We start from the raw sequence: 56834 nt of genomic DNA, 5'->3' as shown, positions 1-56834 counted from the left end.
GAGCTGACCGGCACCGCCGGCGGTGGCCTGGTCACCGCCACAGTCGCCGGCACCGGTGAGCTGAAGGCGATCAAGATCGACCCGAAGGCGGTCGACCCGGAGGACGTCGAGACGCTCGAGGACCTGGTGGTCGCGGCCGTGCACAACGCCGCCGAGGCGGCCCGCGAGCTGACCGAGAAGAAGATGGGCCCGGTCGCGGGCGGCATGGGCGGCCTCGGCCTGCCCGGGTTCTGAGCCGGCAGATGTACGAGGGTGCCATCCAGGACCTGATCGACGAGCTGGGCCGGCTGCCGGGCGTGGGCCCGAAGAGCGCCCAGCGGATCGCGTTCCATGTGCTGTCGGCGGATCCGGCCGACGTGAACCGGCTGGCCGGCGCGCTGCGCAAGGTCAAGGACCTGGTCCGGTTCTGCACGACCTGCTACAACGTGGCCGAGTCGGAGCAATGCCGGATCTGCCGCGATCCCCGGCGTACCGACGAGGTGCTCTGCGTGGTCGAGGAGCCCAAGGACGTGGTGGCGATCGAGCGGACCGGCGAGTTCCGCGGGCGCTACCACGTGCTCGGTGGCGCGATCAATCCGTTGGAGGGCATCGGTCCGGACAGCCTGCGGATCCGTGAGCTGATGACGCGCCTCGGCAGTGGTTCGGTACGTGAGCTGATCCTGGCCACCGACCCGAACACCGAAGGCGAGGCGACCGCCACCTATCTGGCGCTGATGGTCAAGCCGATGGGGATCGCGGTGACCCGGCTGGCGAGTGGGCTGCCGGTCGGCGGCGATCTGGAGTACGCCGACGAGATCACGCTGGGCCGCGCGTTCGAGGGGCGCCGAGCCGTCTGAGTTGTGCCGCGTCGCTTCCGGCGGGTGCCCTGCGGGGTGCCCGCCGGACGTGTTCGCGCGCTGGAACCCGGCGCGCGCCGATCTGACACGAACGTGCGTCCGGGACCGGATCGACGTAATAAATTCGGCCTTCAAACCGACGAAAATTCGGCGCTAGGCAGTGTTCTCCTTCGAATCGAATGCCTCGATCCAGAACAGACACGATTCGATACCAACCCGCCCCCCGCCCGTTTCCGCGCCGTCCACCCGAGGGCTAAGGTCTGCGCACATCGGTGACCCTGTCACCACGTTGTCCGTACCCCCAAGGACGAGGTGAAGCACCATGCGTGCATCCAGGCCGAAGGTCGCAATCGCGGCCGTCGCGGTCGCGGCCCTCGCGGTTGCAGGCTGCGCCGAGAGCGACCGTGAGAGCGGCTCCGGAGGAAATAGCAAGAAGGACACCCTCGTCTTCGGCGTCGCCGGAGACCCGAAGGTGCTCGACCCCAGCTTCGCCAGCGACGGTGAGTCGCTGCGCGTGGCGCGCCAGGTCTTCGAGACGCTGGTCCGTCCGGAGGAGGGCGGCACCAAGGTGACGCCGGGCCTCGCGGAGTCCTGGACGCCGGACGCGGCGGGCACCACCTGGACCTTCAAGCTCCGCTCGGGCGTGAAGTTCCACGACGGCACCGACTTCAACGCCGAGGCCGTCTGCGCCAACTTCGACCGCTGGTACAACGCCAAGGGCCTCATGCAGAGCCCGGACGTGACCGCGTACTGGCAGGACGTCATGGGCGGGTTCGCCAAGAACGAGGACCCGGAGCTGGGGCCGAGCCTCTTCAAGTCCTGCACCGCCAAGGACGCCACCACTGTGGACCTCACGTTCACCCGGGTCTCCAGCAAGATCCCGGCCGCGCTGATGCTGCCGTCGTTCTCGATCCAGAGCCCCAAGGCGATGGAGCAGTACGACGCCAGCAACGTGACCGGCACCGCCGAGGACATCAAGTACCCGGCGTACGCGATGGAGCACCCGACCGGCACCGGCCCGTTCAAGTTCAAGGCGTGGGACATCGCGAACAAGACGCTCACCATCGAGCGCAACGACGACTACCACGGCGAAAAGGCCAAGCTGAAGACCATCATCTTCAAGACGATCTCGGACGAGAACGCCCGCAAGCAGGCGCTCCGCTCGGGTGACATCCAGGGCTACGACCTCGTCGGCCCGGCGGACGTGGAGCCGCTGAAGAAGGAGGGCTTCAACGTCCTCACCCGGCCCGCCTTCAACATCCTCTACCTGGCGATCAACCAGAAGGGGAACCCGAAGCTGGCCGACCTGAAGGTCCGGCAGGCCATCGCGCACGCGCTGAACCGGCAGGCCCTGGTCGACTCGAAGCTCCCCCCGGGCGCCAAGGTCGCGATGAACTTCTTCCCGGACACCGTCGAGGGCTGGAACGGCGACGTCACCAAGTACGACTACGACCCGGCCAAGGCCAAGGCTCTGCTGGCCGAGGCGGGCGCGTCGAACCTGACGCTGCGGTTCCACTACCCGACCGAGGTCACCCGGCCGTACATGCCGAACCCGAAGGACATCTTCGAGCTGCTCTCGGCGGACCTCAAGGCGGTCGGCATCAACGTCCAGGCCATCCCGCTCAAGTGGAGCCCGGACTACCTGAACGCCACCACCTCCGGCAACAAGCACGACCTGCACTTCCTCGGCTGGACCGGTGACTACGGCGACGCGTACAACTTCATCGGCACCTTCTTCGACCGCCAGAAGGACGAGTGGGGCTTCAACAACCCCGCGCTCTTCGCGCAGTTCAAGGACGCCGACACCACCGCCGACGTGGCGGCCCGGACGGAGAAGTACAAGGCGCTGAACAAGACGATCATGGACTTCCTGCCGGGTGTGCCGATCTCGCACTCCCCGCCGGCGATCGTGTTCGGCAAGGACGTGACCGGGGTCAAGGCGAGCCCGCTCACCGACGAGCGGTACTCGAGCGCAGAGTTCAAGTGATCTGAACGCACCGTACGCGGGCGGGCGCTGTGACCACAGCGCCCGCCCGCACCCCTCCGCACACCCTCCGAGGCGCCCGTGTTCCGGTTCATCGTCAGACGCCTGCTACAGCTGATACCCACGCTGTTCGGGCTCTCCGTTTTGCTGTTCATCTGGCTCCGCCGACTTCCCGGCGGTCCCGAGACCGCGATCCTCGGTGAACGGGGCACGCCCGAGTCCCGCGCCGCGATCCGGCGCAACCTCGGTCTCGACGAGCCGATCCTGGTTCAGTACGCCCGTTTCCTGCGGCGGATGATCCGGCTCGACCTGGGCACGTCGACCGGCACGAAGCGGGCCGTCACCACGGAGTTCCTGGAGCGGTTCCCCGGCACCGTCGAGCTGACCGTCATGGCCATGATCCTCGCGGTCGGCATCGGGATCCCGCTCGGCTACCTCGCCGCCCGCCGCCGCGGCCGGTTCCTCGACCACGCCTCGGTCGGCGGATCGCTCATCGGCATCTGCATCCCGGTCTTCTTCCTGGCGTACGTGCTCAAGGCGATCTTCGCCGAGAACCTGGGTTGGTTCCCCTCCAGTGGCCGGCAGGACCCGACCATCGGGGCGACCCGGGTCACCAACTTCTTCGTCCTCGACGGGATCATGACCCGCGAGTGGGACGCCGCCGCCGACGCGCTCTGGCACCTCGTGCTGCCGGGCATCGCGCTGGCGAGCATCCCGCTCGCGATCATCGTCCGGATCACCCGGGCCAGCGTCCTGGAGGTGCTCAACGAGGACTTCGTCCGGACCGCCGAGGCCAAGGGCCTGACCGAGCGGACCGTCCGTCGCCGGCACGTGCTGCGTAACGCGATGCTGCCGGTGGCCACCTCGATCGGTCTGCAGACCGGTCTCCTGCTCTCCGGCGCGGTGCTCACCGAGACCGTGTTCGCCTTCAGCGGCATCGGCGCGTTCGTCGCCGAGTCGATCAGCCAGCGCGACTATCCGGTGCTGATGGGCTTCATCATGATCATTGCGGTGGTGTACGTGCTGGTGAATCTCCTGGTCGACCTCTCCTACAGCGTGATCGACCCGAGGGTGAGGGTGCGATGACCATCACCGGAGGAAAGAAGCGCGAGAAGATCGACCGGCTCGCCGAACTGTCCGCCCGCGAGGACGAGCAGGGGGTGAGCCTCTGGAAGGAGGCGTTCCGCCGCCTGCGGCGCAACCCGGCGGCCATCATCGGCGTCGTCATCCTGGCCGTCTTCGTCCTGGTCGCGGTGATCGGGCCGTTCTTCGTCCCGTACAGCCCGACGGACTCGATCGGCATCCGGGAAGGGCTGGTCAAATCCGGCCAGGGCGTCATCCCGGGTGCCTCCGCCGACCACTGGCTGGGCTTCGACCACCAGGGCCGGGACGAGTTCAGCCGGCTGGTCGTCGGGGCCCGGCAGACGCTGCTCGTCGGCGTGGTCTCCACCCTGATCGGTCTCGCGGTCGGCGCGCTGATCGGCGGCGTCGCCGGCGCGGCGGCCGGGCTGGGCGGACGCTGGGGCCGCTGGATCGACAGCACCCTGATGCGCTTCATCGACATGCTGCTGGCCATGCCGAGCCTGCTGCTCGCGGTGAGCATCGCGGCGCTGCTCGGCGCCAGCCTCACCACCGTGATGATCGCCGTCGGTGTGGTGTCCGTGCCGATCTTCGCCCGGCTGCTGCGCGGCTCGATGATCGCGCAGTCCAACAGCGACTACGTGCTGGCGGCGACGGCGCTCGGCGTGAAGCGGTCGAAGATCGCCCTCACCCACGTGGTGCCGAACTCGATCGCCCCGGTCATCGTCCAGGCCACGCTGACGCTGGCGACCGCGATCATCGAGGCCGCCGCGCTCTCCTTCCTCGGCCTCGGCAACCCCGACTCGGCCATCCCGGAGTGGGGCGTCATGCTCGCCGACGCGCAGCCGTACCTGGGCATCCGGCCGGGCCTGGCGATCTACCCGGCGCTCGGCATCATCATCACCGCGCTCGGTTTCACCCTGCTCGGCGAGGCGATGCGCGAGGCCCTCGACCCGAAGCTGCGGAAGTAGGTCTCTCATGGCACTGCTCGAAGTGGACGACCTCTCCGTCACGTTCGCCCGGCGTGGGCAGCGCACCGTGCGCGCGGTGGACGGGGTGTCCTTCTCGGTCGACGCCGGCGAGGTGGTCGGCCTGGTCGGCGAGTCCGGCTGCGGCAAGAGCGTCACGTCGCTGGCGATCATGGGGCTGCTGCCCAAGCAGCCGGGCCTGCGGGTCGGCGGCAAGGCGGTCTTCGACGGCACCGACCTGCTCCAGCTCGACGACCGGTCCCGCCGCGACATCCGCGGCCGGGACGTGGCGATGATCTTCCAGGACCCGCTCTCCTCGCTGAACCCGGTCATCCCGATCGGGCTGCAGGTGACCGAGGTGCTGACCCGCCACCGGGGGATGAAGGGCGAGGCGGCCGCCAAGGAGGCCGCCGAGCTGCTCGACCGGGTGGGCATCCCGGACCCGCGCCGCCGGCTCAAGGAGTACCCGCACCAGCTCTCCGGCGGCATGCGGCAGCGGGCGCTGATCGCCATGGCGGTCGCCTGCCAGCCCCGGCTGCTGATCGCCGACGAGCCGACCACCGCGCTCGACGTCACCATCCAGGCGCAGATCCTGGAGTTGCTGAAGGACCTGGTCCGCGACTCCGGCACCGCGCTGGTGATGATCACCCACGACCTCGGCGTGGTGGCCGGCATGTGCGACACCATCAACGTGCTCTACGCCGGCCGGGTGGTGGAGACGGCCACCCGCCGTCCGCTCTTCCGCCAGCCCCGGCACCCGTACACCGAGGGGTTGCTCGCTTCGGTGCCCCGCCTGGACGCCGGCCGTGGCGAACGGCTCAACCCCATCCCCGGCTCGGTGCGCGACGTGCTGCCCTGGCCGGACGGCTGCGCGTTCGCCCCGCGCTGCGCCCGCCGTGTCGACGAGTGCGTGGGCGAGCCGCCGGAACTGGTGCTCACCCACGACGCGCGCAGCTACCGCTGCGTCAACCCGGTGCCGATCCCCGGCCTGACCCCGGAGGCGGAGGTCCGGGCCACCGCGCCGACGACCGCCGAGCCGGGTACGGTGCCGGCCCAGGCCGAGCCGGCCGACCCGCCCGCGGCGCCCGGTTTCGGACCGGCACCGCGCGAGGAGGAGACCCCATGAGCGACAACGACATCCTCGTCGAGGTCCGCGACCTGAAGGTGCACTTCCCGATCCGGCGGGGCGTGCTCTTCGACCGGACCGTCGGGCACGTCAAAGCCGTCGACGGGGTCGACCTGAGCATCCCGCGCGGCAAGACGTACGGGCTGGTGGGCGAGTCGGGCTGCGGCAAGTCCACGCTCGGCCGGGCGCTGCTGCAGCTCACCCCGCCGACCGCCGGCGAGGTGCAGTTCGACGGCGTCGAGCTGACCACGCTGCCGGCCGGCAAGCTGCGGACGATGCGCCGCCGGATGCAGATGATCTTCCAGGACCCGATGTCCAGCCTGGACCCCCGGCAGAACGTCGAGTCGATCCTCACCGAGGGCCTCCAGACCCACGGCATCGGCACCGACCGCAACGACCGGCGGCGGATCATCGGTGAGACGCTGGACGCGGTGGGACTGCCCAAGTGGGCGCTGTCCCGCTACCCGCACGAGTTCTCCGGCGGCCAGCGCCAGCGCATCGGCATCGCCCGCGCGCTCGTCCTCGGCCCGGAGCTGATCGTCGCCGACGAGCCGGTCTCCGCGCTCGACGTGTCGATCCAGGCGCAGGTGGTGAACCTGCTGGACGAACTCCAGGACAGCCTCGGCCTGACCTACCTGGTCATCGCGCACGACCTGGCGGTGGTGCGGCACATCTCCGACATCGTCGGCGTGATGTACCTGGGCGCGCTGGTCGAGGAGGCGCCGAGCGACCGGCTCTACACCGAGCCGCTGCACCCGTACACCCGGGCGCTGATGTCGGCGGTCCCGGTGCCGGACCCGGACGTGGAGGACCGGCGCGAGCGCATCCTGCTCGCCGGGGACCTGCCGTCGCCGGCCAACCCGCCGTCGGGTTGCCGGTTCCACACCCGCTGCCCGTGGGCGCAGCCGACCCGCTGCGCCGACGAGCGGCCGGAGCTGCGCCAGATCGGCGCCAGCCGGGTGGCCTGCCACTGGGCCGAGCAGATCGCCGCCGGTGAGCTGCGCCCGCACGAGGTGACCGCGAAGATCACCCGGCCGGAGGGCGAGGGTGAGGAGCCGGGCGTGGTCTCCGCGCCCAGCGAGCCCGGCTCGTACGTCTGATCCGACAAAGGCGCGTCCCCACCGGGCCGGGTGGGGACGCGCCTTTTGTCTGTCGGTCAGCCCTCGGGGCGGTTGAGCAGCCCCACCGCGATCGTGTGCACGGCGTCCAGCGCCGCCGGGTCGGCCAGCGGCGCGGAACCGCCGGTGACCGCGTACCACTCGTCGGCGTCCTTGTACTGCACCCGCAGCGTCACCCGGCCGTCGGCGTGCTCGGTGCGCAGCGTCAGCTCGCCGGTCACCACGCCCACCTCGTCGGTCATGACCCCGCCCGGACCGGGGACGATGTCGGTGGTCCGGTCCGCCGCTCCGGCCGGCGCGCCCCCGGCCGGCGCCCCCGGCACCGCGTCGGCGGTCATGCCCGCCCCGGCGACGTCCGCCGACTCCGGCTGCCGGCCGTCCGCCGTCATCCCGGCCGAGGCCGGACCGGCGGGTGCGGCGTCTGTCTCCGGCGTGCCCGCCGGGGCCGGTGTGGCGTCCGGCCCGGTCACGGTTTGCTCGCCCATGTGCAGCCCTCCAGCATGTCGGTGAGAGCGGCCTTCTCGGCACTTGTCACAGTCAGCCGCCAGTAGTGCTTGACCGTCACCCAGTCCGCCGCGTACTGACACCAGGACGACCGGTTCGGCGGCTTCCACTGGGACGGATCCTGGTCACCCTTTGCCCGGTTGGACCGCGCCGAAACCGCGATGAGCTGCGGCCGGGTCAGGTCGTTGGCGAAGTCGCCGCGCTTCGAGTCGTCCCACTCGTCCGCGCCCGACCGCCACGCGGCGGCCAGCGGCACCGTGTGGTCGATGTCCACGCCCGACGGATCGGTCAGCACCACCCCGTCGTAGACGCTCTCCCACCGGCCACCCACCACGTTGCAGCCGGACAGCTTGATGTCCTCGCCGTCGCGCTGCAGCACGCTGTCGCGTACGTCGCAGTTCTTGCCGGTGCCCCGCCAGTGCGGGAAGCGGGAACGGCTGTAGCCCTTCATCGACCCGGCGGTGGCCACTGTCAGCTCACCGAGCTGCTTGTTGACGTTCCCGGCGGCGCTCGGCGGCGCCTCCGGCTCGGTGACCGACACCTCGCAGCCGGCCACGCCGAGGGCGAGCACCGCGCTCAGCGCGGCCGCCAGCCCGGCTCGGGCTCCTGATCTCGTACGCACAGACGACACCTCTCCAGCTTGCGTGCTCCGGGCGAGTCCGCACAGTACCCGGCGGCGGTTTCTGCGATTCGTGGCGTCGAGGATGGGCGGCGGGCAGAGTGGTGAGACGTGACCGCACCCGCACCCGCTCCCGCCCTGCGTACCGGCTCCGCCGCCGGACGCGGCACGCTGCTCGCCGCGATCCTCGCCTCCGGCATGGTGTTCCTCGACAGCACTGTCGTCAACGTCGCGCTGCCGCGCCTCGGCGCGGAGCTGGACGCCACCGTCGCCGGTCTGCAGTGGACCGTGAACGGCTACCTGCTCATGCTTGCCGCGTTCGTGCTGCTCGGCGGCGCGCTCGGGGACCGGTTCGGGCGGCGGCGCATCTTCCTGCTCGGCGTGGTCTGGTTCGCGGTGGCGTCGGTGCTCTGCGGGCTCGCCCAGGACACCGGCTGGCTCATCGCCGCCCGGTTCCTCCAGGGCGCAGGCGGGGCGCTGCTCACCCCCGGGTCGCTGTCGGTGCTCCAGGCCAGCTTCCACCCGGACGACAGGGGCCGGGCCATCGGCACCTGGTCCGGACTGTCCGGCGTGTCCACAGCGCTCGGCCCGCTGCTCGGCGGCTGGCTCATCGACACGCTCTCCTGGCGGTGGATCTTCTTCGTCAACCTGCCGTTGGCCGTGGGCGTGGTGTTCGCCGCGCTGCGCTGGGTGCCGGAGAGCCGCGACGAGGCGGCGTCTCGTACCGGAAAGGGGCGGCGGTTCGACGTGGCCGGTGCGCTGCTCGGCGCGCTCGCGCTCGGCGGAGTCACGTACGCGCTGATCGACGCCCCGGCGCGCGGCGCCTCCCCGGCGGTGCTGGTCGCGGCAGTGCTCGGGGTGGTCGCCGTGGTGGTGTTCGTGCTGGTCGAGCGGCGGCGTGGCGACACCGCGATGCTGCCCACCGGGCTGTTCTCCAGCCGGCTGTTCTCCGTGCTGAACGTCTTCACCGTCGTGGTGTACGCCGCGCTCGGCGGGTTCACCTTCTTCCTCGCCGTCTACCTGCAGAACGTGGTCGGCTGGTCGGCGCTGCTCACCGGCCTGGCCACAGTGCCGATGACGGTGCTGCTGCTGGTCGGCTCGCCGCGCGCGGGCGCGCTGTCGGCCCGCATCGGCCCCCGGCTGCCGCTCACCGTCGGCCCGGTGATCGCCGCCGTGGGTCTGCTGCTGCTGCGCCGGGTCGGGCCTGGTGCGTCGTACTGGGTGGACGTGCTGCCGGGCGTGGCGCTGTTCGGCGCCGGGCTCACGCTCGTGGTCGCGCCGCTGACCACGTCGGTGCTCGGCGCGGTCTCGGACCGGTTCGCCGGGGTGGCGAGCGGCTTCAACAACGCCGCGTCCCGGGCCGGCGGCCTGCTCGCGGTGGCCGCGCTGCCGCTGCTGGTCGGGCTGTCGGGCACCGGGTACGAGCAGAAGGGCGCGCTCGCAGTCGCGTACCGGGGGGCGTTGGCGTGGTGCGCGGGGCTGCTGCTCGCCGGCGCGGTGCTAGCCGCCGTGCTGATCCACCGCCCCGGGCGGAAGCGTTAAGAAGGGCCCCCTCCTATGCAGAATGCGTTAAGAAGGGGCCCTTCCTTACACCTCAGGCGCGGGTGCGGTTCACCGCGCTCGTGACCGCCTTGATCGAGGCGGTGACGATGTTCGCGTCCACCCCGACGCCCCACACCGTACGGCCGTCCACCTCGCACTCCACGTACGCGGCGGCCTGCGCGTCCCCACCGGAGGACAGCGCGTGCTCGTGGTAGTCGAGCACCCGTACCGCCACGCCCAGGGACTGCAGCGCGTTGACGTACGCGTCGATCGGGCCGTTGCCGACGGAGGTCAGCGCGCGGGTCTCCCCGCCGAAGCCGACGCGGGCGTCGATCTCGACCTTGCCGTCGACGGTGCCGATGGTGTACTCGGCCAGCTTCACGGCCGGGTCGACCTGGTGGTCGACCAGGTAGTTGCGGGCGAAGATATCCCACATCGAGCCCGGCTCGACCTCGCCGCCGTCGTGGTCGGTGACCTGCTGCACCACGCCGGAGAACTCGATCTGGAGGCGGCGCGGCAGGTCGAGCTGGTGCTCGGTCTTCATGATGTACGCGACGCCGCCCTTGCCGGACTGCGAGTTGACCCGGATGACCGCCTCGTAGGTGCGGCCCAGGTCCTTCGGGTCGATCGGCAGGTAGGGCACCGCCCAGGTGAAGTCGTCCACCGGCACCCCGGCCGCCGCCGCGTCGGCGTTCAGCGCGGCGAAGCCCTTGTTGATCGCGTCCTGGTGGGAGCCGGAGAACGCGGTGTAGACCAGGTCGCCCGCGTACGGGTGGCGCTCGTGCACCGGCAGCTGGTTGCAGTACTCGACGGCGCGCTTGATCTCGTCGATGTTCGAGAAGTCGATCATCGGGTCGATGCCCTGGGAGAACATGTTCAGGCCCAGCGTCACCAGGTCGACGTTGCCGGTGCGCTCACCGTTGCCGAACAGGCAGCCCTCGATCCGGTCCGCGCCGGCCAGCAGGCCCAGCTCGGCGGCGGCCACGCCGGTGCCCCGGTCGTTGTGCGGGTGCAGGCTCAGCACCAGGCTGTCCCGCCGGGGCAGACGCCGGTGCATCCACTCGATCGAGTCGGCGTAGACGTTCGGCATCGCCATCTCGACCGTGGCCGGCAGGTTGATGATCAGCTTCCGGTCCGGCGTCGGGTCGATCACGTCGATCACCGCCGAGCAGACCTCCAGCGCGTACTCCAGCTCGGTGCCCGTGTACGACTCCGGCGAGTACTCGTAGTGGATGTCGGTGTCCGGGGTGTGGATCTCCGCGTACTTCTGGCACAGCCGCGCGCCCTGGGTGGCGATGTCGGTGATGCCGTCGCGGTCCAGGCCGAAGACCACCCGGCGCTGCAGCGTCGAGGTGGAGTTGTAGAAGTGCACGATGGCCCGGCGGGCGCCGCGCAGCGACTCGAAGGTCCGCTCGATCAGGTGCTCCCGGCACTGGGTCAGCACCTGGATGGTGACGTCCTCCGGGATCAGGTCCTGCTCGATCAGCTGCCGTACGAAGTCGTAGTCGGTCTGGCTCGCCGACGGGAAGCCGACCTCGATCTCCTTGTAGCCCATCTGCACCAGCAGCTGGAACATCCGCCGCTTGCGCTCGGGCGACATCGGGTCGATCAGCGCCTGGTTGCCGTCGCGGAGGTCGACTGCGCACCAGCGGGGCGCGGCCTCGACGCGGCGGGTGGGCCAGGAGCGGTCCGGCAGGTCGACGCCGAACTCACGGTCGTACGGGACGTAGCGGTGGACCGGCATCCGGCTGGGGCGCTGGCTGGCGAACGGATCGGTGGCGGTGACAGGTTGAGCCATCTCGGAGTGCTCCCTGGAACATGTGGCGTCAGCAGATCGGAAAGGTGTCGGCGGAATGCCGGGCGACGGTGCGCGGCGGTGCCGAGAAGAAGATCGGATGTGCTGGACGGCGCGTAGCGACTCCGCGACGAGGTGCCGGCCGGTCAGGCCTCGTCGCGGCAGCCAAGGAGAAGGTACGCGCGCCACATGACAAGGTCACCCTACGTGGTGGGACGTGCGGTGGGAAGGCTGGTCCGGACTATGGGACCAGAGTCACGGAGCCGGAGGGCTTCGCCACGTCCGGTAGCCGAGGTGTCCGTTCCGCCCGGGTCACCGCGGGCACGATCGCCAGTCCGACGAGGATGAAGATCGCCGAGGCCGGGTACCAGCCCCAGCCGCCGGTGCTCACGCCGAGCGCGGTCAGCCCGGCCGGAGCGATCAGGAACTGCAACTGGGAGCCGAGCCCGAACGCGCCGACGTACGCGCCGCGCTGGGCGGCGGGTGGCAGCGTGGCGGTGAGTCCCCAGGCGCCCGCCGACTCGATCAGCTCCGCCAGGATGAGCAGTGTCGCGGCGGCCACCAGCGCGACCACGGTGAGCGCTCCCCGGGTCGCGCCGGAAATCGGCAGGACCAGGCAGAACAGGGCGATCAAAACCGCGCCCCGACGGGACGCACGGGCCGCGCCCGGCGCGTCGTCCGCGCCCCGGCTGGCGCGTACCTGGAACAGCACGATCAGCACGGTGTTGAGCAGCACCAGCCCGGCGATGATCGTCTTCGGCGCGTCGGTGTGGGTGAGGATCCACAGCGGCATCACCGTCAGGTAGAGCGTCTGGTGCGCGGTGAGCAGCCCGGAGAGCAGCGCGACGGTCATGAACGGCCGGTCCCGCAGCACCGCCAGCCGGCTCATCGGCTCGGCCGTGCGGGTCACCTCCGGCAGTCGCGGCAGCCGGCGGACGAAACCGGCGGTCACCAGGAAGACCACGGCGATGAACCAGACCATCCCGCGGTACGCCCAGATCGTGTCGACGGCCAGCACCAGGCCGCTGATCAGCGCGCCGATCCCGAAGCCGACGTTCAGCGAGGAGCGCTGGTAGGCCATGGCGGTGACCCGTTCCTCCGGGCGCAGCACGTTGATCGAGTAGACCTGGCGGGCCACGCCGGTCGCCGCGCCCGTCACGGCCAGCGCGATCACCACCGCGAGGAACCCGGCGAAGCCGCCGACGAACGGGTACGCCGCGAACAGCGCCGCGTCCAGCAACAGGCAGACGATCCACACCCGCTGCGGCCCGTACCGGTCGGTGAGCCCGCCCAGCGGCACGGTGCCGAGCAGTGACGCGCCGGCGGCGAGGGAGAGGCCGAGACCCACCTGGGCCGGACTCAGCCCGAGCGCCCGGGTGAAGAACACGGCGCTGCCCGCCTGGAACAGTCCGGTGCCGACGGCGTAGACCATCGCCTGCACGGCCAGGGCGCGGGTCAGCCCGGCCGGTGGTACGACGTCGCGGACGGCGGTGCGGATGCTCTCTCTGGCCCCCATGACCGATGAGCAGATCGTGCCCCCCACGCGCCGGTCGAGCCTTTTAGGCTGAGGCGAATCGGGGGGTGCGCATGTCCGAGTTGCGGTTCACGCTGGCCGACGTCGCGGGCGTGCGATTCGGTGTGTCGCCGGCCAACGAGACGGTCATGAGCCTGTGGGCGCTCGCCGATCCGGCCCGCTATCCGGTGCACCTGCAGTGGATCGACCGGGCCCGGGCGACGCTGCGCCGCCCGGAGGTGGCCGAGCGGGTCGCTCCGCTGGTGCACCTCACCCTGCCGCGCCGCTGGCTGCCCGACTTCCTCACCCCGGCGGCCCGCCCCGGGGTGGAGATGGACGGCCAGCTCGACCAGATCGCCGCGACGCCGCCCGACGTGGTGGTCCGGGACCTGCTGGCGACCACGCCGAGCGGACCACTACGCCCGTTCGGGCGGGCGTTGCTCGCCGACCCGACCGAGCTGTTGCCGCCGCTCGTCGAGGCGATGCGGGTCTGGTACGACGAGGCGATCGCCCCGGACTGGCCGCGGATGCGAGCGGTGCTCCACGCCGACGTCGCGTACCGGGCGGCCCAGCTCGCCGAGGGCGGGACGGGGAATCTGTTCGAGCGGCTCCACCCCGGCCTGCGGTGGCTCGGCGACCGGGTGGTCAGCGACGACCCGTTCGAGCGGGACTTCGACCTGCGGGGGCGAGGGCTGGCGTTGAACCCGAGCGTGTTCAGCCGCCAGCGGGTGCTGTGGAACCTGCTGGAGGACTCGTTGCCGGCCGCGGCGTACCCGGTTCGGGCGGTCGGGACGCTGTGGGAACGCGGACCTGAACCGGCCGGCGACGCGCTCGCCCGGGTGGTCGGCGGCGGTCGGGCCGCCCTGCTGAACCTGCTCGACGCGGCGACGACCACCACGGACCTCGCCCGGCTCACCGGGCTGTCCGCCGGGAACGTGTCCCAGCACCTCTCCGCGCTGCACGCCGCCGGTCTCGTCACCCGGTCCCGCGCCGGGCGGCACGTGCTCTACCGCAACACCGAGGTCGGTGCCGCGTTGCTCCGCGCCGCGCGTGGCGGCTGAGCGGAACGCGTCATGGCGCTCCCGGGCTCGGGGCGTCCCGGCTCACCGGCTCGCCGTCGGTCACCGCGCCGGCCAGTTCGACGGTGCCCGGCGCGGCGCCGGGCTCGCCGGTCAGCGTCAGCGTGCCGAAGCCGGCCCGGACCGCCGCCGGTGTGCCGTCCTCCCGGAAGCAGTAGATGCCCACGTCCAACGGCGCGTTCAGCGAGGCGGAGGTCGTGTCGACCGAGTAGCACCGGCCGGTGACGCCGGGCAGCGGCGCGGCGGGGGAGACAGCGAGCGGCGCGCGCCTGTCGGTCAGCACCTCCAGCCAGTCGGTGAACGGGTGCTGCACCCGGGGGTCCAGCCGGCGGGGCACCGCGTCGTCGGCGTCGCCGAGCCGGACACAGCTGGCCGCCTGCGTCCAGCCGGCCGAGGGCAGCGCGCACTGGAACAGCCCGTCGGAGGTGGCGGCGAGCGAGACGTCCACCGTCCCGTCCCGCCCCCAGCCGGGCACGTCGACCCGCCAGCTGCCGTCGTTGGCGCTGGTCACCGCCACCGTGCGGGGAGCGCCTTCGGCCGGGGTGAAGGAGTACGCGGCGGTGTGGTGCCGGTCCTGCGCGGCGGCGGCCAGCCCGGCCAGCTCGTCGCGGGCGGCGTCCACCTGCACCGGCACCGGGTCGGCGGAGCCGGTGGGCGCCGTTTCGGGCCGGTCGTTCACACAGGCGGCCAGCAGCGTCGGCAGGATGAGCGCGAGCGCGCCGGTCGCCCGGCGGGCCGCGCGTCGATGAGCGTGCACCGGCTCATTCTGCGTCGTCCGGGCGGCCGCGGACAGCCCACCGTACGGCTGTACCGCTTGGCGTGTCGCGTACTCCGGGGCTGGTGAGCCGCCCCACGCCGGGGCCGGATGGTGGGATCACCCGACCCGGCGTCGCGGGCCGCCCGATAGGCTGAGGCGGTCTGACACGCGCCGCCGGACCGAGAGACCCGGCGGCGTCGGCACGCTCAGGGTCGTCGCTGGGAGGGAGTGCACCGTCGTGGCACTCGTGGTGCAGAAGTACGGCGGGTCCTCCGTCGCCAACGCCGAGCGGATCAAGCGGGTGGCCGAGCGCATCGTGGCCGCGCGCAAGGCCGGCGACGACGTGGTCGTGGTGGTGTCCGCCATGGGCGACACCACCGACGAGCTGCTCGACCTCGCCAACCAGGTCAGCCCGCTGCCGCCCGGCCGCGAGCTGGACATGCTGCTCACCGCCGGGGAGCGGATCTCCATGGCGCTGCTCGCCATGGCCATCCACAACCTGGGGTACGAGGCCCGCTCGTTCACCGGTTCCCAGGCGGGCGTGATCACCACATCGGTGCACGGCCGGGCCCGGATCATCGACGTGACCCCGGGGCGGCTCAAGGGCGCGCTGGACGAGGGCGCGGTGGTCATCGTCGCCGGCTTCCAGGGCGTCTCGCAGGACACCAAGGACGTCACCACACTCGGGCGGGGCGGCTCGGACACCACCGCAGTGGCGCTCGCCGCCGCGCTGGAGGCGGACGTCTGCGAGATCTACACCGATGTGGACGGCATCTTCACCGCTGACCCGCGGATCGTGCCGAACGCCCGGCACATCACCCGGATCACCTACGAGGAGATGCTGGAGCTGGCCGCCTGCGGCGCGAAGGTGCTGCATCTGCGCAGCGTCGAGTACGCGCGGCGCGCGGGCTTGCCGATCCACGTCCGTTCGTCATACTCGACCAACACCGGCACGATGGTCACCGGATCGATGGAGGACCTTCCTGTGGAACAGGCACTGATCACCGGGGTCGCCCACGACCGCAGCGAAGCGAAGATCACGATCGTCGGCGTGCCCGACGAGCCGGGCGCCGCCGCGCGCATCTTCGACACGGTCGCCGGCGCGGAGATCAACATCGACATGATCGTGCAGAACGTGTCCACCGAGGGCACCGGCCGCACCGACATCTCGTTCACGCTGCCCAAGGCGGACGGCCCGACCGCGATGACCGCGCTCAGCAAGATCCAGGAGACGGTCAAGTTCAAGGGCCTGCTCTACGACGACCACGTCGGCAAGGTCAGCCTGATCGGCGCCGGCATGCGCTCGCACCCGGGCGTGGCCGCCGGCTTCTTCGCCGCCCTCGGCGCGGCCGGCGTCAACATCGAGATGATCTCCACCTCGGAGATCCGGGTCTCCGTGGTCTGCCGCGACACCGACCTGGACAAGGCGGTCCGCGCCATCCACGACGCCTTCGAGCTGGGTGGTGACACCGAAGCCGTCGTCTACGCCGGCACCGGGCGGTAACGCGCCGTGGCGTCGCTGCCCACCCTCGCCGTGGTCGGGGCGACAGGTGCCGTCGGTACGGTGATGTGCCAGATCCTCTCCTCCCGGCGCAACGTGTGGGGCGAGATCCGGCTGCTCGCCTCCGAGCGGTCGGCCGGCCGGCGCGTGCAGTGCCGGGGCGAGGAGCTGACCGTCCAGGCCCTCACCGCGGACGCTCTCGACGGCGTCGACGTGGCCATGTTCGACGTGCCGGACGACGTGTCGGCGCAGTGGGCCCCGGTCGCCGTCGCGCGCGGCGCGGTGGTGGTCGACAACTCCGGCGCGTTCCGGATGGACCGCGACGTGCCGCTCGTCGTCCCCGAGATCAACCCCGACCAGGTACGCAACCGACCCCGGGGCATCATCGCCAACGCCAACTGCACCACGCTGGCCATGATCGTGGCGATCGCCCCGCTGCACCGCGCGTACGGCCTGCGCGAGCTGGTGCTCGCGTCGTACCAGGCGGTGTCCGGGGCCGGGCAGGCCGGCGTGGACGCGCTGCACCTGCAGCTCGGCAAGATCGCCGGGGACCGGGCGCTCGGCTCCCGCGCCGGTGACGTGCGCCAGGCCGTCGGCGACGAGCTGGGTCCGTTCCCGGCGCCGCTGGCGCTCAACGTCGTACCGTGGGCGGGCTCGCTCGCAGACGACGGCTGGTCGTCGGAGGAGTTGAAGCTCCGCAACGAGTCCCGCAAGATCCTCGGGCTGCCCGATCTCAAGGTCTCCGCCACCTGCGTACGGGTGCCGGTGGTGACCGGTCACTCGGTCGCCGTGCACGCGGTCTTCGCCACCGAGGTGGACGCCGAGGAAGCCCGCGAGGTGCTGCGCAACGCGCCGGGCGTGATCCTGGTCGACGACCCGGCGTCCGGGGAGTTCCCGATGCCGATCGACGCGGTCGGCACCGACCCGTCCTGGGTGGGCCGCATCCGCCGCGCGGTGGACGACCCGAGAGCCCTCGACCTCTTCGTGACCGGCGACAACCTCCGCAAGGGCGCCGCCCTGAACACGGCCCAGATCGCCGAACTCCTCGCCAGGGAACTCACCGCCTAGCCCCGTCGATCTTGCACTTCGCGCCTTGGCATAAGGGGTAAATGCCCCGTGCTTCGGGCCGCAAGTGCAAGATCGCGGGATCGCGGGGGACAAGGTGGGTCAGGCGGCGGAGAGGTGGACTCCGTCTCGGCCGTGGCGCTTGACCGCGTAGAGGGCCTGGTCGGCTCGGTGCAGGGTGCGTTCGGGGGACTCGCCGGGCCGCGGCAGCGCGATGCCGACGCTGATCGTCCGGCCGGTACGGCGGGCCGCCTCGGTGAGCCGCTCCGCGATCCGGACCGCCTCCTCCGGGCGGCTCACCTCGATCACCGCCACGAACTCGTCCCCGCCGGTCCGGTACAGCTCGTCGCCCTGGCGCAGCGCGCCCTCCAGTGCCCGGGCCAGCCCCACCAGCAACCGGTCGCCGGCCTGGTGGCCGTACGTGTCGTTGACGTCCTTGAACCCGTCCACGTCGATCGCCAGCAGGGCGGTACGCCCCGGCGTGGCGGTGGCGATCCGCTGCCCGAACGAGCCGGTGTGCCGTAGCCCGGTGAGCGGGTCGGAGCTGGCCTGCTCGCGCAGCCGGGCGAGCGTACGCAGCCGGTCCAGGCAGGTCCACGCCTGCCCGGCGAGCAGTTCGATCAGGTTGACAGTGGTCGGGTCGGGGCGCAGGCGCTGCTCGTCGGCGACCAGCAGCACGCCGCCGGCAGCCGGCGTGCCGACCGGCACCGCCACCAGTGTGCGCGCGCCCGCCCGGGTCAGCGGCAGGTACTCCTCGGTGGGCGGGTGCCCCGCCTCGCCCAGCGTGTACGCCGAGCCGTACCGGTGGGCCCGGTCGATCATGCGGTCCAGCGCGGCCGGGCCGGCCTCGGCCAGCTCGGCGCGGATGCGTGCCTCCAACTCGCCGGGGGTGTCGGTGGGCGCGCCGAGGCGTGGGCCGCTCCGCCCGGTGAGGACCAGCACGGCGGCGGAGAGCGCCGACACGTCCCGGGCCGCGGCGAGCGCGGCGGTCATCAGGTCCCAGTCGGTCGGGGCGGCGGTGAACGCGGCGGCGTGCCGGAGCAGCTTCTCGCTGCGGCTCTCGGCCGGTGACCCGCCGAGCGCGGCGATCCGCCCGCCGAGGCGGTCGGCCACCAGTTCGGCGGTCTCCCGCCACGCCGCGAGCGGGACGGGCTCGCACCACTGCAGGTCGAGCACGCCGATGGGCCGGCCGTCCGGGTCACGTACCGGAACGCAGAGTTCGGCGGTGACGTCCGGCCGGACCGGCAGGTAGTCGGGGTCGGCGCTCACGTCGGGCACGACGGCGGTCACCCCGGAGGCGTACACCCGCCGCACCACCGAGGGTTCGGGTCGGTGGCGGGCGGGCGCGTCGGCGGTCGCCGGGACGTGCGAGAAGACCTGCCACGCGCCGGTGGCGGCGACGCAGCGCAGACGGTCGTGGACCCGGAGCAGGACGGCGGCGGTCGCCGGGGTGTGCCGGGCGAGCGCGGCGACCGTCCACTGGCACGCCTCCGGGACGGTGGACGCCGTGGGGAGGCGCACCGTGACGTCGCGGAGTACTCGCTCGTGATCCACGTCGTTCCTGCTCGGAGGGGGTAGGTCGCGATCAAGCGTACTCAGCGCGACCGTCACCGACCTTCGTACACATGTGCTATCCACAGGCTGTGGACGCAGCCTGTGGGCGGGATCGGGCCTGCGCGGGGAGGGCGCGCGGCGATAGCGTGAGGGCCCGGGCACCCCGAGGAGGCGGCCGATGCTCATCGCCCAGCTCAGCGACCCGCACGTGACCACCGGCCCGCTCGCGGCCGACCCGGCGTCCGGGCTGCACCGGGCGCTCGGCACGGTGCTCGCGCTGCGTCCCCGGCCCGACTGCGTGGTGATCACCGGCGACCTGACCGCCAACGGCCGGCCGGACGAATACCTCGCCCTGCGCGAGATCGTCGGCGCGTTCCCGCTACCGGTGCACCTGGCCACCGGCAACCACGACGACCGCGAGTCGCTGCTCGACACGTTCGGCGGCACCCCCTACCTGGCCGGCGGCTTCTCGGCGCACTACCACGTCGACCTGCCGGACGCGACGCTCGTGGTGCTCGACTCGCTCACCCCGGGCAGCACCGGCGGCCGGCTCGGCGACGAGCAGCTCGCCTGGCTCGACGGGGTGCTCGGCGGGCGTACCGACGCGCCCGCCGTCGTGTGCCTGCACCATCCGCCGGTCGCGGTCGGCGTACCGGGCATGGACGCGATGGGCCTCGCGGACGCCGACGCGCTCGCCGCCGTGGTCGGCCGGCACCCCCATGTCGTACGCGTCGCCGCGGGGCACCTGCACCGCCAGGTGACAAGCGCGTTCGCCGGTACGGTGCTGACCGTCGCGCCGAGCACGTGGATCCAGGTGAGCCTGAGTATGTCCGACGAGGAGGAGCCGGGGTTCGTCGCCGAGCCGACGGCCTTCCTGCTGCACCTGGTCGCCGACGGCGGCTGCGTGACACACACCGTCCAGGTCAGCCACGCCGCCGGGCGCACCTGCTGGTTCTGACGGCGACGCCGATGCTCTGGTACGTCGCGTACGGCTCGAACCTGCACGCCGCCCGGCTCGACTGGTACCTGCGTGGCGGACGCCCACCCGGCGGGCTGCGCACGTACCCCGGCTGCCGGGACTGCCGGCCACCGCGCCGGACCGTCCCGGCGCTGATCCCCGGCGGGGTCTATTTCGCGGGCGAGTCGCGGGCCTGGACCGGCGGCATGGCGTTCTACGACCCGCAGCTGCCCGGCCGGGCGGCGGCGCGCGGCTACCTGGTGACCGTCGAGCAGTTCGCCGACATCGCGGTGCAGGAGATGTACCGGCCGCCGGGCGCCGACCTGGCCGGTATCCGCGCGGCGGTCGAGACCGGGCGGGCGAGGCTCGGGCCGGGCCGCTACGAGACGCTGCTGCGGGTCGGCGTCCGCGAAGGGCTGCCGATGCTCACGTTCACCGCGCCGCACCGCGCGGTGGAGGTGCCGTGGACCCGGCCCGCTCCGCTCTATCTCGGGATGCTGGCGCGCGGTCTGCGGGAGGCGCACGGCTGGGACACCGCGCGGATCGTCGGCTACCTGGCGGGCCGTCCGGGAGTCGCCGGGCGGTGGAACCGGCGGGCGTTGCGCGGGCTCGTCGCCGCCACCCACAGCCGGCTTTCGAACCGGCTCTCCGGGGCTTCGGTCGAATTCGGACAGTCCGTTGCGGATGTCGATCCGTCAGACGTGAACGACCGTTCGGCTCGCGATGGGTGTCCGCCAGGCGCTGATTCCGGCGAGGACGGTTGCCAGCGCAAGGAATTGCGCGTGACATGAGCGTCGGCGCCGGCTCCCTGTCCCTGGGAGCCGGCGCCCTTCACGACGCGGGCATCGACAGCGAGCGCCGCGCGGAAATTCACCAGACCGTCATGTCCGACTCGTCCGGCGGACCGGTACGGGTCTCCCACCACGTCGACGATTCCGAATGCCACCCCGGTCGACCTGAGGCCCGGTGGATGAGAAGCTACCCCCGAGCGGGGGTGGCGTTCCCCGATTGCCGCCTTCCACGATCGACCCCTGTCATGGCACGGACCAGGGCCACCGGGCGAACCATCGTCCGGACACCAGCATCGGTATCTCACGAGGAGTTCCATGTCCGTCACCGGGATGCGACGCCGGGCCGTAGTCGGCCTGGCCGCACTCGCCGCGACCGCGTTCACCGCTGTCGCCGTCACCCCCGACCAGGCCGAGGCGCGCCCGAAGCCGGTCGACGTCCAGCTGCTCGCGATCAACGACTTCCACGGCAACCTGGAGCCGCCGAGCGGGTCCAGCGGCACCATCGACGGCCAGCCGGCCGGTGGCGCGGAATACCTGGCCAGCCACCTGAAGTCGATGCGCGCCGAGGCCAAGAAGCAGGGCAAGGGCACCGTCACTGTCGCCGCCGGTGACCTGATCGGCGCCTCGCCGCTGCTGTCCGCCGCGTTCCACGACGAGCCGACCATCGAGGAGATGAACCTCGCCGGGCTGGAGTTCGCGAGCGTCGGCAACCACGAGTTCGACGAGGGCGCGGCCGAGCTGCTGCGCATGCAGCGCGGCGGCTGCCACCCGGTGGACGGCTGCGCCGACGGCACCCCGTTCGGCGGCGCCAAGTTCAAGTACCTCTCGGCGAACGCGTTCAAGACCTCCACCGGCCTGCCGCTGATGCAGCCGTTCGGCATCAAGATCGTCAAGGGTGTGCCGATCGGCTTCATCGGGATGACCCTGGAGGGCACCCCGAACATCGTCAGCCAGCAGGGCGTCGCCGGCCTGCGGTTCAGCGACGAGGCCGACACCGCCAACAAGTACGCCAAGATCCTGCGCCTGCTCGGCGTCAAGAGCATCGTCGTGCTGCTGCACGAGGGCGGCGTGCAGAACGGCGGCGGCATCAACGACTGCACCGGGTTCAGCGGCCCGATCGTCGACATCGCCAACCGGATGGACCCGTCCATCGACGTGATCGTCAGCGGGCACACCCACGCCGCGTACAACTGCAACATCAACGGCAAGCTGGTCACCAGCGCCAGCTCGTTCGGCCGCCTGGTCACCCAGATCGACCTGAAGATCGACCCGCGTACCCGCGACGTGGTGAGCGCGTCCGCGAACAACGTGGTGGTCACCCGGGACGTGGCGCCGGACAAGCCCTCGACCGACCTGATCAACCGGTACAAGACCGCGCTCGGCCCGGTGGCCGACCGGGTCGTCGGCGAGACCACCGCGGCGATCACCAAGACCCAGGAGAACCTGTACCAGACCGGGGTCGACGTCAACGGCAAGCCGACGTACCAGACCGGTGAGTCGCCGCTGGGCAACGTGATCGCCGACGCGCAGCTCGCCGCGACCGACACCGAGCAGAACGCGGTCGCCGCGTTCATGAACCCCGGTGGCGTACGCGCCGACCTCGACGCCGGCCCGGTCACCTACGCCGAGGCGTTCACCGTGCAGCCGTTCGCCAACAACCTGGTGACGCTCGACCTGACCGGCGCGCAGCTCTACTGCATGCTGGAGCAGCAGTTCACAGTGGCGCGCGTGCTCTACGCGTCCTCGACCGTCAACTACGTCGTGGACGTCGACGGCACCACCGCGCCGGCCGGCACGCCGTGCGCCGGCACCCGGGTGGTCCGGGGCAGCCTCACCATCAACGGCACCCCGGTGACGGACACCGCCACCTACCGGGTCACCGTGAACAACTTCCTCGCCGGTGGCGGTGACGGCTTCAGCGTCCTGACCGGCGGCACCAACGCGGTGACCGGCCAGATCGACCTGGACGCCTTCACCGCGTACCTGACCGAGAAGTCGCCGGTCTCCCCGCCGGCGCTGGACCGGATCCGCACCACCACCGAGGTCGCCGCCGGCTGACCGCCGACCGCACCGCCGACGGGCCCCGGAGCGAATGCTGCGGGGCCCGTTCGCGTGTCAGGCCGCCGGGGACGTGTCCCGGGTCAGGTCGCCCGCGCGGGCTCGGGCTCCGGCGTCTCGGCGGCCGTCAGGCGGCCGTCCTGCGCGGCGGTGAGCAGCGGACGCAGCGACAGCGCGAGCAGCGAGGCGGCCAGGCAGCCGCCCACCACGACCGCCACCCAGACCCGGCCGTTCGCCGCGCCGATCAGCGGCCCGGCGGTCACCGGGCCGACCACACCGCTGATCCCGAAGATCATCGAGCTCATCGCGTTGTACCGGCCACGCAGCTCGTCGGTGGCGAGCGCGTTCGTGAGCGCGGGCATGACCGGAGACAGCATCGTCTCGCCGAACCCGAAGATCGCCGAGCAGGCCACCACGCCGAGCGCCGCGAGCAGCGCGTTGCCGCTGCCCACCACGCCGGCCGCGCCGAGCACCAGCCACGCGCCGGCGAACACCGCGCCGACGGTGGCCAGGGCACGGGTACGGCTGCGCCCCTCCAGCCGCCGGATCACCAGCAGCTGGGAGAGCACGATCATGACGGTGTTCGCGGCGAGCGCCCACGCCACCACGCGCGGCGTCACCTCGACCACCCGCACCGAGTACGCCGCGAAGCCCACCTCGATCTGCGCGTACCCGCAGGTGGTGAGCACCAGGCCGAAGATGACCAGGCGGCGGAACGGCCGGTCCCGCAGCACCGTGAGGTAGCCGCCGGTCCTCCGATCGGCGGCCTTCGCCCCCGTGGCCGCGACCGGCCGGCGCCCCACGTGCGGCAGCGTCAGCAGGATCAGCGCCGGCGTCAGGTAGCTCACCGCGTCCAGCAGGTAGATCACCTCGAACGTGACCGGACGGGCCACGTCGACCACCGCGCCGGAGATCAGGCCGCCCGTGCCGATACCGAGGTTGAGCAGCGCGAAGTTGAGCCCGAAGACGCGCTGCCGCTCGCCGTCGTCGGTGAGCGAGGCGAGGATCGTGTTCTGCCCGGCCCAGATCGCCGAGCTGCCGACGGCGATGAGCGTCATCACGCCGAACGCCGAGGCGGTCGAGTCGACGAGCGCCAGTGAGCCGACGCCGATCGCCTCGATCACCAGGCAGGGCAACACGACCCGGCGCGCGCCGAAGCGGTCGATGAACGTGCCGGCCAGCGGCGAGAGCGCCAGCGTGACAGCGCCGAACCAGCCGATCACCAGCCCGGCCCGGGTGTCGGTCAGGCCGCGTACGTCGGTGAGGTAGATGAACAGGAACGGCAGGGTGAGGCCGCGACCGACCGCGGAGAACAGGGTGCCGAGCAGGATCCGGCGGGCTTCGGGACGGGCGGGCAGGGCGCGGCGCAGCATGGCAGGGATTCTGTGCTTCGGGTACGACTCTCGCGACCCGTTTACCCCTTACACACGCGGTCGCTGGGCCGGAAGGTGAGCGAACACACGTGCTCTGCCATGCTGACCCGGTGACGACGACCTGGCGGCACCTGCCCGCACCGGCCCGCGAGATCGCCGAGACGGCCACCGACGCGGTGGGCGCCGCGCAGGCCCGCGACGCCGAGGCGTACGCCCCGGCCGTCGAGCGGCTGGCCACCGCCGACCGGTCCGGGCTGGTGCTCGGCGGTGTGGTCCGGCTGCTGCTGGAGGAGGGCCATCCGGACGGGCTGGACGGCGACGACGTACGCCAGGTGCTGGAACAGTGCGTCCGGTCGGCGGCGGCCTGGTGGCCCGACGTCGACCCGCACGTGCTGCTGGTGCTGCTGGCCGGGGCGCTCGGCGTCTACGACCCCGGTGACGACGACAATCCGCCCGGCCCGGCAGCGGTCGCCCGGCACGCGCCGCTGCTCGTGGCCGACCTGCTGGCGGTCACCGGACGACCGTTCGCCGAGTACCTGACCGCCGCGTTCGCCGAGGTGGCGCGCACGGAGACGCACGACTGACGGGCCCGTTGGCCGGCGGCTCACCGGCCGGCGGCTGGCGCGTCGGTTTACGGGCCCGCGGCTGGCGCGTCGGCCTACGGGCTCGCGGCCAGGAAGACGAACGCGGCGAGCAGCACCAGGTGCACGCCACCCTGGAGCACTGTGGCCCGGCCCGGCACGACGGTGAGCACCGCTGTCACAGCGGTCAGCGCCAGCAGCGTCATCTGGGTGCCGCCCAGGCCCAGCATCAGCGGCCCGTCCAGCCAGATCGAGGCGATCGCGATGGCCGGGATGGTCAGGCCGATGCTGGCCATGGCCGAGCCGAGCGCGAGGTTGAGGCTGATCTGCACGCGGTCCCGCCGGGCCGCCCGGGCGGCGGCGAGCGTCTCCGGCAGCAGCACCAGCAGCGCGATGACCACGCCGACGAACGCCTGCGGCAGGTTCGCCGCGCTGACCGCGGTCTCGATCGCCGGGGAGATCGTCTTCGCGTCGCCGACCACCGCGACGAGCGCCACCACCAGCAGGGCCAGGCTGGCCAGGGCGGTACGTGTGGACGGCGGCTCGGCGTGGCCGTCGCCGGTCTTGTCCTCGGCGAGGATGCTGCCCTCCTGGGTGACCGGGAGGAAGTAGTCGCGGTGCCGGCCGGTCTGCACCATCACGAACAGCAGATAGAGGGCCAGCGAGGCGACCGCCGCGAAGGCGAGCTGGGCGGGGGAGAACTCCGGGCCCGGCCGGCTCGTGGTGAACGTCGGCACCACCATGCTGAGCGTGGCGAGCGTCGCCACCGTCGCCAGCGCCCCTCCGGTGCCCTCCGGATTGAACACCGCCACCTGCCGGCGCAGCGCGCCGAGCAGCAGCGACAGGCCGAGGATGCCGTTGCAGGTGATCATGACGGCGGCGAAGACGGTGTCCCGCGCCAGCGCCTGCGTCTTGTCCCCACCGCTGATCATCAGCGTGACGATCAGACCGACTTCGATCACGGTGACCGCCACCGCCAGCACGAGCGAGCCGTACGGCTCACCGACCTTGTGCGCCACCACCTCGGCGTGGTGTACGGCCGCCAGCACAGCCGCCGCGAGCAGGGCCGCCACCACGAAGATGAGCGGGCCGGGCAGCTCCCGTCCCCAGGTCATCACGAGCACGAGCACGGCGACCAGGGGCGCGACGGTGGTCCAATCGGTCAGGCGGGATCGGATCATCGGCGGCATGCGCATAACTTTGCCAGGCGGCAGGGTCGACGCCGCGTGGCGGGGTGGCTTCGGGCAGTCCTGTCGATCTATTCGGTCGAGGCCGGTTGCTCCACATGGGTGGGCAGGTCACGGAGGTCCGCGATCACCGGTCCGATCCAGCCGGGATCGGTGTCCTGGTGCTCGGTGGTCCGCAGCACCGTCATGCCGACCGCCGCCGCGCCGGCCAGTTCGCCGTCCGCACCGTCGCCCACGTAGACGCATTCCGCCGGCGCGACGCCCAGGCGCTGCGCGGCGGTGCGGTAGATCGCCGGGTCCGGCTTGGCCAGCCCGACCGCGCTGGAGAAGACCGCGACGTCGAAGCGCCGGGCGAGTGGGCCGGCCGCCCACGCCTCGGCGGTCTCGGAAGTGGCATTGCTGATCAGGGCCAGCCGGTGGCCGCGCTCGCGCAGCGCGTCGAGCACGTCCAGGGTGCCGACCGGGACGCGGCCCAACACGCGGCGGGCCAGCGCACGCCGATGCGCGGCGGCGCGGCTTACCTGCTCGTCCGTCGGCGAGCCGCCGAGGCGTTCGGCGAGGATGCGGACGGTCTCCTCCGCGCTCCACCGGACGAGCCGGTCCCGCCAGGTCGCGTGGTACGCGGCGACGAGCGCCGCCGGAGCCACCCCGACCAGGAGCGCCATCTCGCCGACCACCCGGTCCCGCTCGTCGTCGGCGCCGTGGACCAGGGTGTGGAAGAGGTCGAAGACGACCGGCCGTGGCATGCCGGGATCCTACTGCGAGGGTGATCACGGTTGGGGAAACGCAGAGGGCACATCCGATGGATCGGATGTGCCCTCTTACCTCTGGTCGGGGTGGCCGGATTCGAACCGACGACCTCTTCGTCCCGAACGAAGCGCGCTACCAAGCTGCGCCACACCCCGAGGCGTGCCGACAAATAGTAGCCCACCCGCCCGCACGGTCAAACTCGGTACCCCCCGCTCCGCGCGGGCGGCAGATCTTGGTACGAACCGGCCCTCGGAGGGGCGGGCGCGTACCAAGATCTGCCGGGAAGCGGGGACGCCGGGCGGCGGGGTCAGCGGGAGATCAGCGTGAGGATGCTGGCCTCGGGGGGGCAGGCGAAGCGGATGGGGGCGGTGGGGTGGGTGCCGAGGCCGGCGGAGACGTGCAGCCACGAGTCCGAGCCGGGCCAGCGGTGCAGTCCGCGCGCCATCGAGCGGGGCAGCCCGCAGTTGGTGACCAGCGCGCCGTACCCGGGCACGCACACCTGGCCGCCGTGGGTGTGCCCGGCGAGCAGCAGGCCGAAGCCGTCGGCCGCCATCCGGTCCAGCACCGCGGGCTCGGGGGAGTGGGACAGCGCGATCGACAGCGCCGCGTCGCCGCTGACCGGGCCGGCCACGGCGTCGTAGTCGTCCCGTTCGATGTGCGGGTCGTCCACGCCGACCAGCTCGATCTCCCGCCCGCCGGCCTTGAGCGAGGTGCGTGCGTTGTTCATGTCGACCCAGCCGGCGCCGGTGAGGATGTCGCGTAGTTCCTCGTACGGCAGGGGCGTGCCCTCGGTGTACTCCCGGTCGGGCAGGAAGTAGGTGAAGGGGTTCTTCAGGACCGGGCCGGTGTAGTCGTTGGAGCCGAAGACGAACGCGCCGGGCAGGTCGAGCAGCGGTTGCAGCGCGCGCAGCACGCCCGGCACCGACTCCGGGTGGGCCATGTTGTCGCCGGTGACCACGACCAGGTCCGGGTCGAGCGCGGCCAGCGAGGCCACCCAGTCCTGCTTGCGCCGCTGGGCGGGCATCATGTGCAGGTCCGAGAGGTGCAGCACCCGCAGCGGTTCGGCGTCGGTCGGGAGCACCGGCACGTCGTACCGGCGCAGGGTGAACATGTTGCGCTCGATGAGCGACGCGTACGCGAGGGTGGCCGCCCCGGCGGCGACGGTTCCGGCCGCGAGACGGAATAGTGTGCGCTTTCGCATGGCGTTCAGGGTAGTTTCACCGTCCATGAGCACGCTGAAGGACCGTCTCACCGCCGACATGCGCGCCGCCCTGAAGGCGCGCGACGAGCTGACCACCTCCACGCTTCGCATGGCCCTCGCGGCCGTGGGCAACGCCGAGGTGGCCGGCCGGGAAAAGCGCGAGCTCAGCGACGACGAGGTGCTCGCGGTGCTGGCCAAGGAGGCGAAGAAGCGCCGCGAGGCGGCAGTGGCGTTCGCCGACGCCGGGCGCGCCGAGCAGGCCGGCAAGGAGACCGCCGAGGGTGAGGTGCTGGAGCGCTACCTGCCCAAGCAGCTCTCCGACGAGGAACTGGCCGAGCTGGTCTCGGGGGCGCTCGCCGCGGGCGGCTTCACCGGCAAGGCGCAGATGGGCCCGGCCATGAAGGCCGCCCAGACCGCGGTGGCCGGCCGGGCCGAGGGGGGCCGGGTGGCCGCCGAGGTACGCCGCCAGCTGGGCCTCTGACCGTCCCGTAGACACAAGAAGAAGCGACGGCCACCCCCTTCACGGAGGTGGCCGTCGCTTCGTCTGGGATCAGTTCCCCGGTCGTCCTGGTCGGCCGTTACCCGGTCCGCCCGGGCCACCTGGTCGGTCCGGCGTCGCGGTGCCGCCTTGGTCCGAGTCGCCCTTGCCGGAGCTGACCTCGATCATGACGACGCCGCCCTTGATGGTGCGCCCGTTCGGGCTGGTGCCGGCCGCGGTGCCCGCCGGGCAGTCCGACGCCACCTTGTTGCTGGAGACCACCGGTTCGAAGCCGGCGCCCTTGAGCCGGGACTTCGCGCTCTCGATGGACGCGCACTTCACATCCGGGATGGACCGCTGGTCACCCAGGACGATCTTGCCGCTGGGCGGGGTGAAGTTCTTCCGGTCCTTGCCCTTCATGGCGTCCCGTAGCGTCTCGTAGACCGCCGGGTTGATGCCGGTGGGCACGTCGTGGCCCATCTTCTGGTTGGTCTGCGGCCAGTCCGGGTCGGCCATGATGCCGGCGACCGCGTACTGCTTGGTCATGGCGACCAGCGAGGAGGTCTTCTCCGAGTCGGTGGTGCCGGACTTGCCGGCCACCGGCGCGTCGACGATGTTGCGGACGTTGCCGGCGGTGGCGGTGCCGCACTTCGTGGTCGAGGAGCGGTCACCCACCGGGCAGCGGGCGGCGTCCACGGCGGCCCGGGCCACCTCGGTGCTGACCCGCTGCTCGCAGCGCGGGTTCGCGACGTCGAGCTTCTCGCCCTCCGGGCCGCGGATCTCCTGCACCGGGATCGGCTCGCAGTACTTGCCGTCGGCGCCGAGCGTCGCGTACGCGTTCGCCAGCTCCAGCGGGGTGGTCTGCGAGACGCCGAGGCTGAACGCGCCCCACTGGTGCGGGTTGGCGGCAAGTTGCGCGTCGCTCGACGAGCGGAACGAGATGCCGAGCTTCTGCGCCGCCTTCACCACGTTCTCCGCGCCGACCCGCTGCTGCAGGTCGATGAAGAACGTGTTGACCGAGAAGCCGAAGCCGCTCCACATGTTGTGCATGCCGGCCATCGAGGCGTTGGCGTTCTTCGGGCAGTACTTGTTGGTGCCCGGGCAGGCGGCCGGCGAGTTGAACTCGACCGGGTAGTTCGACTTGAACACCGGCTGCGCGTTGATCGGGTAGCTGAGCGGGTAGCCCTTCTCCAGCGCGGCCACCAGCGTGAAGATCTTGAAGGTCGAGCCCGCCTGGTAGCCGGCGATGCCGGGGCCACCGGTGATCAGCGGGTTCACCGTGTTGGGGTAGTTGCCCCGGATCTTCTTCTTGGCCTTCGCCGGGTCGCTGGAGATCTTGTTCTGCGGGTCGTCCGGGTCGTCGAGCTTGAAGTTGCGGTTGACGGCGACGGCGCGTACCCGGCCGGTGCCGGGCTCGACGGCGGCCACCATCCGGGCCGCCTTGCTGCTCTCGCCCAGGTTCTTGCGGACGGCCTTGTCAGCGGCCTTCTGCGCCTGCACGTCGAGCGTGGAGATGATGGTGTAGCCGCCGCTCTTGAGCCGCCGCTCACGGTCGTACGAGGTGGCGCCGAACGTCTCCTGCTGCAGCCACCAGCGGTAGAGGTAGTCGCAGAAGAAGCCCCAGGAGCGGGTGGTGGTCTGGGTGCAGCCGTTCGGGGTGCGCTTGCCCTTGACGACGAGCTTGATCTTCTTGGCGGCGTCCGCCTCCTGCTGGGTGATCGCCCCGATCTGCACCATGTTGTCGATGACGTAGTCGCGTCGGCCGACCGCCTCGGGGTAGCCCGCGGGGGTGGTCGGGTCGAACGCGGTGGGCGCCTTCACCATGCCGGCGAGCATGGCCGACTCCTGGATGTCCAGCTTGCTCGGCGGCTTGTTGAAGTAGACCTGGCTGGCCGCCCAGATGCCGTACGCGCCGTTGCCGAACGCGGCGATGTTCAGGTAGCGCTCCAGGATCTCGTCCTTGGAGAGCTCCTTGTCGATCTGCAGCGCCAGGCTCATCTCGCGCAGCTTGCGGGCGCTGGTGTCCTCGGTGGCGGCGACCACGTCGGCCGGGTGGGTGGCCGAGTAGGAGATGGCCAGCCGGACGTACTGCATGGTCAGCGTCGACGCGCCCTGCCGGGAGGAGCCGGCGGACTGGTTGTTGACGAACGCCCGTGCCACACCGTTGAGGTCCACGCCGTTGTGCTTGTAGAAGTCGTGGTCCTCGGCCGCGATGATGGACTTCTGCATGTGCGGCGAGATGTCCTTGAGCTTGACGTCCTTGCGGTTCTCGTCGTACATCGTGGCCAGCACGGTCTTGCCGTCGGACGCGAGCAGCTTGGTCATCTGCGGCGACCGGGCGACTGTGAGCTCCTTGGGCAGCGCGCCGAATGTCTCCGAGCCGGCCTTCGCGGCCAGTCCGGTCATCGCCACCGCGGGGAAGGCCGCCGCAGCGACCACCACTCCGGCCAACAGGCCGCAGATCAGCAGCGATGCGGCGTTGGTCAGCACGTTGTGGTCACGTTTCCGCATCCAGGTCACCTCGACAGGGTACGCGAGCAGGGATCGGCGGGCGCGCGGGGAACTTTCCCCATTTCCTGCATGCGCCGGCCTCGTTGTGCTAAACGCACGAGCCCTGGTCCTGGGTTGCGTGAGATCCGGCGGAAGTCTCTCTGAAACCCGGGAGGGGCGCAGCGTTTTCACGTACCCGGGCGGGGTAGACGCCGGGCGAAAGCCCGGGAAGCCGGGAGTGTCCGGAATGATGGATTTCGCCGACAACGTTGCGTAATCGGGCGACTACACAGCATGATGGTGGCGGCGAAGGCAGCCGTGCGTCGTTCGTGCCGCCCTGGGGAGGCCGGCGCGGACGACCGGGGGGAGTTCGAGGGCTGCTCGCACGAAGTCGGTAGGTACTGCAAGGGGGGACGTGTACAGATGGGCATGATCACTGACTGGCCGTCACTGGCGGCATGTCAGAACGGAGACCCGGACGCGTTGTTCGTACAGGGCGCCGAACAGAACGTGGCGAAGAGGATCTGCCGGAGCTGCCCAGTTCGGTACGAGTGCCTGGCCGACGCGCTCGACAACCGGATCGAGTTCGGTGTGTGGGGTGGCATGACCGAACGCGAGCGCCGGGCGTTGCTGCGCCGTCACCCGCAGGTGACCAGCTGGCGCAAGATGTTCGAGGCGGCCATGAAGAAGAACGCCAAGGAGAAGGCCGGCAAGGACAAGGTGCTGGTGACCACTGCCACCTGACCGCCAGGTCAGCTCCGGCTGATCGCCTCGCCGATCGTCCGCAGCCCGTCGACGTCGTGCACGTCGGCGGGCTGCGCGGCCACCGACACCGCCGGCACCGCCGGGAACGCCTCGGTGAACCGGGCCGCCACCTGCTCCTCGCGTACCGCCTGCTGGGCCAGCGCGGCATGCGCGCGCAGCACCTCGACGGTGCCCTCGTGCCCGCCCGCCGCGGCCAGCCGCTCCGCGGCGGCCAGGCTCTCCGCCGCGGACAGGGCCGCCGCCGGCCGGTGCACCCGGTTGAGCACCAGCCCGGCCAGCGGCATCTGCTCTTCCCGCAGGCGACCCGCGAAGTAGGCGGCCTCCCGGACCGCGTCCGGCTCCGGGGCCGCGACCAGCAGGAACGCCGTCTCCCGGGCCTGCAGGATCCGGTACGTCTGCTCGGCCCGCTGCCGGAACCCGCCGAACATCGAGTCGAGGGCGGCGACGAAGCCGGACAGGTCGGTGAGCAGTTGGGCGCCGAGTACCTTCTGCACCACCTTGGAGAACATCCCGAAGCTCGCCGTCACCAGGTTGAACATGCTGCGTCCGCCGGTGCGCGCCGGGGCCAGCAGCAGCCGCAGCATGCGGCCGTCGAGGAATCGGGACAGGCGGGCCGGAGCGTCCAGGAAGTCGAGCGCGGACCGCGACGGCGGCGTGTCCACCACGATCAGGTCCCACTCGCCCCGGGCGTGCAACTGGCCCAGCTTCTCCATCGCCATGTACTCCTGCGTACCGGCGAAGGTGGAACTCATGGCCTGGTAGAACGGGTTGGCGAAGATCTCCGCGGCCTTCGCCGGGTCGGTGTGCTGGAGCACCACGTCGTCGAACGTGCGCTTCATGTCCAGCATCATGGCGTGCAGCTCGCCGCCGCTGGCCTCGACGTCGATGCCCTTGACCTGGCGGGGTGTGTTGTCCAGCTCGGTCAGGCCGAGCGACTGCGCCAGCCGGCGGGCCGGATCGATGGTGAGCACCACGGTCCGGCGGCCGTGCCGCTCGGCCGCGCGCAGCGCCAGCGCCGCGGCGGTGGTCGTCTTGCCCACGCCGCCCGCCCCGCAGCAGACCACGATCCGTACACCGTCGTCGGCGAGGATCTGGTCGACGTCAAGCGGAGGCGCCGCGTCTTCGGAAGGCACCAATCGAGCGTATCGGTCCCGAGGGGCACTCTGCTCCGTGCCGGTCGCAGGTGTGAGTCAATCCGCCCGGACGAGGGTCTCGGCGAGCGCCTCCAACCCGGCCCGGTCGACTCCTCCGGGCAGCAGCGGCAGTTCGATCATGGGCAGGCCCAGCTCCACCAGGTCGCCCCGGAGCGAGTCCTCCAGCTCTCGGCGTACCTGCTGGTCGTGGGCCTCCTCGACGAGCCCGGCCACGGTCGGGCCGTCGGTCGGCAGGCCGGCGGCGGCCAGCCCGCGCTCCAGCTCGGCCGCGGTCACGGCCCGGCCGGCCGGCACCGGCGGGCGGACGCCGTTGACGATCACCCGGCCGACCGGGAAGCCGAGCTGGGTCAGCTCGGCGACTGCGTCCAGCGTCTCCTGGACCGGCATCTCCTCCAGCAGCGTGACCACGTGCACGGCTGTCATCGGCGACCGGAGCAGCGCGGAGACGCCCTCGCTCTGGGTCTTGATCGGGCCGACCTTGGCCAGCCGGGCGGTCTCCGCTGTCACGTTCAGGAAGCGGCCGATGCGCCCGGTCGGCGGCGCGTCCAGCACGACCGCGTCGTACGTCCGGCGCGAGCCGCTGGTCCGGGTGGTCGCCTCCTTGACCTTGCCGGTGAGCAGCACGTCGCGCAGGCCCGGCGCGATCGTGGTGGCGAAGTCGATCGCGCCGAGCTTGCGCAGCGCCCGGCCGGCCGCGCCGAGCTTGTAGAACATGTCCAGGTATTCCAGGAGCGCCGCCTCGGCGTCGACCGCCAGCGCCCGCACCTCACCGCCGCCGGGCGCGTCGGCGAGGTGCCGCTCCTCGTACGGCAGCGGGTCGGTGCCGAAGAGCTGGGCGATGCCCTGCCGGCCCTCCACCTCGACCAGCAGGGTGCGCCGGCCCCCGGCGGCCAGGCCGAGGGCCAGCGCGGCGGCCACGCTCGTCTTGCCTGTGCCGCCCTTGCCGGTCACCACGTGCAGGCGGGCCGGCCATCTGCCGGCGGACTCGGCCGGCTGCTCACTCGCTGCCACCCGTCGAGCCTAACCAGCCGGCCGGATCAGCCGACCTCGCAGACCCACCAACCCGTCTTCCGCACCACTGTGAAGCGCAGGGACTGCTCGGCGACCTTCTCGTCGGCGGTGGTCATGGTCACCCGGGCGGAGACGGTGGCCCGGTCGCCGGTCTCGTTGTCGACGGTCGGGTTGCTCCAGCGGAACCGGGGGTTCTGGTACTGCTCGGCGTACTTGCGCACCTCGGCGACCTTGGCGGCGATCTTCTCGTCGTCCCGGGCCGCCGAGCAGACGAACGTGGCCGCCTTCTCGGCGTCCCGCTCCTGGTAGACGGCCTTGAGGAAGCCGTCCACCGCGATCTGCGGCTCCTTCGCTCCCTGGCCGTTCTCGGCGTCGCGCAGGACCAGGAACGCGGCAGTGCCCCCACCGCCGCAGAGCAGGACCGCGGCGGCCAGCACCAGCGAGGCGATGAGCAGCGCCGGTCGCTTGCGTGGCGGGCCACCGGGCGGGCCGGGCGGATACGCCGGTGGCCCGGCGGCGGGAACGGCGCCCGGCGGTGTGCCGCCGCCGGGCGGTGATTGTGGGTGCGGGTCGCCGGGCGTGCCGGTGTCGCCACCGGCGGGCGGTTGGGTCATCTGTCTCCCCCGGGTTGCGGCTCCCGTCGCCGCCCCAGGCGACGGGCACGGGTCGAGGTGGTCGGGCGCGCGTCCGCGCGTGCCCAGTCCGGAAGGGTAGCGGTCGGCGGGGCGCTTGCCAGCCCCGCGTACGCACCGGCGGGAGGCGAGTTCGCGGTCGCGTTCCGGACCAGGCTTGTGTCACATATGTGACTGGTTGTGACGAAGCATGCGCGTCCCGTTGCCGGGACTGGCCGGAGGTCCTACGTTCGTCCCGACACGGAGAGCCGGACCCGCCGGACGGTGCCGAGGCGGATGGCGGTGTCAGTGAGCAGGTACGACGCCCGGAGGCGACGCATGCGCGACGCGGAGAACACCCCCCGAGCCCAGTTCCCCGGCGACCGGTCCGGCCGGCCCGGCGAGGCCGACGTGCCCGCCTCGTTCAACGAGCGGTCGTACCGCCTTCCGGTCGAGGTGGTCCGGACGCCGTCCCGCCCCGGCGCGAAGGGGCGGGACGAGGACGAGCCCGGCTACGTCATCCACCTGCCGGTACGGGTGGCCGACCTCGCCGCGGCCACCGCGCTCGCCGGCACCGTGGCCACCTCGCTGAGCTTCCTGGTGGAGCTGGACGCGGGCGAGACCACCGTCTCCACCGCCGACGACCAGAACAACAGGCACCGGGTCTTCTGCGATCTGCTGCTGCCCGACCGCAGCCGGTGCCCGCAGCGCTTCGAGCACGAGGGCCCGTGCGGCGAGCCGCCCTCCGCGCCGGAGCCGCGTCCCGCGTCCCGTTGACGACGGCGGACCGTAGGCTGTGCCTGACCGAAGTCCAAGTCAGGCAAGGGAGCCCTCCTCCGATGCAGAAGTGGGAATACGCCACGGTGCCGCTGCTGGTCCACGCGACCAAGCAGATCCTCGACAACTGGGGCGAGGACGGCTGGGAACTGGTCTCGGTGGTGCCCGGCCCGAACCCGGAGCAGCTCGTCGCGTACCTGAAGCGCCCGAAGGGCTGACCGGCATGAGCAACGGACCCCACGCGAAGCTCGCCGAACTCGGCCTCGCACTGCCCGAGGTGGTGCCGCCGGTGGCCAGCTACGTGCCGGCCGTCCAGTCCGGGCAGCACGTCTACGTCTCCGGCCAGCTGCCGATGGCCGAGGGCAAGCTGCTCGCCACCGGCAAGGTCGGCAACGGCGTCTCCGCCGAGCAGGCGAAGGACCTGGCGCAGCGGTGCGCGCTGAACGCGCTGGCCGCGATCGACGCGCTGGTCGGGCTGGAGAACGTGGTGAAGGTCGTGAAGCTGACCGGCTTCGTGGCCAGCGCGCCCGGCTTCACCGGCCAGCCCGGTGTGATCAACGGTGCCTCGGATCTGTTCGGCGCCGTGTTCGGCGAGGCCGGCCGCCACGCCCGCAGCGCGGTGGGCGTGGCCGAACTCCCCCTCGACGCCCCGGTAGAGGTAGAGGTCATCGTCGAGGTCGTCTGACCCGCCCCGCCGAGCCCGCGATCTTGCGGTTGCCGCCCTGGCAGAAGCCCCAGACGGGGACAAACCAGCGGCGGGAACTGCAAGATCGCGGGGAGTGGCCGGGGGAGTCGTACGATCGCTGCCATGGGTGGGCGTGTGACCGGGGCCGCTGGGGCGCTTGCAGATGGGCTGCCGGGGTGGGTGACGCTGTTGCGCGCGCCCAATCCGGGGCCGATGACGCTCGACGGGACCAACACGTGGGTGCTGCGGGCCGGGCCGGACGCGCCGGCCCTGGTGGTCGACCCGGGCCCCGCCGACGAGGGGCACCTCGCCGCGATCGCGGCCCAGGGCCCGATCGGCGCGGTGCTGATCACGCACGGGCACCCCGACCACACCGAGGGCGCGCCCCGGCTGCGTGAGCTGCTCGACGGCGTACCCGTGCTCGCTGCCGACCCGGCCCACACCGCCGGCGGTGACCCGCTCACCGCCGACACGCGCCTCGACCTGGGGCTCGACCTGCGGCTGCTGCCCACCCCCGGGCACACCGCCGACTCGGTCTGCCTCCTCGCCGAGCACGACGGCGATCGGGTGGTGCTGACCGGCGACACGATCCTCGGGCGGGGCACCACCGTGGTGGCCCACCCCGACGGGCACCTCGGCGACTATTTGTCGAGCCTGGAACTGCTCTCCACGTACCGGGAGGTCCCGGTGCTCCCGGGCCACGGCCCGGCGCTCGCCGACTGCGGCGCGGCGGCCGACTTCTACCTGGCCCACCGGCGGGCCCGGCTGGACCAGGTGCGCGCCGCCGTGGCCGCGGGCGCCACCACCGCGCCCGAGGTGGTCGCCGTGGTCTACGCCGACGTCGACAGGTCGCTGTGGTGGGCCGCCGAGTGGTCCGTCCGCGCCCAGCTCGAACACCTCGGAGTGGAGCAGCCGTGACCTGCCCGGTGTGCGGGACGGTAGCGGTACCCGGGGCGCGGTTCTGTCACAACTGCGGCGCGGCGCTGCCGGCCGCCGCCACGCTGCCCGCCGCCGAACGCCGCGTGGTGACAGTGCTCTTCGGTGACCTGTCCGACTTCACCTCCTGGTCGGAGGACCTGGACCCGGAACGGGTTGGCGCGGTCACCGACCGGGTGCTCGCCGCCCTCGCGGGCGCGGTCAAGACGTTCGGCGGCCACGTCGACAAGCTCACCGGCGACGGGATCATGGCGGTCTTCGGCGCGCCGGTCGCCCACGAGGACGACGCCGAGCGGGCGGTCCGCGCGGCGCTGTCCATGCAGCGCGCGGTGCGGCGGGTGCTCGACGACGAGCGGGGCGGCGGCGCGCCGCTGGGCCTGCGCGTCGGCCTCAACACCGGGGACGTGATCGCGGGCATCCAGGCGGCGATCGAGTACACGGTCATCGGCGACACGGTGAACACCGCCGCGCGGCTCGCCGACGCCGCCGCGGTCGGCGCGGTCTACGCCGGGGCGCGCACCTCCGCCGCCACCCGGCACGTCGCCTCCTGGCGGGCGCTGCGCCCGCTGCGGCTCAAGGGCAAGCGGGAGCCGGTCGAGGCGTACGAGCTGCTGGGCCTGCTGGACGCGCCCGGCACCCGGTCCGGTCTCGGCGACGAGGCGCCGTTCGTGGGCCGGGAGACCGAGATCGGCCGGGTCGCCGGCCGGCTCGCCGAGGTGATCGACCGGGGCGAGCCCCGGGTGCTGCTGATGACCGCCGAGGCGGGCATCGGCAAGTCCCGGTTCGCGGCCGAGGTGGAACGCCTCGCCGCCGGATACGACGTCGGCGCCGGCCGGTACGCCGCGCACACCGGCGCCCGGGTGCTGTCGGTGCGGTGCGCCGCGTTCGGCGAGCGCCGCCGCCTGGCCCCGCTGGCCGACCTGGTCCGCGCCGCCGTCGGCCTGCCCGGCGACGCGGCCACCGCCGTCACCCGCCCGGCCGTCGAGGAGCGGCTGCGCCGCCTCGGCCAGCGCCTGTCCCGGCTCCCCGGCGACCCGCCACCGATCGCCGTGGACCAGCTCCTGGCCCTGCTCGGGTACGCCGAACTGCCGCCCGCCACGGAGAACGGTGAGTGGAACGCGGCCGGGCCGCCACCGGACGACGAAGCCGTGCCGACCGCTGTCGCGGACCTGCTCACCGCGCTCGCCGTGGAGGCGCCGCTGGTGATCGTGGTGGACGACCTGCACGACGCCACGGCCGAGACGCTCAAGGCGTTGGCGCTGACCCTCAACCGGCTCAGCGGGCCGGTGCTCGTGCTGCTGCTCGGCCGTCCCGAGCTGGTACGGACCGCCGGCGCGCTGACCCGGGTCGCGGACGCCGAGGTGCACGCGCTGCCGCCGCTGCGCGGCGCGGACGCCTCCCGGCTGCTCACCAGCTACCTCGCCGGTGGCCGCATGCCCCAGGCCGACACGGACCGGCTGCTCGCCACCGCCCAGGGCAACCCGTTCTACCTGGCCGAACTCGTGACGCTGCTGATGGAGCGCGGCGCGCTGACCGCCGGGCCGGGCCGCGGCGCGGACGTCGGCTGGCGTCTCGCGCCCGGCTCGCTCGGCAGCCGGCTGCTCTCCCGGGACCTGGCCGCGGTGCTCGCGGCGCGTATCGACGCGCTGCCGCCGGATGCCCGCTCGGCGCTGCGCGACGCCGCGGTGGTGGGCGACACAGTGCCCGCCGGTGCGCTGGAGGCGCTGCGCGAGCAGCGGCTCGGGCAGGACGGCCGGCCCGCCGCGGTGGCCGCCGTCGAGCTGGACCGGGCCGTGGAGGAGCTGCTGCAACGCCGCATGCTGCACCGCACCCGCACCGGGTTCGCCTTCGCCACCCCGCTCATGCGGGAGGCCGCGTACGCCGGGGTGAGCAAGGCCGAGCTGGCCGAACGGCACGCGGCGCTGGCCCGCTGGGCCGCGCCGGAGAGCGTGGACGGGACGGGCGGCGCCCCGGCGGGCGCCTTCACCGAGGCCGCCCGGGACGACTTCGTCGCCGAGCACGTCGAGCGGGCCACAGCGCTCGCCGACGCGGTCAAGCTGCGCCCGGACGCGCCGGCCCGGGCGGTCACCCCGCTGGGCGTGGCCGCGCTGGGCCGGGCCGCCCGCCGGTCACTGCGGTCGGGGGAGCCGGCTCTCGCGGTCGAGTACGCCGAACGCGCGGCCGAGCTGGCCCGCGACGGCGTACCGCCGGCCGACCGGGTGACGCACGCCCGGGCGCTGCTCCAGATCGGCCGCCCGGCCGACGCGCTCGCGTTCGCCGAGAAGATCGCCGCGAACACCGGTGACCCGGCCACCCGGACCGCCGCGCTGCTGCTGGCCGGGCAGGCCCAGCAGACGCTGGGCGACGCCGAGCGGGCCGAGCGCAGCTGGCAGGAGGCGTTGCAGGTGGCCACCGACGCCGACCTGCCCACCATGCGGGCGTCGGCGATGCGGCGGCTCGGCATGGCCGACTTCATCGCCGGCCGGCTCGGGCAGGCGAGCAGCCGGCTGGCCGCGTCCTATCAGGTCAGCCTGGCCGCCCGGGATCCGCGCGGGCAGGCCTGGTCGTTGCAGAACCTGGCCTGGGTGACCACCACCCGGGGCGACTTCGCCGGCACCGACGCGGTGCTCGGGCGGGCCGCCCGGCTCTTCGCCGAGCTGAAGGACCCGTACGGGCGGGCCTGGCTGCGCGGCACCACCGCGTTCGCCCGGCTGCTCGCCGGACGGCTGCGGGAGGCGTGCCGGATGGCGCGGGTGTTCCTGCCGTTCGGGGAGCGGGTCGGCGAGGCGTGGGCGGTCGGCACGCTGCGCGCGGTCGAGGCGTACGCCACCGCCGAGCTGGGCGACCTGGCCGAGGCGGACCGGGCGGCGCGGCGCGCGTACCGGGACTTCGCCGAGGTGGGCGACGACTGGGGACAGGGCTTCGCGCTCGTGGTGCGCGGGGTGGTGGCGCGCGGGCTGGGCGAGCCGGAACACGCGGCCGACCTGTTCACCGACGCGCTCGAGTACGCCGACCGCACCACCCACCCGCTGCTGACCGGCATGGCCGGGACGCTGCGCGGCTTCGTGGCGCTGGACATGGGCGACCACGAGACCGCCGAGCGGGAGGCACGGTCGGTGCTGACCCGGGTGGAGCCGCACAACCCGCAGGCCCCGGCCCAGGTCGCGCCCCGGGTGCTGCTCGCCATGGCCCGCCTCGCGGCCGGTGACCCGGGCACCGCCGTGGGGCTGCTGGCCCCGGTCGCCACCGGTGCGGCGAACGCGCCCTCGCTGCTGTTCTCCCGGCGGCAGACGATGGCCCGGTACGCCGCCGCGCTGCTCGCCCACGGCCAGCGCGAACAGGCGCTCGACTGGGCGCAGCGGTCGATCACGGCGCCGGCCGAGGACGTGCGCAGCCAGGTGGTGGCGCGGCTGGTGCTGGCCGAGGCGCTCGACGCCTGCGGCCGCCGGGCCGAGGCGCTGACCAACGCGGAGGAGGCGGTACGCCTCGCGTACGCCACCGAACAGCGCAGTGAGCGGATGGTCGCCGACGCGTTGCGGGTTCGCCTCTCCGGCGGCTGATCGCCCGCTGTTCTGACGGTTCCGGGGATGTGTTCGTCGGTGGAGCCGGTTAGCGTGGGCGGCGACAGTCGTGGATCGACTGCCGCCTCCCGGTGCGCGCCTGCGTCACCGGCGGACCACGCTGGGGAGGGACGATGAGGCTGCCGCGCTCGGGCGCCGGCTGGACGATCGCGGTCTTCGGGCTCCTCGCGCTGCTCCTCGGCGCGCTCGGCCTGATCTGGCCGGAGACTCAGCTTCGTCTGCTCGGCTTCGAGGTGCCGGCCGAACGCGCACCGGGCGACTACACCGGCACGTTCCTCACCGCGTCGTCGATGGCCTCGTTCAACATGGGGGTCTACTACCTGCTCGCCGTTGCCACCGAGTGGCGGCCGTTCTACCGCTTCACGGTCTGGTTCCGCCTGGTCACGTTCACCGTCTTCACCATCGCGGTGCTGTCCGACGTCGCGCCGGACCGGTTCTTCGCGGTCGCCGCGTGGGAAGGGCTGGGCGCGGTCGCGACAGCCGTCGGCCTGTGGTGGGACGCGCGCCGGGCGGGCACCGCCACTGACGACTCCGCGCCGGATTCGGTGCCGGCCACCGATGCGGCCCGCTGAGCGGCCGGACCAGTTGGGTATTTTCGAACCGTGACCGAGACCCCGCCCGGCGCCGTGCGGCTGCCAATCGTGCCCGGTCTGACCGATCTGCAGGTGTTCGCCCGGGGCGGCTACGCCACCATCTACCGGGCCACCCAGATCTCGGTGGGGCGCGAGGTGGCGGTCAAGATCGAGAACCGGACGCTGGACAGCGAACGCGACCAGGCCCGCTTCCTGCGCGAGGCCCGCGCCGCCGGGCGGATGTCGTCGCACCCCCACGTGGTCGACCTCTTCGACGTCGGGGTCACCGTCGACCAGCACCCCTACCTGATCATGGAACTCTGCGACGGCTCGTACGCGGAGCGGATGCGCACCTCGCCGCTGGGCCCGGAGGAGACCCGCGACCTCGGCGTGAAGATCGCCGACGCGCTGGCCCACTCGCACGCGGCGGGCGTGCTGCACCGGGACGTCAAGCCGGCAAACATCCTGCACTCCGAGTTCAACTCGGCGGTCCTCGCCGACTTCGGCCTGGCGGTGCTCGCCGAGTTCCGTGACTCCTCGGTCATGCTGGAGGCGCTCACCCCGGCGTACGCGCCGCCCGAGACGTTCAACCACAGCCCGCCCAGCCCGGCCGTCGACGTCTACTCGCTGTGCGCCACCCTCTACGCGGTGATGTACGGCCGGCCGCCGCGCTGGCACTCGGAACGCAACCCGAGTCTGGTGACCGTGCTGGAGATGTTCCAGCAGCCCATCCCCGGGCTGCCCGGGGTGCCCGGCGAGCTGATCGACGTACTCCGGCTGGGGATGTCGAACGACCCGGGCGCGCGTCCCTCCGCGGTCGAGTTGCGCGGCCTGCTCGCCGGGCTGCCGCTGGACGGCGCCCCGGCCGGCGGCGCGCTCTACGACGGCGCCGAGCGCTACCGCCGTAGCGGCGGCCCGAACCCGCGCCCGCCCGCCGACGACGACCACCCGACCGTGGCGTCGCGGGCCCGCCGCTGGCCCAAGCGCTGGTTCCTCGGCGGCGCCGGGGTGCTCGCGCTGGCGGCGTCGGCCGGTGGCGGCTGGCTGGCCGCCGGTCACACGCCCGCCGCTCCGCCGACCCCGGTGACGAGCGGCGTGGCCGGGGGGCCGGTGCCCGGCTGCGCGTCCGCCGACGTGCGGCTCCCGGCCGGCGCGCGGTGCGCTTCCGAGCTGGAGTGCTTCGGTCCGGTACGGCTGCGCCGCGACCGGGCCGAGGCGAGCCGGGTGCCCTGCGACGGCCAGCACACCTGGGAGACGTACGCCGCGGGTGACCTGCCGGCCGGTCTCGCCGGCGCCAAGCACGACGCGGTGGTCGCCGACCCGGCCGTCGGCAAGGTGTGCAACCCCGACACGTTCCGGGTGGTCAGTGGCGCGGACCCGGCGAACGGATGGAACCTCGAGGTGCTGCCGCCGGAGACCGACGCCGACCGCACCTACCGGTGCCTGGCCGGGCGGGGAGTGAACGCGCTCGCCGGGCCCACGCTCACCGGCCGCTGAGCCCTCGGCTCTGCCGCACCGACCTCGGGTCGAGCGTCTCCAGCGTGTCGGCGTCCACCGCGGTCTGCGTCCGCAGGCCGCGTACCGCCCGCGGGTCCAGCGTCTCGAGCGTGTCCGCGTCGACCGGATGGCCGCCGGGGGCGCGCAGGTTCCGTACCGCCCGGGGGTCGATCGCCTCGAGCGTGTCGGCGTCCACTCCGTACCCGGCCTCGGGCAGCCAGGTCTCGGGCGACGGGGTGTGCCCACCACCGCTGACGGGCTGGCGGGCCGCGGTGATCGTCACCCCGGCGATCATGCCCAGCACGACGCAGACCAGGGCCAGCACGACCGACAGGATGCCGGGCGGGCGCCACACCGCGAGGGCCACCACCGCCGCAACCGTCGCCAGGGACGCGACGACGGCCTTCGCCCGCGCATCGGGCTTCGGGAACGATCTCACCCGACAAGCATGGCCCAGCGCGGCAACCTGTCAACCGGCGGGCCGAGACGGCTTCCCGTCAGTCACGCTCCACTTCGGAGCAGCAGAAGCGTCGATCGAGCAAAAATCGTTACATCTGTTGGTCGGCTGCCGTATCGCTCCGGGTTGGGAAGCCGCTACCGTGAGCGTCGATCCGGGAGTGGCGAGGCCGAGGTCTCCTCGACCACACCGCCCAGTGACGGACCCCCGGGGTACGGCAGGTGATCGGGCACCCGCCGTACCCCGGGCCCACCTCGGTCAGTAGGACTTGTCCTGGCCGAGGACGTGCTGGGCGACGAAGTTGAGGATCATCTCGCGGCTGACCGGGGCGATGCGGCCCGCGCGTACCGCGCCGAGCAGCGTCGACACGCCGTACTCGGTGGTCATGCCGGCCCCGCCGAGCGCCTGGACGGCGGTGTCGACGGCGAGCGCGGCGGCCTCACCGGCCGCGTACTTGGCCATGTTGCCGGAGATGCCCGCTTCCAGGTCGCGACCCGCGTCGTACAGCGTCGCCGCCTTGTAGATCATCAGACGGGCCAGCTCGACCTGGACCGCCGCGTGCGCGAGCGGGTGCGCCACGCCCTGGTGCGAGCCGATCGAGTTCCCGCCCCACACCTTGCGGGTGGCGGTGTAGTCGCTCGCCCTGTCGATCGCGTACCGACCGGTGCCGGCGCCCATCGCGGCCACCGTGATGCGCTCCGGGTTGAGCCCGGCGAACAGCGCCGGCAGCCCGGCGTCGAGCGACTCGCCGACGAGCGCGTCGGCGGGCAGCCGGACGTCGTCGAGGAAGAGCAGGAACTGGTTCTCCGGCGACAGGATCTCCATGTCCAGCTTGGACTTCTCCAGGCCCGGCGCGTCGGTCGGCACGATGAACAGCGCCGGCTTCAGCTTCCCGGTGGACGCGTCCTCGGTGCGAGCGACCACGAGGACGTGCCCGGCCTCGTCCACGCCGGAGATGTAGATCTTCCGGCCGCTGAGCAGCCAGTCGTCGCCGTCGCGACGAGCCACTGTGGAGAGCCGGTGGAAGTTCGAACCGGCGTCCGGCTCGGTGATCGCGAAGACGATCTTCTCGGAGCCGTCGGCGAGCCCGGGGAGGTGCTTCTTGCGCTGCTCCTCCGTGCCGTGCTTGCTGATGATCGTGGCGGCGATGGCGGGGGAGACCACCAGGAGCAGCAGCGGGCAGCCGGTCGCGGCCAGCTCCTCGCACACCAGCGCCAGGTCGGTGATGCCGCCGCCCCCGCCGCCGTACTCGGTGGGGATGTTGACGCCCAGGTAGCCCAGCCGGCCGGCCTCGTGCCACAGCTCGGTGGTGTGCTCGCCGGCCTTGGCCTTCGACACGAAGTAGGAATGGCCGTACTTGCGTCCCAGCTCCCGCACCGCATCGCGGAGCTGGTCCTGTTCGGGGGTGAGGTCGAAGTTCACTGGTGGTCCTCCTCGGGGTCCACGACGGCCAGTACGGCACCCGTCTCGACCTGGCCGCCGGCGGGCACCGGCAGTTCCGTCACCACGCCGTCGGCGGGGGCGAGCACGGGATGTTCGAGCTTCATCGCTTCGAGCGTCAGCAGCAGGTCACCGGCGGCGACGCGCTGACCGACCTCGACGTGCACCCGGGTGACCGCCCCGGGCAGCGGCGCGAGCAGCGACCCGGCCGCCAGCTCCGCGGTGGGCAGGGGCAGGCGGGGCAGCTCGGTGAGGCTCGCCGCCCCGTCCGGGCCGTCCACGAAGACCGACGACCCCACCCGGTGTACGCGGAAGGCCCGCCGAACCCCGTCGACGTCGAGCACCACCCGGTCCGGGGCGGCTGTCACCAGCTCGACCACCGGCAGCTCGGTGTTAACAGGGGACCCTTCCTCTACCGGATCCGTTAAGAGGGGGCCCTTCCTTCCCCACTCGGCGAGGGCGCCGGTGCGGTCCAGGCGGTAGTGGACCTCGATCTCCTCGTCGCCCGGGCCGGTGAACCGGGTGACCTGCGGGAAGGACGGCACGTTGCGCCAGCCCGACGGCAGCCCGGCCAGCACCGGGGCGGCGGCCCGGCGCGCGGCGGCAGCGGCCAGCGCGGCGGCCAGCGCCACCACCGGAAGCTGCTCGGCCGGCAGCAGCGGCTCGAACACCTCCGGGTGCCGGTCCAGGAAGCCGGTGTCGACGTCCACGGCGGCGAACTCCGGGCTGCGCAGCACGCGTACCAGCAGGTCCCGGTTGGTGGCCACGCCATGCAGCTCGGCGCGGGCCAGCGCGCCGGCCAGGGCGCGGGCCGCCTCGGTGCGGGTGGGCGCCCAGGCGACGAGCTTCGCCAGCATCGAGTCGTAGTGCACGCTCACCGTCGAGCCGTCCACCACGCCCGAGTCCAGGCGCAGCCCCCGGGCCGGACCGAATTCGGCGGCGACCCCGGGGATCGCGAACCGGTGCAGCGTGCCGGTGGCCGGACGGAAGCCCTGAGCCGGGTCCTCGGCGCACAGCCGTACCTCGATGGCGTGGCCGTCGGCCGGCGGCGTGGTGGTGACCGGCAGCGGCTCGCCCTCGGCGACGAGCAGTTGCAGCCGCACCAGGTCCAGCCCGGTGGTCAGCTCGGTGACCGGGTGCTCCACCTGGAGGCGGGTGTTCATCTCCAGGAAGTGCACCTGCCCGTCCGGCGCGAGCAGGAACTCCACTGTTCCCGCGCCGACGTAGTCGACGGCCCGCCCGGCGGCCACCGCCGCCTCGTGCAGCGCCGCGCGCACGTCGTCGGGCAGCACGCCGGGCGCCTCCTCGACGATCTTCTGGTGGCGGCGCTGGATCGAGCAGTCGCGTACCCCGAGGGCCACGACGGTGCCGTGGGTGTCGCCGAAGATCTGCACCTCGACGTGGCGGCCGCGTTCCACGTACCGCTCGATGAAGACCGTGCCGTCGCCGAACGCCGCCGCGGCCTCGCGGCGCGCGCCCGCGATGGCCTCGGCCAGCCCGGCGGCGTCGTGGACGATCCGCATGCCCCGGCCGCCGCCACCCGCGGCGGCCTTGACCAGCACCGGGAAGGCGGTGACCTCGGCCGGGTCGGTCCAGGTGGGCAGCATCGGCACGCCCGCGTCGGCGAGCAGCGCCTTGGCGGCCATCTTGTCGCCCATCGCCGCGATCGCCTTCGCGGACGGCCCGACCCAGGTCAGACCCGCGTCGGTCACCGCCGCCGCGAACTCGGCGTTCTCGGCCAGGAAGCCGTAACCGGGGTGGACGGCGTCCGCGCCGGACCGGCGGGCCGCGTCCAGGATGGCGTCGACGCGCAGGTACGTCTCGGCCGGCGTGTTCCCCGGCAGCCGTACCGCCTGGTCGGCGTCGGCGACGAACGGCGCGTCGGCGTCCGCGTCGGAGTGCACGGCGACGGTGGCCACGCCGAGGGCGCGGCAGGTGGCGAAGACCCGGCGGGCGATCTCGCCCCGGTTCGCAACCAGAAGCTTGGTGATCATTTGAGTACGCCCCCTACATCCGGAAGACGCCGAAACCGTCGGCGCCCTTCACCGGTCCGTTGTGGATCGCCGACAGGCACAGCCCGAGGACGGTACGGGTGTCCCGAGGGTCGATCACCCCATCGTCGTAGAGCCGCCCGGACAGGAACAGCGCGCCGGACTGCGACTCGATCTGCTGCTCGACCATCATCCGCATGGCGGCGTCGGTGTCCTCGTCGTACTCGCGGCCCCGGGCGGCGGCGGCCTGCCGGGCCACGATGGACAGCACCCCGGCGAGCTGCGCCGGGCCCATCACCGCTGACTTCGCGTTCGGCCAGGTGAACAGGAACCGCGGCTCGTACGCCCGGCCGCACATGCCGTAGTTGCCGGCGCCGTAGGAGGCGCCCAGGTTGACCGTCAGGTGCGGCACCTTCGAGTTCGACACCGCGTTGATCATCAGGGCGCCGTGCTTGATGATGCCGCGCTGCTCGTACTCGGTGCCGACCATGTAGCCGGTGGTGTTCTGCAGGAACACCAGCGGTGTGTCCGCCGCGTTGGCGAGCTGGATGAACTGCGCGGCCTTCTGCGCCTCCTCGCTGAACAGCACGCCCCGGGCGTTCGCCAGCACGCCGACCGGGTAGCCGTGCAGCTCACCCCAGCCGGTCACCAGCGCGGTGCCGTAGCCGGGCTTGAACTCGTCGAACGCGCTGTCGTCGAGTACCCGGGCCAGCACCTCGCGCGGGTCGAACGGCACCTTCAGGTCGGCGCTGGCGATGCCGAGCAGCTCCTCCGGGTCGTACCGGGGTGGCAGCGGATGGGGGTTGCGCGGCGGCGGGCCCTGCTTGCGCCAGTTGAGCCGGCGGACGCACTGCCGGGCCAGCCGGATCCCGTCGCGTTCGTCCTCGGCGAGGAAGTCGGCCAGGCCGGACGTGGTGGCGTGCATCGCCGCGCCGCCCAGCGACTCGTCGTCGGTGACCTCGCCGGTGGCCATCTTCACCAGCGGCGGCCCGGCGAGGTAGACCTGCGAGCGGTCCCGGATCATGATGGTGAAGTCCGACATGCCGGGCACGTACGCGCCACCGGCGGTGGCGTTGCCGAAGACCACGCTCACCGTCGGGATCCGCTGCGCCGACAGCCGGGTCAGGTCCCGGAACACCCGGCCGCCCGGAATGAAGATCTCCGCCTGGGTGGGCAGGTCCGCCCCGGCCGACTCGACCAGGTTCACCATCGGCAGCCGGTTCGCCGCCGCGATCTCACCCGCCCGCCGGGTCTTCGCCAGCGACCACGGGTTGATCGCGCCCCCGCGTACCGTCGGGTCGTTCGCCACGATCAGGCACTCGACGCCCTCGACCACGCCGATGCCGGTCACGGTGCTGGCGCCGACCGGGAAGTCGGTGCCGAACGCGGCCACCGACGACAGCTCCAGGAACGGGCTGTCCGGGTCGAGCAGCAGCTCGATCCGCTCCCGCGGGAGCAGCTTGCCGCGACCGTGATGGCGGGTCACGTACTTCTCGCCGCCACCGCCCCGGGCCTGGTCGAGCGCCGCCTCCAGTTCGGCGAGGCGTTCCAGCAGCGCCTCCCGGTTGGCGGTGAAGGCGGGCGCGGACGGGTCGATCGTGCTCTGCAGAACTGTCGTGCTCACAGGCCCATGCCCTTCGCGATGATCTCGTTCATGATCTCGGTGGCGCCGCCGCCGATGCCGAGCAGCCGGGCGTCGCGGTAGTGCCGCTCCACCTCGGCGTCACGCATGTAGCCGAAACCGCCGTGCAGTTGCAGCGCGGCGTCGACGACGAAGTCGCACGCGGACACCGCCACGTTCTTCGCGATCGCCACCTCGGTCACCACCGGCTGCCCGGCGGCGACCCGCTCGGCGACCTCGTGCACGTACGCCCGGGCCGCCTCGGTACGGGAGTGCATCTCGGCCAGCCGGTGCCGCACCACCTGCCGCGAAACGAGCGGCCGGCCGAACGTCTGACGGTCCCGGCACCACCGCACCGTCAGGTCCACGCAGCGCTGCGCGGTCGCGTACGCCTGCGTGGCGAGCGACAGCCGCTCGGCGGCGAACTGCTGCATGATGGCGAGGAAGCCGGTGTCCTCCGGGCCGACCCGGTTGCGCACCGGCACCCGGACGTCGACGAAGGACAGTTCGGCCGTGTCCGAGCAGTGCCAGCCCAGCTTCTCCAGCCGCCGGCCCACCGTGAACCCCGGCGTGCCCTTGTCGATCACGAGCAGGCTGAGCGAGCCCGAACCGGGAAAGTCGGTGCAGACCGCAGTGGTGACGAAGTCGGCCCGGACGCCGCTGGTGATGTACGTCTTGGCGCCGTTCACGACGTAGTGGTCGCCGTCGCGTACGGCGCAGGTGCGGATGCCCGCCACGTCCGAGCCGCCGTCCGGCTCGGTGATCGCCAACGCGCCGATCATCGTCCCGGCGAGCGCCGGCCGGACGTACTTCTCGATCAGCGCCTCGTCCTGAGCCTGAACCATGTGCGGCAGCGCGATGCCGTGCGTGAACAGCGCGGCGATCAGCCCCGACGACCCGCCCGAGCGGATGATCTCCTCGGTGACCACCATCGAGTCGAGCAGGTCGCCGCCGCTGCCGCCGACCGACTCCGGGAAGCCGATGCCGAGCAGGCCGACCTTCGCGGCGGTCTCGTGCAGCGACCGGGGCAGCTCGCCGGCCCGCTCCCAGTCGGACAGGTGCGGCAGCACCTCCCGGACCACGAACGAGCGGGTCAGCTCGCGTAGCTGCCGGCGTTCCGGCGTGTCCACGATGGTCATGCCGCAACCTCCGTCGGAAGGTCGACCACCCGGGAGCGCAGCAGCTCGCCGAGCGCCTTGGCCTGGGGATCGAACCGGGTGGACGCGGCCACGCCCTGCCCGAGCAGCCCGCGGATCACGAAGTTGACGGCGCGCAGGTTCGGCAGCTCGTACCGCTCGACGGTGAGCGACGCCGTCTCCGGCAGCAGCTCGGCCAGCCGTTCCACGGTCAGCCAGTCGCGCAGCCACGGCCAGGTCGCGTCGGTACGCGCCCAGACGCCCAGGTTGGCGTCGCCGCCCTTGTCGCCCGACCGCGCGCCGACCAGCTCACCGAGCGGCCCCCGCCGGGTGGCAGGCAAGGAAGGGCCCCCTGTTAACGCCTCGTGTTGTACAAGGGTCCCTTCCAAACCGCTCGTCACCGTCGGCGGCGGGATCGGCACACGCTCGCCGGAGGGCAGGACCGCCACGTGCTGGACCGCGTCCTGCGCGATCGCGTCGGCGGTGAACACCCCGTACGGCGTCGCGTCACCGGGCAGCGTGGTGAGCGTGCAACCCGGATAGGAGGCCAGCGCCAGCTCCACCGCCGCCGCCGAGAACGCCCGCCCGGCCCGCGACTTGTCTCCGTCGCGCAGGTGTACGTGCAGCAGCGCGCTCGCCGCCTCGGTGTCGCCGGTGTCCGGGTGGTCGGTACGGGCCAGCGTGAACTCCAGCCCCTCCGTGCCGACCGACTCCTCGATCTGGGCGCGGACCAGTGCCGCCTTGGCCGGGATGTCCAGCCCGCACAGCACGAACGTCATCGAGTTGCGGAAGCCGCCCAGGTTGTTGACGCCCACCTTCAGCGTGTCCGGCGGCGGCGTGCCGCGCACCCCGGACACCCGGACCCGGTCCGGGCCCTCCTGCTCCAGCCGTACCGTGTCGAGCCGGGTCACCACGTCCGGCCCGAGGTAGTCCGGGCCGCCCACCTCGTACAGCAGCTGGGCGGTGACCGTCTCGACCGTCACCGCGCCGCCGGTGCCCGCGTGCTTGGTGAGCACCGACGAGCCGTCCGCGTGCAGCTCGGCGATCGGGAATCCGGGCCGGTGCCCGCCGTCCGGCAGTTCGGTGAAGAAGCTGAAGTTGCCGCCGGTGACCTGCGCGCCGCACTCGATCAGGTGCCCGGCCACCGTGGCCCCGGCCAGCGCGTCGAGGTCGTCGCGGGTCCACCCGAAGCGGGCGATCGCCGGGCCGACCGCCAGCGAGGCGTCGGTGACCCGACCGGTGACCACCACGTCCGCGCCCGCGTCCAGGCAGGCCGCGATCCCGAACGCGCCCAGGTACGCGTTGGCGGTCAGCGCGTCCGGCCGCTGGATCGCGTCGCCCTCGACGTACCCGACCCGCACCTGGAGGCCGAGCCGGTCGCCGAGCGACCGGATCGCGTCGGCCAGCCCCGCCGGGTTGAGGCCGCCCGCGTTTGTGACCAGCGTGACGCCGCGGTCCAGCGCGGTGCCGAGCACGCCCTCCGCCTGGCGCAGGAACGTCTTGGCGTAGCCCAGCGACGGGTCGCGCATCCGGTCCCGGCCGAGGATGAGCATGGTCAGCTCGGCCAGGTAGTCACCGGTCAGCACGTCCAGCTCGCCGCCGTCGAGCATCTCCCGCCAGGCGGCGAAACGGTCGCCGTAGAAGCCCGACGCGTTCCCGATCCGCAGCACGCTCATGAGGGAACTCCGCTCGCCGGTTCCCGCTTGTCACCGGGCGGGCCGGCGAACGCCTGGGCCACGTCCAGCCACTCGTCGGCCACCGGTCCGGTGGCGGTCAGGGCCAGGTCGACGCGGTGTCGGCGCTGCGTGACGAGCAGGCAGAAGTCGAGCGCCGGGCCGGTCACCCGGTCGGCCGCGTCGGCCGGCCCGAACTCCCACACGTCACCGCCCGCGGGCGCGGTCAGCTCCACCCGCACCGGCGCCGTGGGCACCGCACGGCCGTGGGCGGCGAAGCCGTGCCCGAGGGTACGGAAGCCGAGGTGCGCGATGTGGCGCAGGCGCTGCGTCGGGGTACGGCTGACGCCCAGCGCGTCTGCCACGTCCTCGCCGTGCGCCCACGTCTCCATCAGCCGGGCCGTCACCATCGAGGTGGGCGACATGCTGGTGCCGTACCAGGGGATCTTCTGCCCGGCCGGGACGGCGGTGAGCGCGCCGGCGAGCGCCGACCGGCCGGAACGCCAGCGGGCCAGCAGCGCAGGCGGGGGCGCGAGGAAGGACTCGGCGCCGTCCTCGACCAGGCGCGACGGGTCCGGCGCGGCCATCACCGAGGCGAAGAACGCGGACTCGTCGGTGGCCGCCAGGTAGGCGACGTGGTCGGTCCAGGCCAGGTGTGCGATCTGGTGTGCGACGGTCCAGCCCGGGGCCGGTGTCGGCCGCTCCCATCCGTCCGGCGGCAGGTCCGCGACGAGCGCGTCGAGTTGTTCGGACTCGGCGGCCAGATCCGCGAGCAGGGCTGTCAGGTCGACCATTGTGCCTCCGGGCGGGGGTGGGTCAGGGGATCAGTGCCGCTCGCTCTCGGGGGTGAGCAGCGCGGCGAGCTGGCGTTTCCAGGTGTGCAGCAGGGCGGCGCGGCGGGGCGAGTCATCGCTGAGCAGGTTGGCCACGCCGAGGCCGCGGAGCAGGTCGAGCGTGGCCTGCACCGACTCGCGTACGCCCGGCTTGCGCTCGTCCACGCCGAGCAGCTCGACGGTGAGCCGGTGCATCTCGCGGCCGATCCGCGCCTCCAGCGGCACCAGCGCGGCGCGCAGCTCGGCGTCGGTACGCGCGGCCACCCACAGCTCCAGCGCGGCCGCGAACAGCGGGCCGGTGAAGGAGGCGGCGAGCAGGTCGACCACGCCGTCGAGCCGCTGCGGGCCGACCGGCAGGGCCGCCGCCTCGGCGCGCAGCTCGGCCGCCCGGCGCTCGGTCAGGTGCGCGACGGCGGCGGTGACCAGCGCGGCCTTGGTGGGGTAGTGGTGCAGTTGGGCGCCCCGGGAGACCCCGGCGCGGGCCGCCACCACTGTCGTGGTGGTGCCGGACCAGCCGTGCTCCACCAGGCAGTCGACTGTCGCCTCCAGCAGCCGGGCCTGGGTGGCGCGGCTGCGCTCCTGCTGCGGAACTCGGCTCGGTGCGGTGGACACGCCATCAGCCTGCCGCCGCCAAAACAAACAGTCAAGCCTGACTTTTTTGAAAGGAGGGGGCCCTTGTTAACGCCTGCGGTAGCGGAAGGGCCCCTTGTTAACGCCTCACCGGCCGTCGCGCGGAGCGAAGACGGTGAGCGCGTCGGCGTCGGAGTGGCGGGAGCGGACGTACTCGTCGGCCCAGGCCGCCGCGTCCGGAAAGGCGGACTCGGTGGCGATCCGGGCGCAGGCGGCGTCCACGTCCAAGCGCGTCCGGCGCAGTTGCACGCCCGGACCGAGCAGCGCCCACCAGGCGCCCGCGCCCCCGTACGGCATGCCGACGCTGCCCGGGTTCACCACCAGGCGACGGTCGACCAGCCGGGTGAACGGCATGTGCGTGTGCCCGCAGACCACGGTGCCGACCTCGGGCGGCAGGCCGGCGAAGACCTCGGCCCAGCGGTCCAGCCGCGAGTCGACGAGCACGACCTCCTCGTCGTCGCGCGGGGTGGCGTGGCAGAACAGCACGTCGCCCAGACCGGTGACCGGCAGCGTGACGGACGGCGGCAGCGCGGCCAGCCGGGCCACCTGGTCGTCGCGGAGCTGCCCCGCGGCCCAGTTCGAGACCTCGATCGGGGAAGCCGCCCCGGCGCGCGCCTGCACCAGCTCCCGGTCGGCGTTCCCGCCGACCCAGCAGGCCCGGTCGCCGAGCGCGGCCAGCCGGTCCAGCACCTCGACCGGTTGCGGGCCGGCCGCCAGGTCGCCGGTGAGGACGATCAGGTCGGCGGCGGCCACGTCCGGCTCGGCCAGCACCGCTTCCAGCGCGGGCAGCACACCGTGGATGTCGGACAGGACGGCGACGTGATCGGGCATCGTCCCAGCGTGGCGGCACCGGCCCGGAGGACCAAGCGATTCTGCGACGGGCAGAGACGGCTTGCTCAGAGGCGACCGGCCCGGCCTGCGCAGAACGGCATCGGCCCGGCTCCGCGCGGTGGCGGGCCGGGCCGGGAAGCCGGTACGGAGGTCAGACCCGCGCGCGGCGGGCCAGGCGCTCCGGGTCGAGGATGATGATGCTCTTGCCGTCCAGTCGCAGCCAGCCGCGCGAGGCGAAGTCGGCGAGCGCCTTGTTGACGGTCTCGCGGGAGGCGCCGACGAGCTGGGCGATCTCCTCCTGGGTGAGGTCGTGCGTCACGCGCAGCACGCCGCCGTCGCGGGTGCCGAAGCGGCCGGCCATCTGGAGCAGGTTCTTGGCGACCCGGCCCGGCACGTCCGTGAAGATCAGGTCGGCGAGCGAGTCGTTGGTCCGGCGCAGCCGGCGGGCCAGCACCCGCAGCAGCTGCTCGGCGATCTCGGGCCGGTTGTTCAGCCACGGCCGCAGGGCCTGCTTACGCAGGCGTACGAGCCGGGTGTCGGTGACCGCGGTGGCGGTCGCCGTACGCGGACCGGGGTCGAAGAGCGACAGCTCACCGACCATGTCCGACGGGCCCATCACGGCGATCAGGTTCTGCCGGCCGTCCGCCGCGCGGCGACCCACCTTGATCTTGCCGGACAGGAGGATGTAGAGACTGTCGCCGGGTTCGCCCTCGTTGAAGACGATTTCGCCCTTGCGGACCTCGATCGTCTCCATCTCCTTGGCGAGCGCCTCGGCAGCCTCCGGGTCGACACCCTGGAAGATCCCGCTGCGGGCCAGTACCTCGTCCATCGCGCACCTCCGCCTGCGCGTGCCGTCCGTCGGCCGGGTCCGCCGTCCGCTGATCCCTCGCGCGCCGCCAGTCTAGGCGCACATGAGTAGGAATCAGAGGTGCACCCCTGGAATCTTGATCGTTGGGCGTAACCCGCCCGACCCGGTGAGCAGCTAAGATCCCGCTTCCGGTCCGGGCCGGCGCCACCCGTTCCCTCCTGTGATCGTAGGGTGACCGGCGTGCTGTGTGAGCCGTTCCTGACCACCAGGTCCGAAGCCGGGTGGGACATCCCCCTGCTGGTCTGGCGGGCCGAGACGCCGCTGCTGGCGGTCGGCTCCGCTCCGCTGGGCGGCGGGATCGGCGTCCGCGGGTGGGTGCTGAACGCGACGGTGCCGATGTCGTACGACCGGGACGACCCCGCCGCGCACCTGGCCGAACTGGCGCACGGCCTCGGCCTGGGCGGACCCGGCGTCGGGCTGCTGACCGGCGTGGACGTGACCGAGGTGGTCAGCCACGCCGACGGCGGCGTCCGGGTCTGGGCGACCGTCGGCCTGGGCACGCCGGTCTGGGCCGCCGCGCCCGAGCCGGCGCGGCCCGCCGTGCCCGAGCCCGCGCAGCGCGTCGGGACCGTCAACATCGTCGCGTACGTGCCGCAGCGGCTCGGCGACGCGGCACTCGTCAACGCGGTGGCCACCGCCACCGAGGCGAAGGCGCAGGCGATCTGGGAACTCGGACTGCCCGCCACCGGCACCCCCACCGACGCGGTGACTGTGCTCTGCCCGGCCGACGGCGATCCGGCCCCGTACGGCGGGCCCCGGTCGGCCTGGGGCGCGCCACTGGCCCGGGCCGTGCACGCCGCCGTCCGCTCGGGCGGCGCCGGGACCGTGGTGCCCTGGTCCGACCGGCGGGCGGGTTGACGTGCGGCCCTCACATGCGACACGCCGGGTTTTCCGACCGATCGGCCCTCGTCGCGGCGTTCCGGGGACGGTAGCGTCGGCGACGATGTACGCTCCCGCCCGTTCTGTGCCCCGTGCCCGCCGCGCCGCCGTCGCCGCGCCGCGCCCAGCCCTCCCCGGACCTCGTCGAGGCGCGGTCCGGACCCGTCTGGCCGCGCTCGCCGCGCTCGCCGCCGTCCTGTTCGCCGCCGGCTGCGCCGGTGACGCCGGCGGATCGGGCGGCGACGCGAGGTGGCAGGCCGGTCAGGGCGGCGGGTCGACCGGCGCGGCCGGACCCGCCACCGGTGACCAGCCCGCGGCGCCGAACGCCCCCGACGAGCCGTCGATCTCGCTCACCGCGACCGGCGACGTGATCATGGGCAACGCCCCGGACCGGCTGCCGCCCAACGGTGGCAAGGGCTTCTTCGACGACGTGAAGTCGGCGCTCAAGGGTGACCTGGTGATGGGCAACCTGGAGGAGCCGCTCACCGACGACACCGGCGCCGGCAAGTGCGGCCCGCAGCCGAAGAACTGCTACCAGTTCCGGGCGCCGCCCGGCTACGCCGCGCACCTGCGCTCGGCCGGGTTCCAGCTGCTCAACCAGGCCAACAACCACGGCTACGACTACGGCCGGCAGGGCTACGAGAACACCCAGTCGGCGCTGGAGGCGCACGGGCTCAAGCACACCGGCGCGCCCGGTGAGATCACCGTGGTGGACGTCAAGGGCGTCAAGGTCGCCGTGGTGGGCTTCTCGTCGTACCCCTGGTCCAACAGCCTGGTCGACCTGAACGCCGCCAAGCAGGTGATCGAGATGGCCAAGGAGGCGGCCCAGATCGTCGTGGTGCAGGTGCACATGGGCGCCGAGGGGTCGGACAAGACCCGGGTGAAGCCGGGCACCGAGATGTTCTTCGGCGAGAACCGTGGCGACCCGATCCGCTTCTCCCGCACCGTCATCGACGCCGGGGCCGACCTGGTCATCGGCCACGGTCCGCACGTACTTCGCGGGATGGAGTTCTACAAGGGGCGGCTGATCGCGTACAGCCTGGGCAACTTCGCCGGCGGCGGGAAGTCGCTGAACAGCTCCGGGCGACTCGGCTGGGGCGGCGTGCTCAAGGTGTCGCTCACCGCCGAGGGGAAGTTCGTCGGCGGCACGTTCACCTCCACCGTGATGAACGGAGTGGGACGCCCGTCGGTCGACCGGCAGAACCGTGGCCTCGGGCTGGTCCGCGAGCTGAACGGGGCCGACTTCCCGGACACCGGCGCGAAGCTCGACGCGACCGGGAGGATCACCGCGCCCGCGGGTGGCTGAGCGCACGACCACCGCGCCGAGCCGCCGGAGCGTCGGCCCCGCGACGTAGGCTGGCCGACGTGACCACGCGCTCCCCCGAGACCGACCTCGGCCGTACGCGCCGCGCCCGGCGCATCGGCCGCGTGCTGACCGAGACGCACCCCGACGCGCACTGTGAACTCGACCACTCCAACGCGCTGGAGCTGGCAGTCGCGACGATCCTGTCCGCCCAGTGCACCGACAAGAAGGTCAACGAGGTCACGCCGAAGCTGTTCGCCCGCTACCGCACCGCCGCCGACTACGCCGGGGCGGACCGCGCCGAGCTGGAGGAGCTGATCCGGCCCACCGGGTTCTACCGCAACAAGACCAGCTCCCTGATCAACCTCGGGCGCGCGCTCTGCGAGCGGTACGACGGCGAGGTGCCCGGCCGGCTGGACGACCTGGTGACCCTGCCCGGGATCGGCCGCAAGACCGCCAACGTCATCCTCGGCAACGCCTTCGGCGTCCCCGGCATCACCGTCGACACGCACTTCCAGCGGCTGGTGCAGCGGTGGGCGCTCACCACCGAGACCGACCCGGTGAAGATCGAGCACGCGATCGGCGCGCTCTACCCGAAGCGCGACTGGACGATGCTGTCGCACCGGGTGATCTTCCACGGCCGCCGGGTCTGCCACGCCCGCAAGCCCGCCTGCG

The 56834-nt window shown here is 72.6% G+C and carries 51 protein-coding genes and 1 tRNA gene (2 of these 52 only partly in view); 27 read left to right on the top strand and 25 right to left on the bottom strand.

What is annotated here, in order from left to right; genetic code table 11:
- From KBX43_RS15520 to KBX43_RS15490, 7 genes are all read left to right on the top strand, one after another.
- Nucleotides 1-234 carry the 3' portion of a YbaB/EbfC family nucleoid-associated protein gene (locus KBX43_RS15520; RefSeq protein WP_030502117.1) on the top strand. The gene continues 75 nt to the left of window position 1, outside the view, so 234 of the gene's 309 nt are visible here — the last part of the coding sequence; its start codon lies beyond the left edge, outside the window; it ends in the stop codon at nucleotides 232-234.
- 8 nt (nucleotides 235-242) lie between these two features.
- Nucleotides 243-836: a recombination mediator RecR gene (recR, locus tag KBX43_RS15515; protein WP_210885053.1), complete on the top strand. Its 594-nt coding sequence runs from the start codon at nucleotides 243-245 to the stop codon at nucleotides 834-836.
- Nucleotides 837-1158: 322 nt separating this feature from the next.
- A complete protein-coding gene (locus KBX43_RS15510) occupies nucleotides 1159-2823 on the top strand; it encodes an ABC transporter substrate-binding protein (RefSeq protein WP_104114940.1) in 1665 nt (554 codons plus the stop codon).
- Nucleotides 2824-2901: 78 nt separating this feature from the next.
- A complete protein-coding gene (locus tag KBX43_RS15505) occupies nucleotides 2902-3906 on the top strand; it encodes an ABC transporter permease (RefSeq protein WP_069089549.1) in 1005 nt (334 codons plus the stop codon).
- Nucleotides 3903-4871, top strand: a complete 969-nt coding sequence (locus tag KBX43_RS15500; protein WP_113973605.1) for an ABC transporter permease — start codon at nucleotides 3903-3905, stop codon at nucleotides 4869-4871. Before KBX43_RS15505 ends, KBX43_RS15500 begins: the two co-directional genes overlap by 4 nt.
- A 7-nt stretch (nucleotides 4872-4878) precedes the next feature.
- A complete protein-coding gene (locus KBX43_RS15495; RefSeq protein ID WP_069089551.1) occupies nucleotides 4879-5994 on the top strand; it encodes an ABC transporter ATP-binding protein in 1116 nt (371 codons plus the stop codon).
- Nucleotides 5991-7094, top strand: a complete 1104-nt coding sequence (locus KBX43_RS15490; protein WP_104114937.1) for an ABC transporter ATP-binding protein — start codon at nucleotides 5991-5993, stop codon at nucleotides 7092-7094. The genes KBX43_RS15495 and KBX43_RS15490 overlap by 4 nt, the downstream gene beginning before the upstream one ends.
- 56 nt (nucleotides 7095-7150) lie before the next feature.
- On the opposite strand, the gene KBX43_RS15485 is transcribed toward KBX43_RS15490, so the two are convergent.
- Both KBX43_RS15485 and KBX43_RS15480 read right to left on the bottom strand, forming a co-directional pair.
- Entirely contained in the window at nucleotides 7151-7597 is a 447-nt protein-coding gene (locus KBX43_RS15485) for a hypothetical protein (protein WP_187693158.1), read from the bottom strand.
- On the bottom strand, nucleotides 7579-8238 hold the full coding sequence (locus tag KBX43_RS15480; protein ID WP_069089554.1) for an HNH endonuclease family protein: 660 nt from the start codon (nucleotides 8236-8238) through the stop codon (nucleotides 7579-7581). The genes KBX43_RS15485 and KBX43_RS15480 overlap by 19 nt, the downstream gene beginning before the upstream one ends.
- Nucleotides 8239-8346: 108 nt before the next feature.
- Between KBX43_RS15480 and KBX43_RS15475 the strand changes: the two genes are divergently transcribed.
- The gene (locus KBX43_RS15475; RefSeq protein ID WP_209963606.1) at nucleotides 8347-9777 is read left to right on the top strand and encodes an MFS transporter; all 1431 of its coding nucleotides are present in this window, start codon (nucleotides 8347-8349) and stop codon (nucleotides 9775-9777) included.
- Nucleotides 9778-9829: 52 nt separating this feature from the next.
- On the opposite strand, the gene leuA is transcribed toward KBX43_RS15475, so the two are convergent.
- Together leuA and KBX43_RS15465 are read right to left on the bottom strand one after the other, a co-directional pair.
- A complete protein-coding gene (gene leuA, locus KBX43_RS15470; RefSeq protein ID WP_043327846.1) occupies nucleotides 9830-11575 on the bottom strand; it encodes a 2-isopropylmalate synthase in 1746 nt (581 codons plus the stop codon).
- A 238-nt stretch (nucleotides 11576-11813) separates the two neighbouring features.
- Nucleotides 11814-13088, bottom strand: coding sequence for an MFS transporter (locus KBX43_RS15465; protein ID WP_051611334.1), 1275 nt, complete (start codon nucleotides 13086-13088; stop codon nucleotides 11814-11816).
- A 71-nt stretch (nucleotides 13089-13159) separates the two neighbouring features.
- Here KBX43_RS15465 and KBX43_RS15460 point away from each other — a divergent pair, with 71 nt between their 5' ends.
- On the top strand, nucleotides 13160-14146 hold the full coding sequence (locus tag KBX43_RS15460) for a DUF5937 family protein (RefSeq protein ID WP_043327847.1): 987 nt from the start codon (nucleotides 13160-13162) through the stop codon (nucleotides 14144-14146).
- Between the two features lie 10 nt (nucleotides 14147-14156).
- Here KBX43_RS15460 and KBX43_RS15455 read toward each other — a convergent pair whose 3' ends face one another.
- Complete coding sequence (locus tag KBX43_RS15455) at nucleotides 14157-14921, bottom strand: hypothetical protein (protein ID WP_051611336.1); 765 nt, start codon at nucleotides 14919-14921, stop codon at nucleotides 14157-14159.
- Between the two features lie 238 nt (nucleotides 14922-15159).
- On the opposite strand from KBX43_RS15455, the gene KBX43_RS15450 reads away from it, so the two are divergent.
- A complete protein-coding gene (locus KBX43_RS15450) occupies nucleotides 15160-16425 on the top strand; it encodes an aspartate kinase (protein ID WP_030502103.1) in 1266 nt (421 codons plus the stop codon).
- A 6-nt stretch (nucleotides 16426-16431) separates the two neighbouring features.
- Nucleotides 16432-17490 carry an aspartate-semialdehyde dehydrogenase gene (locus KBX43_RS15445; protein ID WP_043327848.1) on the top strand — a complete coding sequence of 353 codons (1059 nt, stop codon included), beginning with the start codon at nucleotides 16432-16434 and terminating at the stop codon, nucleotides 17488-17490.
- 99 nt (nucleotides 17491-17589) lie between these two features.
- On the opposite strand, the gene KBX43_RS15440 is transcribed toward KBX43_RS15445, so the two are convergent.
- Nucleotides 17590-19041, bottom strand: coding sequence for a diguanylate cyclase domain-containing protein (locus tag KBX43_RS15440; RefSeq protein WP_043327849.1), 1452 nt, complete (start codon nucleotides 19039-19041; stop codon nucleotides 17590-17592).
- 178 nt (nucleotides 19042-19219) lie between these two features.
- Here KBX43_RS15440 and KBX43_RS15435 point away from each other — a divergent pair, with 178 nt between their 5' ends.
- From KBX43_RS15435 to KBX43_RS15425, 3 genes are all read left to right on the top strand, one after another.
- Nucleotides 19220-19999: a phosphodiesterase gene (locus KBX43_RS15435; RefSeq protein WP_043327850.1), complete on the top strand. Its 780-nt coding sequence runs from the start codon at nucleotides 19220-19222 to the stop codon at nucleotides 19997-19999.
- Between the two features lie 11 nt (nucleotides 20000-20010).
- Nucleotides 20011-20790 carry a histone deacetylase gene (locus KBX43_RS15430; protein WP_245254836.1) on the top strand — a complete coding sequence of 260 codons (780 nt, stop codon included), beginning with the start codon at nucleotides 20011-20013 and terminating at the stop codon, nucleotides 20788-20790.
- Nucleotides 20791-21105: 315 nt separating this feature from the next.
- Nucleotides 21106-22848 (top strand): bifunctional UDP-sugar hydrolase/5'-nucleotidase, encoded by a 1743-nt coding sequence (locus KBX43_RS15425; RefSeq protein WP_043327851.1) that lies wholly within the window; start codon nucleotides 21106-21108, stop codon nucleotides 22846-22848.
- Between the two features lie 83 nt (nucleotides 22849-22931).
- On the opposite strand, the gene KBX43_RS15420 is transcribed toward KBX43_RS15425, so the two are convergent.
- On the bottom strand, nucleotides 22932-24221 hold the full coding sequence (locus KBX43_RS15420) for an MFS transporter (protein WP_104114929.1): 1290 nt from the start codon (nucleotides 24219-24221) through the stop codon (nucleotides 22932-22934).
- Nucleotides 24222-24331: 110 nt separating this feature from the next.
- On the opposite strand from KBX43_RS15420, the gene KBX43_RS15415 reads away from it, so the two are divergent.
- The gene (locus KBX43_RS15415) at nucleotides 24332-24805 is read left to right on the top strand and encodes a hypothetical protein (protein ID WP_223201289.1); all 474 of its coding nucleotides are present in this window, start codon (nucleotides 24332-24334) and stop codon (nucleotides 24803-24805) included.
- A gap of 74 nt (nucleotides 24806-24879) precedes the next feature.
- Here the strand turns inward: KBX43_RS15415 and KBX43_RS15410 are convergent, their stop codons facing one another.
- The 4 genes from KBX43_RS15410 to KBX43_RS15395 form a co-directional block, all read right to left on the bottom strand.
- On the bottom strand, nucleotides 24880-25983 hold the full coding sequence (locus KBX43_RS15410; RefSeq protein WP_043330855.1) for a calcium:proton antiporter: 1104 nt from the start codon (nucleotides 25981-25983) through the stop codon (nucleotides 24880-24882).
- Between the two features lie 77 nt (nucleotides 25984-26060).
- Nucleotides 26061-26735: an HAD family hydrolase gene (locus KBX43_RS15405; protein ID WP_210872670.1), complete on the bottom strand. Its 675-nt coding sequence runs from the start codon at nucleotides 26733-26735 to the stop codon at nucleotides 26061-26063.
- A gap of 82 nt (nucleotides 26736-26817) precedes the next feature.
- Nucleotides 26818-26894: transfer RNA gene (locus KBX43_RS15400), tRNA-Pro, on the bottom strand.
- Nucleotides 26895-27046: 152 nt separating this feature from the next.
- Nucleotides 27047-27940 (bottom strand): metallophosphoesterase, encoded by an 894-nt coding sequence (locus tag KBX43_RS15395; protein WP_043327854.1) that lies wholly within the window; start codon nucleotides 27938-27940, stop codon nucleotides 27047-27049.
- Between the two features lie 25 nt (nucleotides 27941-27965).
- On the opposite strand from KBX43_RS15395, the gene KBX43_RS15390 reads away from it, so the two are divergent.
- Nucleotides 27966-28421: a GatB/YqeY domain-containing protein gene (locus KBX43_RS15390; RefSeq protein ID WP_064446806.1), complete on the top strand. Its 456-nt coding sequence runs from the start codon at nucleotides 27966-27968 to the stop codon at nucleotides 28419-28421.
- 69 nt (nucleotides 28422-28490) lie between these two features.
- Here KBX43_RS15390 and KBX43_RS15385 read toward each other — a convergent pair whose 3' ends face one another.
- The gene (locus KBX43_RS15385) at nucleotides 28491-30929 is read right to left on the bottom strand and encodes a transglycosylase domain-containing protein (RefSeq protein ID WP_210885046.1); all 2439 of its coding nucleotides are present in this window, start codon (nucleotides 30927-30929) and stop codon (nucleotides 28491-28493) included.
- Between the two features lie 402 nt (nucleotides 30930-31331).
- Here KBX43_RS15385 and KBX43_RS15380 point away from each other — a divergent pair, with 402 nt between their 5' ends.
- Entirely contained in the window at nucleotides 31332-31652 is a 321-nt protein-coding gene (locus tag KBX43_RS15380) for a WhiB family transcriptional regulator (protein WP_043327856.1), read from the top strand.
- 8 nt (nucleotides 31653-31660) lie between these two features.
- Here the strand turns inward: KBX43_RS15380 and KBX43_RS15375 are convergent, their stop codons facing one another.
- From KBX43_RS15375 to KBX43_RS15365, 3 genes are read right to left on the bottom strand one after another with little or no spacing between them, the layout of a single operon-like run.
- Nucleotides 31661-32809, bottom strand: coding sequence for an ArsA-related P-loop ATPase (locus KBX43_RS15375; RefSeq protein WP_174535410.1), 1149 nt, complete (start codon nucleotides 32807-32809; stop codon nucleotides 31661-31663).
- 54 nt (nucleotides 32810-32863) lie between these two features.
- Nucleotides 32864-33838: an ArsA-related P-loop ATPase gene (locus KBX43_RS15370; protein WP_043327858.1), complete on the bottom strand. Its 975-nt coding sequence runs from the start codon at nucleotides 33836-33838 to the stop codon at nucleotides 32864-32866.
- A 26-nt stretch (nucleotides 33839-33864) separates the two neighbouring features.
- Entirely contained in the window at nucleotides 33865-34452 is a 588-nt protein-coding gene (locus tag KBX43_RS15365) for a hypothetical protein (protein ID WP_069088218.1), read from the bottom strand.
- A gap of 336 nt (nucleotides 34453-34788) precedes the next feature.
- On the opposite strand from KBX43_RS15365, the gene KBX43_RS15360 reads away from it, so the two are divergent.
- The 7 genes from KBX43_RS15360 to KBX43_RS15330 all read left to right on the top strand — a co-directional run bounded on the left by KBX43_RS15360 (nucleotide 34789) and on the right by KBX43_RS15330 (nucleotide 42497).
- Entirely contained in the window at nucleotides 34789-35226 is a 438-nt protein-coding gene (locus KBX43_RS15360) for a hypothetical protein (protein ID WP_043327859.1), read from the top strand.
- 62 nt (nucleotides 35227-35288) lie between these two features.
- On the top strand, nucleotides 35289-35444 hold the full coding sequence (locus tag KBX43_RS15355; protein WP_013289021.1) for a DUF4177 domain-containing protein: 156 nt from the start codon (nucleotides 35289-35291) through the stop codon (nucleotides 35442-35444).
- Nucleotides 35445-35449: 5 nt separating this feature from the next.
- A complete protein-coding gene (locus KBX43_RS15350) occupies nucleotides 35450-35911 on the top strand; it encodes a RidA family protein (protein WP_043327860.1) in 462 nt (153 codons plus the stop codon).
- A 123-nt stretch (nucleotides 35912-36034) separates the two neighbouring features.
- Nucleotides 36035-36829, top strand: coding sequence for an MBL fold metallo-hydrolase (locus KBX43_RS15345; protein WP_069088219.1), 795 nt, complete (start codon nucleotides 36035-36037; stop codon nucleotides 36827-36829).
- The gene (locus tag KBX43_RS15340) at nucleotides 36826-40407 is read left to right on the top strand and encodes an adenylate/guanylate cyclase domain-containing protein (protein WP_064446802.1); all 3582 of its coding nucleotides are present in this window, start codon (nucleotides 36826-36828) and stop codon (nucleotides 40405-40407) included. The genes KBX43_RS15345 and KBX43_RS15340 overlap by 4 nt, the downstream gene beginning before the upstream one ends.
- A 134-nt stretch (nucleotides 40408-40541) precedes the next feature.
- Nucleotides 40542-41000, top strand: coding sequence for a hypothetical protein (locus KBX43_RS15335; protein WP_210885044.1), 459 nt, complete (start codon nucleotides 40542-40544; stop codon nucleotides 40998-41000).
- A 30-nt stretch (nucleotides 41001-41030) separates the two neighbouring features.
- Nucleotides 41031-42497: a serine/threonine-protein kinase gene (locus KBX43_RS15330; protein ID WP_064446801.1), complete on the top strand. Its 1467-nt coding sequence runs from the start codon at nucleotides 41031-41033 to the stop codon at nucleotides 42495-42497.
- Here KBX43_RS15330 and KBX43_RS15325 read toward each other — a convergent pair.
- From KBX43_RS15325 to KBX43_RS15280, 10 genes are all read right to left on the bottom strand, one after another.
- Nucleotides 42484-42936 carry a hypothetical protein gene (locus KBX43_RS15325; RefSeq protein WP_043327863.1) on the bottom strand — a complete coding sequence of 151 codons (453 nt, stop codon included), beginning with the start codon at nucleotides 42934-42936 and terminating at the stop codon, nucleotides 42484-42486. The two genes, KBX43_RS15330 and KBX43_RS15325, sit on opposite strands and share 14 nt — an antisense overlap.
- A gap of 276 nt (nucleotides 42937-43212) precedes the next feature.
- Nucleotides 43213-44376: an acyl-CoA dehydrogenase family protein gene (locus tag KBX43_RS15320; protein ID WP_043327864.1), complete on the bottom strand. Its 1164-nt coding sequence runs from the start codon at nucleotides 44374-44376 to the stop codon at nucleotides 43213-43215.
- A complete protein-coding gene (locus KBX43_RS15315) occupies nucleotides 44373-46388 on the bottom strand; it encodes a biotin carboxylase N-terminal domain-containing protein (RefSeq protein WP_210885037.1) in 2016 nt (671 codons plus the stop codon). Before KBX43_RS15315 ends, KBX43_RS15320 begins: the two co-directional genes overlap by 4 nt.
- A gap of 13 nt (nucleotides 46389-46401) precedes the next feature.
- On the bottom strand, nucleotides 46402-48009 hold the full coding sequence (locus KBX43_RS15310; protein ID WP_069088221.1) for an acyl-CoA carboxylase subunit beta: 1608 nt from the start codon (nucleotides 48007-48009) through the stop codon (nucleotides 46402-46404).
- Nucleotides 48006-49145, bottom strand: a complete 1140-nt coding sequence (locus KBX43_RS15305; protein WP_043327867.1) for an acyl-CoA dehydrogenase family protein — start codon at nucleotides 49143-49145, stop codon at nucleotides 48006-48008. Before KBX43_RS15305 ends, KBX43_RS15310 begins: the two co-directional genes overlap by 4 nt.
- Complete coding sequence (locus tag KBX43_RS15300; protein ID WP_210885035.1) at nucleotides 49142-50818, bottom strand: acyclic terpene utilization AtuA family protein; 1677 nt, start codon at nucleotides 50816-50818, stop codon at nucleotides 49142-49144. Before KBX43_RS15300 ends, KBX43_RS15305 begins: the two co-directional genes overlap by 4 nt.
- Nucleotides 50815-51609, bottom strand: a complete 795-nt coding sequence (locus KBX43_RS15295) for a TIGR03084 family metal-binding protein (protein WP_210873347.1) — start codon at nucleotides 51607-51609, stop codon at nucleotides 50815-50817. Before KBX43_RS15295 ends, KBX43_RS15300 begins: the two co-directional genes overlap by 4 nt.
- 30 nt (nucleotides 51610-51639) lie before the next feature.
- Nucleotides 51640-52260, bottom strand: a complete 621-nt coding sequence (locus KBX43_RS15290; protein ID WP_043327870.1) for a TetR/AcrR family transcriptional regulator — start codon at nucleotides 52258-52260, stop codon at nucleotides 51640-51642.
- 105 nt (nucleotides 52261-52365) lie between these two features.
- Nucleotides 52366-53109 carry a metallophosphoesterase gene (locus KBX43_RS15285; protein ID WP_166457504.1) on the bottom strand — a complete coding sequence of 248 codons (744 nt, stop codon included), beginning with the start codon at nucleotides 53107-53109 and terminating at the stop codon, nucleotides 52366-52368.
- Between the two features lie 151 nt (nucleotides 53110-53260).
- Nucleotides 53261-53938, bottom strand: coding sequence for a Crp/Fnr family transcriptional regulator (locus tag KBX43_RS15280; protein ID WP_007466162.1), 678 nt, complete (start codon nucleotides 53936-53938; stop codon nucleotides 53261-53263).
- Between the two features lie 219 nt (nucleotides 53939-54157).
- On the opposite strand from KBX43_RS15280, the gene KBX43_RS15275 reads away from it, so the two are divergent.
- The 3 genes from KBX43_RS15275 to nth all read left to right on the top strand — a co-directional run.
- Complete coding sequence (locus KBX43_RS15275; protein WP_113973638.1) at nucleotides 54158-54835, top strand: adenosylcobinamide amidohydrolase; 678 nt, start codon at nucleotides 54158-54160, stop codon at nucleotides 54833-54835.
- Nucleotides 54836-55022: 187 nt separating this feature from the next.
- Complete coding sequence (locus tag KBX43_RS15270; protein ID WP_064446862.1) at nucleotides 55023-56162, top strand: CapA family protein; 1140 nt, start codon at nucleotides 55023-55025, stop codon at nucleotides 56160-56162.
- Nucleotides 56163-56221: 59 nt separating this feature from the next.
- On the top strand, nucleotides 56222-56834 hold the 5' portion of the coding sequence (nth, locus tag KBX43_RS15265) for an endonuclease III (protein ID WP_064446796.1). Its footprint extends 167 nt past the window's final position; 613 of the gene's 780 nt are visible here — the first part of the coding sequence; its start codon is at nucleotides 56222-56224; its stop codon lies beyond the right edge, outside the window.

The sequence above is a fragment of the Micromonospora sp. C41 genome, from assembly GCF_018070485.1.
In the GTDB taxonomy this organism is placed as follows: Bacteria; Actinomycetota; Actinomycetes; order Mycobacteriales; family Micromonosporaceae; genus Micromonospora; species Micromonospora chalcea.
This window is presented reverse-complemented; position numbering and strand designations above follow the sequence as displayed.

What these genes read in the sequence shown, in the direction of transcription:
- KBX43_RS15465 (WP_051611334.1), bottom strand. Translation starts at nt 13,088, where the DNA reads ATGGGGGCCAGAGAGAGCATCCGCACCGCCGTCCGCGACGTCGTACCA.
- KBX43_RS15280 (WP_007466162.1), bottom strand. Translation starts at nt 53,938, where the DNA reads ATGGACGAGGTACTGGCCCGCAGCGGGATCTTCCAGGGTGTCGACCCG.
- KBX43_RS15360 (WP_043327859.1), top strand. Translation starts at nt 34,789, where the DNA reads ATGCGCGACGCGGAGAACACCCCCCGAGCCCAGTTCCCCGGCGACCGG.
- KBX43_RS15420 (WP_104114929.1), bottom strand. Translation starts at nt 24,221, where the DNA reads ATGCTGCGCCGCGCCCTGCCCGCCCGTCCCGAAGCCCGCCGGATCCTG.
- KBX43_RS15365 (WP_069088218.1), bottom strand. Translation starts at nt 34,452, where the DNA reads ATGACCCAACCGCCCGCCGGTGGCGACACCGGCACGCCCGGCGACCCG.
- KBX43_RS15345 (WP_069088219.1), top strand. Translation starts at nt 36,035, where the DNA reads ATGGGTGGGCGTGTGACCGGGGCCGCTGGGGCGCTTGCAGATGGGCTG.
- KBX43_RS15425 (WP_043327851.1), top strand. Translation starts at nt 21,106, where the DNA reads ATGTCCGTCACCGGGATGCGACGCCGGGCCGTAGTCGGCCTGGCCGCA.
- leuA (WP_043327846.1), bottom strand. Translation starts at nt 11,575, where the DNA reads ATGGCTCAACCTGTCACCGCCACCGATCCGTTCGCCAGCCAGCGCCCC.
- KBX43_RS15500 (WP_113973605.1), top strand. Translation starts at nt 3,903, where the DNA reads ATGACCATCACCGGAGGAAAGAAGCGCGAGAAGATCGACCGGCTCGCC.
- KBX43_RS15510 (WP_104114940.1), top strand. Translation starts at nt 1,159, where the DNA reads ATGCGTGCATCCAGGCCGAAGGTCGCAATCGCGGCCGTCGCGGTCGCG.
- KBX43_RS15295 (WP_210873347.1), bottom strand. Translation starts at nt 51,609, where the DNA reads ATGGTCGACCTGACAGCCCTGCTCGCGGATCTGGCCGCCGAGTCCGAA.
- KBX43_RS15495 (WP_069089551.1), top strand. Translation starts at nt 4,879, where the DNA reads ATGGCACTGCTCGAAGTGGACGACCTCTCCGTCACGTTCGCCCGGCGT.
- KBX43_RS15315 (WP_210885037.1), bottom strand. Translation starts at nt 46,388, where the DNA reads ATGATCACCAAGCTTCTGGTTGCGAACCGGGGCGAGATCGCCCGCCGG.
- KBX43_RS15490 (WP_104114937.1), top strand. Translation starts at nt 5,991, where the DNA reads ATGAGCGACAACGACATCCTCGTCGAGGTCCGCGACCTGAAGGTGCAC.
- KBX43_RS15410 (WP_043330855.1), bottom strand. Translation starts at nt 25,983, where the DNA reads ATGATCCGATCCCGCCTGACCGATTGGACCACCGTCGCGCCCCTGGTC.
- KBX43_RS15485 (WP_187693158.1), bottom strand. Translation starts at nt 7,597, where the DNA reads ATGGGCGAGCAAACCGTGACCGGGCCGGACGCCACACCGGCCCCGGCG.
- KBX43_RS15405 (WP_210872670.1), bottom strand. Translation starts at nt 26,735, where the DNA reads ATGCCACGGCCGGTCGTCTTCGACCTCTTCCACACCCTGGTCCACGGC.
- KBX43_RS15305 (WP_043327867.1), bottom strand. Translation starts at nt 49,145, where the DNA reads ATGACCATCGTGGACACGCCGGAACGCCGGCAGCTACGCGAGCTGACC.
- KBX43_RS15395 (WP_043327854.1), bottom strand. Translation starts at nt 27,940, where the DNA reads ATGCGAAAGCGCACACTATTCCGTCTCGCGGCCGGAACCGTCGCCGCC.
- recR (WP_210885053.1), top strand. Translation starts at nt 243, where the DNA reads ATGTACGAGGGTGCCATCCAGGACCTGATCGACGAGCTGGGCCGGCTG.
- KBX43_RS15435 (WP_043327850.1), top strand. Translation starts at nt 19,220, where the DNA reads ATGCTCATCGCCCAGCTCAGCGACCCGCACGTGACCACCGGCCCGCTC.
- KBX43_RS15335 (WP_210885044.1), top strand. Translation starts at nt 40,542, where the DNA reads ATGAGGCTGCCGCGCTCGGGCGCCGGCTGGACGATCGCGGTCTTCGGG.
- KBX43_RS15430 (WP_245254836.1), top strand. Translation starts at nt 20,011, where the DNA reads ATGCTCTGGTACGTCGCGTACGGCTCGAACCTGCACGCCGCCCGGCTC.
- KBX43_RS15380 (WP_043327856.1), top strand. Translation starts at nt 31,332, where the DNA reads ATGGGCATGATCACTGACTGGCCGTCACTGGCGGCATGTCAGAACGGA.
- KBX43_RS15300 (WP_210885035.1), bottom strand. Translation starts at nt 50,818, where the DNA reads ATGAGCGTGCTGCGGATCGGGAACGCGTCGGGCTTCTACGGCGACCGT.
- KBX43_RS15390 (WP_064446806.1), top strand. Translation starts at nt 27,966, where the DNA reads ATGAGCACGCTGAAGGACCGTCTCACCGCCGACATGCGCGCCGCCCTG.
- KBX43_RS15460 (WP_043327847.1), top strand. Translation starts at nt 13,160, where the DNA reads ATGTCCGAGTTGCGGTTCACGCTGGCCGACGTCGCGGGCGTGCGATTC.
- KBX43_RS15285 (WP_166457504.1), bottom strand. Translation starts at nt 53,109, where the DNA reads ATGCCCGATCACGTCGCCGTCCTGTCCGACATCCACGGTGTGCTGCCC.
- KBX43_RS15350 (WP_043327860.1), top strand. Translation starts at nt 35,450, where the DNA reads ATGAGCAACGGACCCCACGCGAAGCTCGCCGAACTCGGCCTCGCACTG.
- KBX43_RS15385 (WP_210885046.1), bottom strand. Translation starts at nt 30,929, where the DNA reads ATGCGGAAACGTGACCACAACGTGCTGACCAACGCCGCATCGCTGCTG.
- KBX43_RS15355 (WP_013289021.1), top strand. Translation starts at nt 35,289, where the DNA reads ATGCAGAAGTGGGAATACGCCACGGTGCCGCTGCTGGTCCACGCGACC.